This window comes from Aureimonas sp. CAS, from assembly GCF_059838215.1.
The window spans coordinates 3,185,473-3,241,850 of the sequence record NZ_CM187563.1; the positions used below are offsets into that span (position 1 = coordinate 3,185,473).

Annotated in this window: 50 protein-coding genes and 2 pseudogenes (2 of these 52 only partly in view); 34 read left to right on the forward strand and 18 right to left on the reverse strand. The window is 69.2% G+C overall.

Annotated features, from left to right (window positions below):
• Both AC6R2M_RS15360 and AC6R2M_RS15365 read left to right on the forward strand, forming a co-directional pair.
• Positions 1-992 carry the 3' portion of a phospholipase D-like domain-containing protein gene (locus AC6R2M_RS15360; RefSeq protein ID WP_500483614.1) on the forward strand. 301 nt of this gene lie to the left of the window's left edge, so the window shows 992 of its 1,293 coding nt (coding positions 302-1,293); its start codon lies off the left edge, out of view; its stop codon occupies positions 990-992.
• Between the two features lie 125 nt (positions 993-1,117).
• Positions 1,118-3,100: a BCCT family transporter gene (locus AC6R2M_RS15365; RefSeq protein WP_500483616.1), complete on the forward strand. Its 1,983-nt coding sequence runs from the start codon at positions 1,118-1,120 to the stop codon at positions 3,098-3,100.
• A 74-nt stretch (positions 3,101-3,174) separates the two neighbouring features.
• Here AC6R2M_RS15365 and AC6R2M_RS15370 read toward each other — a convergent pair whose 3' ends face one another.
• Positions 3,175-3,609, reverse strand: coding sequence for a GlcG/HbpS family heme-binding protein (locus AC6R2M_RS15370; RefSeq protein ID WP_500483618.1), 435 nt, complete (start codon positions 3,607-3,609; stop codon positions 3,175-3,177).
• Positions 3,610-3,703: 94 nt separating this feature from the next.
• Positions 3,704-4,966 carry an Hsp70 family protein gene (locus AC6R2M_RS15375; protein WP_500483620.1) on the reverse strand — a complete coding sequence of 421 codons (1,263 nt, stop codon included), beginning with the start codon at positions 4,964-4,966 and terminating at the stop codon, positions 3,704-3,706.
• A 225-nt stretch (positions 4,967-5,191) separates the two neighbouring features.
• Between AC6R2M_RS15375 and aztA the strand changes: the two genes are divergently transcribed.
• The 6 genes from aztA to AC6R2M_RS15405 all read left to right on the forward strand — a co-directional run bounded on the left by aztA (position 5,192) and on the right by AC6R2M_RS15405 (position 11,710).
• Positions 5,192-5,998: a zinc ABC transporter ATP-binding protein AztA gene (gene aztA, locus AC6R2M_RS15380; RefSeq protein ID WP_500483622.1), complete on the forward strand. Its 807-nt coding sequence runs from the start codon at positions 5,192-5,194 to the stop codon at positions 5,996-5,998.
• A gap of 1 nt (position 5,999) precedes the next feature.
• A complete protein-coding gene (gene aztB / locus AC6R2M_RS15385; protein ID WP_500483624.1) occupies positions 6,000-6,872 on the forward strand; it encodes a zinc ABC transporter permease AztB in 873 nt (290 codons plus the stop codon).
• A gap of 26 nt (positions 6,873-6,898) precedes the next feature.
• Complete coding sequence (gene aztC / locus AC6R2M_RS15390) at positions 6,899-7,825, forward strand: zinc ABC transporter substrate-binding protein AztC (RefSeq protein WP_500483626.1); 927 nt, start codon at positions 6,899-6,901, stop codon at positions 7,823-7,825.
• A 67-nt stretch (positions 7,826-7,892) separates the two neighbouring features.
• A complete protein-coding gene (aztD, locus tag AC6R2M_RS15395; protein ID WP_500483628.1) occupies positions 7,893-9,194 on the forward strand; it encodes a zinc metallochaperone AztD in 1,302 nt (433 codons plus the stop codon).
• Positions 9,195-9,299: 105 nt separating this feature from the next.
• The gene (glpK, locus tag AC6R2M_RS15400) at positions 9,300-10,793 is read left to right on the forward strand and encodes a glycerol kinase GlpK (protein WP_500483630.1); all 1,494 of its coding nucleotides are present in this window, start codon (positions 9,300-9,302) and stop codon (positions 10,791-10,793) included.
• 26 nt (positions 10,794-10,819) lie between these two features.
• Positions 10,820-11,710, forward strand: a complete 891-nt coding sequence (locus tag AC6R2M_RS15405; protein WP_500483632.1) for a LysR substrate-binding domain-containing protein — start codon at positions 10,820-10,822, stop codon at positions 11,708-11,710.
• Positions 11,711-11,714: 4 nt separating this feature from the next.
• Here AC6R2M_RS15405 and AC6R2M_RS15410 read toward each other — a convergent pair whose 3' ends face one another.
• Together AC6R2M_RS15410 and AC6R2M_RS15415 are read right to left on the reverse strand one after the other, a co-directional pair.
• Positions 11,715-12,152 (reverse strand): GNAT family N-acetyltransferase, encoded by a 438-nt coding sequence (locus AC6R2M_RS15410; protein WP_500483634.1) that lies wholly within the window; start codon positions 12,150-12,152, stop codon positions 11,715-11,717.
• Positions 12,153-12,241: 89 nt separating this feature from the next.
• Complete coding sequence (locus AC6R2M_RS15415) at positions 12,242-12,475, reverse strand: hypothetical protein (protein ID WP_500483636.1); 234 nt, start codon at positions 12,473-12,475, stop codon at positions 12,242-12,244.
• Between the two features lie 246 nt (positions 12,476-12,721).
• On the opposite strand from AC6R2M_RS15415, the gene AC6R2M_RS15420 reads away from it, so the two are divergent.
• A complete protein-coding gene (locus tag AC6R2M_RS15420; protein WP_500483638.1) occupies positions 12,722-13,408 on the forward strand; it encodes a fumarylacetoacetate hydrolase family protein in 687 nt (228 codons plus the stop codon).
• 38 nt (positions 13,409-13,446) lie between these two features.
• Here AC6R2M_RS15420 and AC6R2M_RS15425 read toward each other — a convergent pair whose 3' ends face one another.
• The 3 genes from AC6R2M_RS15425 to purU are packed head-to-tail and all read right to left on the reverse strand — an operon-like array spanning position 13,447 to position 16,313.
• Positions 13,447-14,538: a PLP-dependent cysteine synthase family protein gene (locus tag AC6R2M_RS15425; RefSeq protein WP_500483640.1), complete on the reverse strand. Its 1,092-nt coding sequence runs from the start codon at positions 14,536-14,538 to the stop codon at positions 13,447-13,449.
• 4 nt (positions 14,539-14,542) lie between these two features.
• Positions 14,543-15,415 (reverse strand): bifunctional methylenetetrahydrofolate dehydrogenase/methenyltetrahydrofolate cyclohydrolase FolD, encoded by an 873-nt coding sequence (gene folD / locus AC6R2M_RS15430; RefSeq protein ID WP_500483642.1) that lies wholly within the window; start codon positions 15,413-15,415, stop codon positions 14,543-14,545.
• A 34-nt stretch (positions 15,416-15,449) separates the two neighbouring features.
• Positions 15,450-16,313, reverse strand: coding sequence for a formyltetrahydrofolate deformylase (purU, locus tag AC6R2M_RS15435; RefSeq protein ID WP_500483644.1), 864 nt, complete (start codon positions 16,311-16,313; stop codon positions 15,450-15,452).
• Between the two features lie 311 nt (positions 16,314-16,624).
• On the opposite strand from purU, the gene AC6R2M_RS15440 reads away from it, so the two are divergent.
• The 8 genes from AC6R2M_RS15440 (at position 16,625) to AC6R2M_RS15475 (ending at position 26,266) form a co-directional block, all read left to right on the forward strand.
• Positions 16,625-18,451, forward strand: coding sequence for a sensor histidine kinase (locus tag AC6R2M_RS15440; RefSeq protein ID WP_500483646.1), 1,827 nt, complete (start codon positions 16,625-16,627; stop codon positions 18,449-18,451).
• Positions 18,448-19,794 carry a sigma-54-dependent transcriptional regulator gene (locus tag AC6R2M_RS15445; RefSeq protein ID WP_500483648.1) on the forward strand — a complete coding sequence of 449 codons (1,347 nt, stop codon included), beginning with the start codon at positions 18,448-18,450 and terminating at the stop codon, positions 19,792-19,794. The genes AC6R2M_RS15440 and AC6R2M_RS15445 overlap by 4 nt, the downstream gene beginning before the upstream one ends.
• A gap of 307 nt (positions 19,795-20,101) precedes the next feature.
• Positions 20,102-21,076: a tripartite tricarboxylate transporter substrate-binding protein gene (locus AC6R2M_RS15450; protein WP_500483650.1), complete on the forward strand. Its 975-nt coding sequence runs from the start codon at positions 20,102-20,104 to the stop codon at positions 21,074-21,076.
• Positions 21,077-21,142: 66 nt separating this feature from the next.
• Positions 21,143-21,619 carry a tripartite tricarboxylate transporter TctB family protein gene (locus AC6R2M_RS15455; protein ID WP_500483652.1) on the forward strand — a complete coding sequence of 159 codons (477 nt, stop codon included), beginning with the start codon at positions 21,143-21,145 and terminating at the stop codon, positions 21,617-21,619.
• Between the two features lie 13 nt (positions 21,620-21,632).
• Entirely contained in the window at positions 21,633-23,141 is a 1,509-nt protein-coding gene (locus AC6R2M_RS15460; protein ID WP_500483654.1) for a tripartite tricarboxylate transporter permease, read from the forward strand.
• 139 nt (positions 23,142-23,280) lie between these two features.
• Positions 23,281-24,165, forward strand: a complete 885-nt coding sequence (locus AC6R2M_RS15465) for a glucosamine kinase nucleotide-binding domain-containing protein (RefSeq protein ID WP_500483656.1) — start codon at positions 23,281-23,283, stop codon at positions 24,163-24,165.
• Positions 24,162-25,334, forward strand: coding sequence for an N-acetylglucosamine-6-phosphate deacetylase (gene nagA, locus AC6R2M_RS15470; protein WP_500483658.1), 1,173 nt, complete (start codon positions 24,162-24,164; stop codon positions 25,332-25,334). The genes AC6R2M_RS15465 and nagA overlap by 4 nt, the downstream gene beginning before the upstream one ends.
• A 140-nt stretch (positions 25,335-25,474) precedes the next feature.
• Entirely contained in the window at positions 25,475-26,266 is a 792-nt protein-coding gene (locus AC6R2M_RS15475) for an SDR family NAD(P)-dependent oxidoreductase (RefSeq protein ID WP_500483660.1), read from the forward strand.
• A gap of 10 nt (positions 26,267-26,276) precedes the next feature.
• Here the strand turns inward: AC6R2M_RS15475 and mmsB are convergent, their stop codons facing one another.
• The 9 genes and pseudogenes from mmsB to AC6R2M_RS15520 form a co-directional block, all read right to left on the reverse strand.
• Positions 26,277-27,467 carry a multiple monosaccharide ABC transporter permease gene (mmsB, locus tag AC6R2M_RS15480; RefSeq protein WP_500483662.1) on the reverse strand — a complete coding sequence of 397 codons (1,191 nt, stop codon included), beginning with the start codon at positions 27,465-27,467 and terminating at the stop codon, positions 26,277-26,279.
• 7 nt (positions 27,468-27,474) lie between these two features.
• Positions 27,475-29,001 (reverse strand): annotated as a pseudogene (mmsA, locus tag AC6R2M_RS15485) (multiple monosaccharide ABC transporter ATP-binding protein); the annotation flags it as partial.
• A gap of 154 nt (positions 29,002-29,155) precedes the next feature.
• Positions 29,156-30,172: a multiple monosaccharide ABC transporter substrate-binding protein gene (chvE, locus tag AC6R2M_RS15490; protein ID WP_500487626.1), complete on the reverse strand. Its 1,017-nt coding sequence runs from the start codon at positions 30,170-30,172 to the stop codon at positions 29,156-29,158.
• Between the two features lie 128 nt (positions 30,173-30,300).
• The gene (locus tag AC6R2M_RS15495) at positions 30,301-30,957 is read right to left on the reverse strand and encodes a 2-dehydro-3-deoxy-6-phosphogalactonate aldolase (RefSeq protein WP_500483664.1); all 657 of its coding nucleotides are present in this window, start codon (positions 30,955-30,957) and stop codon (positions 30,301-30,303) included.
• Complete coding sequence (locus tag AC6R2M_RS15500) at positions 30,954-31,877, reverse strand: 2-dehydro-3-deoxygalactonokinase (protein ID WP_500483666.1); 924 nt, start codon at positions 31,875-31,877, stop codon at positions 30,954-30,956. The genes AC6R2M_RS15495 and AC6R2M_RS15500 overlap by 4 nt, the downstream gene beginning before the upstream one ends.
• Positions 31,874-32,761: an SMP-30/gluconolactonase/LRE family protein gene (locus AC6R2M_RS15505; protein ID WP_500483668.1), complete on the reverse strand. Its 888-nt coding sequence runs from the start codon at positions 32,759-32,761 to the stop codon at positions 31,874-31,876. Before AC6R2M_RS15505 ends, AC6R2M_RS15500 begins: the two co-directional genes overlap by 4 nt.
• 8 nt (positions 32,762-32,769) lie before the next feature.
• Positions 32,770-34,575, reverse strand: a complete 1,806-nt coding sequence (locus AC6R2M_RS15510) for an IlvD/Edd family dehydratase (protein ID WP_500483670.1) — start codon at positions 34,573-34,575, stop codon at positions 32,770-32,772.
• Positions 34,572-35,621 carry an aldose epimerase family protein gene (locus AC6R2M_RS15515; protein WP_500483672.1) on the reverse strand — a complete coding sequence of 350 codons (1,050 nt, stop codon included), beginning with the start codon at positions 35,619-35,621 and terminating at the stop codon, positions 34,572-34,574. Before AC6R2M_RS15515 ends, AC6R2M_RS15510 begins: the two co-directional genes overlap by 4 nt.
• Positions 35,618-36,550, reverse strand: coding sequence for a Gfo/Idh/MocA family protein (locus AC6R2M_RS15520; protein ID WP_500483674.1), 933 nt, complete (start codon positions 36,548-36,550; stop codon positions 35,618-35,620). Before AC6R2M_RS15520 ends, AC6R2M_RS15515 begins: the two co-directional genes overlap by 4 nt.
• Between AC6R2M_RS15520 and AC6R2M_RS15525 the strand changes: the two genes are divergently transcribed.
• The 16 genes and pseudogenes from AC6R2M_RS15525 to AC6R2M_RS15600 all read left to right on the forward strand — a co-directional run bounded on the left by AC6R2M_RS15525 (position 36,549) and on the right by AC6R2M_RS15600 (position 53,035).
• Positions 36,549-36,677 (forward strand): hypothetical protein, encoded by a 129-nt coding sequence (locus tag AC6R2M_RS15525; protein ID WP_500483676.1) that lies wholly within the window; start codon positions 36,549-36,551, stop codon positions 36,675-36,677. The two genes, AC6R2M_RS15520 and AC6R2M_RS15525, sit on opposite strands and share 2 nt — an antisense overlap.
• Positions 36,678-36,951: 274 nt before the next feature.
• On the forward strand, positions 36,952-37,686 hold the full coding sequence (locus AC6R2M_RS15530; RefSeq protein WP_500483678.1) for a FadR/GntR family transcriptional regulator: 735 nt from the start codon (positions 36,952-36,954) through the stop codon (positions 37,684-37,686).
• 126 nt (positions 37,687-37,812) lie between these two features.
• Positions 37,813-38,832: a sulfate ABC transporter substrate-binding protein gene (locus AC6R2M_RS15535; protein ID WP_500483680.1), complete on the forward strand. Its 1,020-nt coding sequence runs from the start codon at positions 37,813-37,815 to the stop codon at positions 38,830-38,832.
• 124 nt (positions 38,833-38,956) lie between these two features.
• Positions 38,957-39,822: pseudogene (gene cysT / locus AC6R2M_RS15540) on the forward strand (sulfate ABC transporter permease subunit CysT).
• Positions 39,812-40,705, forward strand: coding sequence for a sulfate ABC transporter permease subunit CysW (gene cysW, locus AC6R2M_RS15545; RefSeq protein WP_500483682.1), 894 nt, complete (start codon positions 39,812-39,814; stop codon positions 40,703-40,705). Before cysT ends, cysW begins: the two are co-directional and overlap by 11 nt.
• A 16-nt stretch (positions 40,706-40,721) precedes the next feature.
• Complete coding sequence (locus tag AC6R2M_RS15550) at positions 40,722-41,759, forward strand: sulfate/molybdate ABC transporter ATP-binding protein (protein ID WP_500483684.1); 1,038 nt, start codon at positions 40,722-40,724, stop codon at positions 41,757-41,759.
• 107 nt (positions 41,760-41,866) lie between these two features.
• Positions 41,867-42,634, forward strand: a complete 768-nt coding sequence (locus AC6R2M_RS15555) for a phosphoadenylyl-sulfate reductase (protein WP_500483685.1) — start codon at positions 41,867-41,869, stop codon at positions 42,632-42,634.
• The gene (gene cysD / locus AC6R2M_RS15560; RefSeq protein ID WP_500483687.1) at positions 42,631-43,581 is read left to right on the forward strand and encodes a sulfate adenylyltransferase subunit CysD; all 951 of its coding nucleotides are present in this window, start codon (positions 42,631-42,633) and stop codon (positions 43,579-43,581) included. The genes AC6R2M_RS15555 and cysD overlap by 4 nt, the downstream gene beginning before the upstream one ends.
• Before the next feature lie 5 nt (positions 43,582-43,586).
• Entirely contained in the window at positions 43,587-45,017 is a 1,431-nt protein-coding gene (locus tag AC6R2M_RS15565; RefSeq protein WP_500483689.1) for a sulfate adenylyltransferase subunit 1, read from the forward strand.
• A gap of 233 nt (positions 45,018-45,250) precedes the next feature.
• On the forward strand, positions 45,251-47,374 hold the full coding sequence (locus tag AC6R2M_RS15570) for an ABC transporter ATP-binding protein (RefSeq protein ID WP_500483691.1): 2,124 nt from the start codon (positions 45,251-45,253) through the stop codon (positions 47,372-47,374).
• A 98-nt stretch (positions 47,375-47,472) separates the two neighbouring features.
• Positions 47,473-49,071, forward strand: coding sequence for an ABC transporter substrate-binding protein (locus AC6R2M_RS15575; RefSeq protein ID WP_500483693.1), 1,599 nt, complete (start codon positions 47,473-47,475; stop codon positions 49,069-49,071).
• 113 nt (positions 49,072-49,184) lie between these two features.
• Positions 49,185-50,138: an ABC transporter permease gene (locus AC6R2M_RS15580; RefSeq protein WP_500483695.1), complete on the forward strand. Its 954-nt coding sequence runs from the start codon at positions 49,185-49,187 to the stop codon at positions 50,136-50,138.
• A gap of 1 nt (position 50,139) precedes the next feature.
• Complete coding sequence (locus AC6R2M_RS15585) at positions 50,140-51,054, forward strand: ABC transporter permease (RefSeq protein ID WP_500483697.1); 915 nt, start codon at positions 50,140-50,142, stop codon at positions 51,052-51,054.
• A 22-nt stretch (positions 51,055-51,076) separates the two neighbouring features.
• On the forward strand, positions 51,077-51,817 hold the full coding sequence (locus AC6R2M_RS15590; RefSeq protein WP_500483699.1) for an AzlC family ABC transporter permease: 741 nt from the start codon (positions 51,077-51,079) through the stop codon (positions 51,815-51,817).
• Positions 51,814-52,152, forward strand: a complete 339-nt coding sequence (locus AC6R2M_RS15595) for an AzlD domain-containing protein (protein ID WP_500483701.1) — start codon at positions 51,814-51,816, stop codon at positions 52,150-52,152. Before AC6R2M_RS15590 ends, AC6R2M_RS15595 begins: the two co-directional genes overlap by 4 nt.
• Position 52,153: 1 nt before the next feature.
• Entirely contained in the window at positions 52,154-53,035 is an 882-nt protein-coding gene (locus tag AC6R2M_RS15600; RefSeq protein WP_500483703.1) for a beta-keto acid cleavage family enzyme, read from the forward strand.
• A 21-nt stretch (positions 53,036-53,056) separates the two neighbouring features.
• On the opposite strand, the gene AC6R2M_RS15605 is transcribed toward AC6R2M_RS15600, so the two are convergent.
• On the reverse strand, positions 53,057-54,571 hold the full coding sequence (locus AC6R2M_RS15605; protein ID WP_500483705.1) for a malonate--CoA ligase: 1,515 nt from the start codon (positions 54,569-54,571) through the stop codon (positions 53,057-53,059).
• The gene (locus AC6R2M_RS15610) at positions 54,568-55,923 is read right to left on the reverse strand and encodes a malonyl-CoA decarboxylase (RefSeq protein ID WP_500483707.1); all 1,356 of its coding nucleotides are present in this window, start codon (positions 55,921-55,923) and stop codon (positions 54,568-54,570) included. The genes AC6R2M_RS15605 and AC6R2M_RS15610 overlap by 4 nt, the downstream gene beginning before the upstream one ends.
• Before the next feature lie 183 nt (positions 55,924-56,106).
• Here AC6R2M_RS15610 and AC6R2M_RS15615 point away from each other — a divergent pair, with 183 nt between their 5' ends.
• A protein-coding gene (locus AC6R2M_RS15615) for a GntR family transcriptional regulator (protein ID WP_500483709.1) crosses the window boundary here: on the forward strand, positions 56,107-56,378 show its 5' end (the start). It continues 412 nt past the right edge of the window; 272 of the gene's 684 nt are visible here — the first part of the coding sequence; it begins with the start codon at positions 56,107-56,109; its stop codon lies off the right edge, out of view.

The window sequence follows — 56,378 nt, forward strand, 5'->3', positions numbered from 1 at the left end:
TCTACTGGGACGGCCAGATCGCCGAGCGCTTCGCCGAGGCGCTCTCCGCCAAGGCCCGCGAAGGCGTGGAGGTGCGGATCATCCTCGACGCGGTCGGCGCCGCGCCCATGGACACGGCCCTCGTCGACCAATTGGAAGAGGCCGGGGCGAGCGTCGCGCTCTTCCGGCCGCTGAGTTGGCACACGCTGGACCGCTGGAACCACCGCACCCACCGCAAGATCCTGGTCACGGACGGCACGGTCGGGTTCACCGGCGGCGTCGGGATCGGTGACGAATGGACGGGCGACGCGCGCCATCCCGACGAATGGCGCGACAATCACTACCGCCTCCAGGGTCCCGCGGTCGCCGGCCTGCAATCCGCCTTCGCGGAGAACTGGCTGGAGGCGACGGGCGAGGTTCTGAAGGGGGAGCGCTACTTTCCCGTCGTCGATCCCGATGGCGAGGTCGCGACCCAGCCGATGAAGACCTCGGCCCGCTCGGGCTCGGAGAGCGCTCATCTCGCCGTCCTCATGGCATTGGCCTCGGCCGAGCGGCACGTGCGCATCTCCATGGCCTATTTCGTGCCGAACCAGCTGGCGATCGACCAGTTCCTGCAGCTGCGCGAGCGCGGCGTCACCGTCGAGATCGTGCTGCCGGGCGAGCATCAGGACGTGACGATGGTGCGTCACGCCTCGCGGCAGGCCTGGGGCCCTCTCCTCGAAGCCGGCGTGCGGATCTTCGAATACGAGCCGACCATGTACCACCCCAAGGTCCTGATCGTGGACGAGGGCTTCGCCTCCATCGGCTCGGTCAATTTCGACGAGCGCTCCTTCCGGCTGAACGACGAGCTGAACGTCAACGTCTACGATGCCGAGTTCGCCCGCACGCAGATCGACATCTTCGAGGCCGACCTCGCCCTGTCGCGAGAGGTGACGCTCGCCGAATGGGAGGCGCGGCCGCTGCGCCAGAAGCTTCTCGACCGGTTCTGGAGCCTGTTCGAGAGCCAGCTCTGACGCTTTCGCCGCCGGGCGAAGTCGGCCCTCCGGGGTTGCCGGATCGTTAGCTACGCTACCTTTCCTGGAAGATGTCCAATTCGTGGCAGGTGTGTGGCACCGGCCCGGCGCATATCGAGTGACCCATGCAAGCGACGATCAACCGTCCTGTCTTCTTCATATCCAGCGTGATCATCGGCCTGATCGTGATCGTCGGCGTGGTCTTTCCGGACGGCGCGGCGAACCTCTTCAGCGCCGTTCAGGGACGCATCCTGGACAGCTTCGGCTGGTTCTACCTCCTGGCCGTCGGCATCTTCGTCTTCACCGTCCTGTTCCTCGCCATGAGCCGCTACGGGCGGCTGAAGCTCGGCCCGGACGACGCCGAGCCCGAATACAGCTACATCAGCTGGCTCGCGATGCTGTTCGCTGCCGGCATGGGCATCGGCCTGATGTTCTACGGCGTGGCGGAGCCGGTGCTCCACTATTCGGTGCCGCCCGAGGCGGAACCCGGCACGATCGACGCGGCGCGTCAGGCCATGTCGATCACCTACTTCCACTGGGGCGTCCACGCCTGGGCGATCTACGCCGTCGTCGGCCTCTCGCTCGCCTATTTCTCCTTCCGCTACAATCTTCCGCTGACCATCCGTTCCGGCCTCTATCCGCTCCTGAAAGACCGCATCCAGGGGCCGATCGGCGACGCGGTGGACATCTTCGCCATCTGCTCGACCGTCTTCGGCATCGCCACCTCGCTCGGGCTGGGCATCCTGCAGATCAACGCGGGCCTGAACTATCTCGTCGGCCTTCCCCAGAGCGTGCCGGTGCAGCTCGTCCTGATCGCCGTCGTGACGGGGCTGGCGACCCTCTCCGTCATGTCGGGCCTCGACGTCGGCATCCGCCGCCTGTCGGAGACCAATCTGGTCCTGGCGGTCCTGCTGATGCTGTTCGTGCTCGTGATGGGGCCGACGGAGTTCCTGTTCCGCGCCTTCGTTCAGAACACGGGCCTCTATCTCGACAATTTCCTCGAGCGCACCTTCCGCCTCTACGCCTACGAGCCGCGCACCTGGCTGTCGGACTGGACGCTCTTCTACTGGGCGTGGTGGATCTCCTGGTCCCCCTTCGTCGGCATGTTCATCGCGCGCATCTCGCGCGGGCGGACCGTGCGCCAGTTCGTCCTCGGCGTCCTCTTCGTCCCCTCCGCCTTCACCTTCTTCTGGATGACGGTCTTCGGAAACACGGCGATCTCGCTCGACATGAACCAGGCCGCCGGCGCCATCTCGGCGGCGGTCGGGGCCGACGTCTCCGTCGCCCTGTTCCAGTTCCTCGAATATCTGCCGCTGTCCACGGTCACCTCGATCATCGGCATCCTTCTGGTTTCGGTCTTCTTCGTCACCTCCTCTGATTCCGGCTCGATGGTGGTCGACACAATCGCCTCGGGCGGTGCCGACGACACGCCGGCCTGGCAGCGCATCTACTGGTGCTCGATGGAGGGCGTCGTCGCGGCGCTTCTGCTTCTGGCCGGCGGCCTCACGGCCCTGCAGACCATGACGCTGATCTCCGCTCTGCCCTTCGCCGTCATCCTGCTCGCCCTCGCCTTCGGTCTGGTGCGCGGCATGCATGCCGACATGGCCCGGCTCGTGGAGCACAGGCAGGCGCTGCCGGCGGTGCCGGTCCGCGCCATGACGTGGCAGGCGCGGCTGAACGCCATCCTGCACGAGCCGACGAAGCCGGAAGTGCTCGGCTTCATCGAGCGCGTCGTCCATCCGGCCCTCGTCGACGTGGAGCGGGCGCTGCGCAGCCGCGGCTTCGAGGCGAGCGTGGAGAAGGGCGAGGACGGCAGCGCGACGCTGACCGTCACGGCCGAGGCCACGCGCAACTTCGTCTACGGCGTGGAGCCCACCCCGCATCTGGCGCCGGCCTTCTCGGCGGCGGAGGTCTCGCGGTCGGCGGCCAAGCGGCGCCAGATCTGGTCCGCGCGCACCGTCTTCTCGGACGGCAGCCGAGGCTACGAGGTCATGGACTTCTCCAAGGACGACATCCTCGCGGACGTCCTGGCGCAGTTCGAACGCTACCAGATCCTGATGACGGCGCCCTCCACCGCGCTCTACGTCGCCTCGCCCGATCCGGCCTGAACCGGGAAAGACCGACGGCACAAAAAGAAGGGGGCGCCCGAAGCGCCCCCTTTTCACTGTCGAGCCGGACGGTTTCAGCCGTGGTCGGCCGTCAGGCCAGCGGCCTCGATGCCGGCGACGGCGGCCGCCTCGTCATTGTCCGAAGTGTCGCCCGTGATGCCGACCGCGCCGATGATCGCGCCGCCCTTTCCGTCGCGGATCAGGACGCCGCCCGGAACCGGCACCAGCGAGCCCCCGGCCAGCGCGTTCATCGACTGTACGAAGAAGGGCTGCTGCTCGGCGCGCGCGAAGATCGCCCGCGAACCCATGCCGAGCTGGACCGCGCCATAGGCCTTGCCCACCGCGATCTCGGGCCGCATGCGCGACGAGCCGTCCTGACGCTCCAGCGCCAGAAGCGCGCCGCCGGCATCGAGCACGGCGACGGTCAGCGGCTTCAGTCCGAGTTCGCCGGCCTTCTTGAGGCTGGCGGCGAGGATGGTGCGCGCGGTGGCGAGATCGAGCTGCGTCATGAGGGTCTCCCGTGTTTCGATGCCCCGTTCATAGAGCGGGGCATCCGATCACGATAGACGAAGCGCGCCATTTCGCTCCGCACGTCGGGCCGGATCAGGCGAAGCGGCGCGCCGCATCCAGCGCAAGGCCCAGCCCGACGGAGCCGAAGGCGTCGGAGCGCGTGACCTCCGCATGCGGAAAGCGCGAGAGCGCTGCGCGGCGAACTGCCGGCACCTCCGCGCCGCCGCCGGTCAGGATCACGGTCTCGACGGCCTCCGGCGAGACCCCCGCAGCCTCGAGGACCGCATCCACCGCGCGCGCGATGCGGTCCGTCAGCTCGCCGACCACCTTCTCGAAATCGTCGCGCCGCACCGGAGCGGAAAGGTCGAGGCCCGGCTCGGACAGGCGGATCTGCGTCTCTTGCGCGTCGGTCAGCGCGATCTTGGCGCGTTCCACGGCGCCCGCCAGCCGGTGGCCGGAGCGATGCTCCAGGACATGGGCGAGCCGCTCCAGCCTCTCAGGCTCCGCCGCCTCGCGCGTCAGCTCGTGCACGTCGCGCTTCACCTTCGGCGTATAGAGAAGGTTCACGCGGTGCCAGGTCGCCAGATCGTTGAAGTACCAGCGCGGCATCTCGCGCTTGCCGTCCTTGGTGAAGGAGCCGAGGCCGAGCAGCGGCTGCATGCGCGCGATGTTGAGAAGCCGGTCGAAATCCGTGCCGCCGACATGGACGCCGCCCGTCGCCAGGATGTCGTCGCGCCGGTCGAGCGACTTGGCGCGCTCGGGCGACAGGCGCACCAGCGTGAAGTCCGACGTGCCGCCGCCGATGTCGACGACGAGGGCGAGCCGCTCGTCGGAAAGCTGCCGCTCGGCGTAGAGGGCGGCGGCGACGGGCTCGAACTGGAACTCCACATGGCCGAAGCCGACGGATCTGGCGGCGCGCGCCAGCTCCTCCTCCGCGCGCCGGTCGGCGACGTCGTCCTCGTCGACGAAGCGCACCGGACGGCCGAACACGATCGGACCGGCGGCCTCGCCGGTCTCTGTTTCCAGCCGGTCCTTCAGATGCTGCAGGAAGCGGGCGATCAGCCCCTCGAAGGTCATGCGCTCGCGCCCGACCGCCGTCGTCTCCTTCATCAGCGAGGAGCCGAGGATGCTCTTGAGCGCGCGCATGAAGCGCCCTTCGGCACCGTCGACATATTCATGCACGGCCGAGCGGCCGAAATGGGTGCTGCCGTCCTCCAGGCTGAAGAAGAGGGCGGAGGGAAGCGTGCGATGATCGCCCTCCAGCGTCACCAGACGCGGCGTCTGGCCGGGGCCCGCGAGCGCGAGCGTGGAATTGGTGGTCCCGAAATCGAGGCCGGGGAAGAAGGGTGCGGACATCGGATCTGGCCTTGGGCGAGCGGACGGAACGCGTGCGGCCCGGCGCGCGGCGGACGGCGCGGACGAAGCGGACGCGGTTCGAAGAAGGGCGGCCCGTATAGCCAAGCTGGCGCCCGGAGGGAAGCGCCGTGCCGTCGAAGCGCGAACCCGACGGTTGCATCCGGCCGTCACGTTATATAGTAACAGTCGCTCCCGAGATCGACCGGTGCGAACGACCGCTCCATCATGCCCGACGCCGCCATCACGTTCCGAGACCTGACACTCGGCTATCGCAGCCACCCGGCCGTCCACCATCTGGACGGGCAGGTCGCGCGCGGCTCGCTGACGGCCGTGGTCGGCGCCAACGGATCGGGCAAGTCGACTCTCCTGAAGGGCATCGTCGGCCTTCTGAAGCCCATGGGCGGCGCGGTGGACATCTGCGCCGGCTCGCGGATCGCCTATCTGCCGCAGCAGTCGGAGCTCGACCGCAGCTTCCCCGCGCGCGTCGTCGATCTCGTTTCGCTGGGCCTCTGGCCGCGCCGGGGCTTCTTCCGGCGACATACCGCGGAGGACCGGGAGACGGTGCGCCGCGCCCTGGCGGCGGTCGGCCTCGAGGGCTTCGAGGCGCGCGGTCTCGACACGCTGTCGGGCGGCCAGCTCCAGCGCGCGCTCTTCGCCCGCGTTCTGGTGCAGGACGCCGACCTCATCCTTCTCGACGAGCCCTTCAACGCGGTGGATTCGCGCACGCTCGTCGATCTCGTGGCGCTGATCGAGCGCTGGCACGGGGAGAGCCGGACGGTGCTCGTCGTCGTTCACGACCTCGAACTGGTGCGCGCGCACTTCCCCGACGTGCTTCTGCTCGCCCGCCGGCCCGTCGCCTGGGGCGAGGCGGTGCAGACCCTGAAGCCGGAGAACCTGCTTCGCGCCCGCCGCTTCCAGGAGGCCTGGGACGAGACCGCGCCCTGGTGCGAGCCGCACGATCATGACCACGGCCACGACCATGGGCACGGCGGCCATGGCGGCCACGATCATTCGACCCACAAGGCCGCGTGACATGGCGCTCTACGATTTCCTGGTCGCGCCCTTCGTGGAATTCGCCTTCATGCAGCGCGCGCTTCTGGGCGCGGTCATGCTGTCCTTGTCGGCCGGGCCGATCGGCGTCTTCCTGATGCTGCGGCGGATGAGCCTGACGGGCGACGCGATGGCGCACGCCATTCTGCCGGGCGCGGCCGCCGGCTTCCTCCTCTACGGACTTCAGATCGTGCCGATGACCATCGGCGGGCTCCTGGCCGGCGCGCTCGTCGCGCTCGGCGCGGGCGCGGTGGCGCGCCTCACCGTGCAGAAGGAGGACGCCTCGCTCGCGGCCTTCTACCTCGTCTCGCTCGCGCTCGGCGTCGTGCTCGTCTCCTGGCGCGGCTCGAGCGTCGATCTCATGCACGTCCTGTTCGGCTCCGTCCTGGCGCTCGACACGGCCGCGCTCGTCCTGATCGGCCTCGTCTGGGCGGTGACGCTCGGCGCGCTGGCGGTCTTCGGCCGGGCGCTCGTCGCCGAATGCCTCGACCCGCTCTTCCTGCGCTCGGTCTCCCGGCTCGGCTCTCCCGTGCACTTCCTGTTCCTCGGCCTCGTCGTCCTCAACCTCGTCGCCGGCTTCCAGGCGCTCGGCACGCTCCTCTCGGTCGGCTTGATGATCCTGCCGGCGGCGGCGGCGCGCTTCTGGGCGAGCCGCATCGAGACGCTCTGCGTCCTTTCGGTCGGCATCGGCGTCCTCTCCTGCGTCGCCGGCCTGCTTCTCTCCTACCACGCCTCGCTGCCCTCGGGCCCGGCGATCATCCTGTCGGCCGGCGTGGTCTATGCCTTGTCGGTCCTGGCGGCCCCGCGCGGCATCATCCTGACGCACCGCCGCCCGGCCTCCCACCGCACCGCCTGATCCCTCCCCCACCGGAGACCATCTGCATGTCCGTCCGCACCGCTGCCGCCGCGTTCTACGTTATAACATCCGCACTCGTCGCCCCGGCGGCGGCGCAGTCGTTGAACGTGGTCGCCACCTTCTCGATCATCGGCGATTTCGCGCGCGAAGTGGGCGGCGACCGCGTCGCGCTGACGACGCTGGTCGGGCCGGACAGCGACGCCCATGTCTACGAGCCGCGCCCGGCCGACGCGATCGCGCTCGCGCGGGCCGACGTCGTTCTGACCAACGGCCTTCTCTTCGAGGGCTTCCTGACGCGCCTCGTGGAGGCCAGCGGAACTCAGGCGAGCGTCGTGGAACTGACCGAGGGCGCGACGATCCTGGAGGACCCGCAGGGCGGCCACTACCATTTCTACGGCGACCGCTCGACCTTCCACGCCGCACCGAACGATCCACACGCCTGGCAGTCCGTCGCCAACGCGAAGGTCTATGTCGGCAACGTCGCCGACGCCTTCTGCGAAGCCGACGCGGACGGTTGCGAGACCTACCGCGCGAACGCCGCGGCCTACACCGCCGAACTGGACGCGCTCGACGCGGAGATCCGCACGGCGATCGAAGCGATCCCCGAGGAGCGCCGCGTCGCCGTGATGGCGCACAACGCCTTCCGCTATTTCGAGAACGACTACGGCGTGGCCTTCCTCTCGCCGCAGGGCGTCTCCACCGATTCCGAGGCTTCGGCCGCCGACATGGCGGGGCTCATTCGCGAGATCCGCGAGCGCGGCGTCGTCGCGGCCTTCGCCGAGAACATCTCCGATTCCCGGCTCGTGGAGCGCATCGCGGACGAGGCGGACCTGACGCTGGCCGGAACGCTCTACTCCGACGCCCTCTCGCCCGAGGGCGGCGAAGCGCCGACCTATCTCGACATGATGCGCCACAACGCCCGGACGATCCAGGCAGGGCTCACCGCCCGCTGACGAGGCGGGCGGCCCCGGCCGCCGCCCGCGATCGCAATCCCCACATCGCCACGCCAAAGGACCCACGATGAACCGCTCGCTCCTTTCGACGTCCGCCCTCCTTCTCTCCACCGCGCTCTTCACGCCGGCCGCCCTCGCGGACGAGGCGACCGCCTGGCGCCTCTTCGTCTCCGACCACGAGCGCGGCATCGTCAGCGTCGTCGACGCGGTGGACGGCGACCTTTTGGAGACGTTCGAGACGCAGGGCCCGGCGACGCTTCACCGCAGCACCGGCGGGGAAACGGTCTTCGCGGTCCAGGGCGGGGCCGGGCACGTCTCGGCCTTCGCCAGCGGCATCGCCTTCGACGACCACGGCGATCACGCCGACATCCTGATCGAGGACGCCCGCGCGCTCGATTTCGCGATGGAGGGGGAGAAGCCGGCGCATTTCGTGGAACGGCAGGGCTATGTCGCCCAGTGGTTCGACGGCGAGACGCAGGCGCGATTCGTCACGGAGCGCGGCGTTCTGAACGGGGACGCGGAGGTGCGCACGATCGATGTCGGCGCCGCCCATCACGGCGTCGCCGTGCCCTTCGCCGACCACGCGGTCGTGACGATCCCGAACCCGGACGATGCCTCGCAGCGGCCCGTCGGCGCCCGAATCGTCGGCTTCGACGGCGAACAGGTCGGCGAGGATGTCGCCTGCCCGGGCCTGCACGGCTCGGCCGGATCGGGCAGCCTCCACGCCCTCGCCTGCCACACGGGCATCCTCCTCGTCTCGCAGGAGGACGGCGTCCCGCAGCTCCGTCACCTCGCCTATGCCGACGACCTTCCCGAAGGAAGCGTGTCCACGGTGATCGGCGGGCGCGGGCTGCAGTACTTCATCGGGAATTACGGGCCGGACCGCCTCGTCGTCATCGATCCGAGCGCCGACAAGGCCTTCAAGCTGGTCCAGCTGCCGACCCGGCGCGTCCACTTCACGGTGGATTCCGTACGGCCGCGCTTCGCCTATGTCGTGACCGAGGACGGACAGCTCCACAAGCTCGACGTTCTCGAGGGCGCGATCGTCGCTTCGCTTCGGGTGACCGACCCCTACTCGATGGACGGGCACTGGAGCGACCCGCGTCCGCGCCTCGCGGTGGCGCGGGACGAAATCCTCGTCACCGACCCATTGAAGGGCGTCATCCATCGCGTGGATGCGCAAAGCTTCGAGACGAGCGGCGAGATCGTGGTCGAGGGCAAGCCGTTCAACATCGTCGCGGTCGGAGGCTCGGGCGCCGTTCACGGCGGGGCGGAAGGTCACGACCACGATCATGATCACTCGCATGACCATGACCATGATCACGGGGACGGCCACGACCATTCCCACGAGGGGCACGGCCACGACTGAGCCTTTCGCGACGAGCCGTCCTTCCCGCATCCGCGACCGTCCGGGCTGGAGACGCGACGCCCTTCTCCTGTAGGGTCGCGGGCGGAGCTGAAGGGAGGAGGGTCCATGTCCGGCTACGTCGTCGCCATCGATCAGGGAACCACTTCGACGCGCGCGATCGTCTTCGATCAGGCCCTGCGCGTCGTCGGGGTCGGGCAGCAGGAATTCGCCCAGCATTTCCCGCGTCCCGGCTGGGTCGAGCACGACCCGGAGGACATCTGGCGCACAGTGGTCGCCACCGTGAAGGCGGCGCTCGCCGACGCGTCTCTCACCGCCCGCGACATCGCCGCCATCGGCCTGACGAACCAGCGCGAGACCGCGCTTCTCTGGGACCAGGAGACGGGCGAGCCGGCCCACCACGCCATCGTCTGGCAGGACCGGCGAGGCGCCGCGCACTGCCGCCGGCTCGTCGAGGACGGGTCCGAGCCCCTGATCACCGAGCGCACCGGCCTCGTCGTCGATCCCTATTTCTCCGCGACCAAGCTCTCATGGCTGCTGGAGAACGTCGAAGGAGCGCGCGGCAGGGCCGAGGACGGCCGCCTCGCCTTCGGGACGGTCGACAGCTTCCTGCTCTGGCGTCTGACCGGCGGACGGGTCCACGCCACCGACGCCACCAACGCCGCCCGCACGATGCTCTTCGACATCTCGCGCAACGAGTGGGACGAGGAGCTCTGCCGCCTCTTCGGCGTGCCGATGGCGATCCTGCCGGAGGTCATGGACTGCGCGGCCGAGTTCGGGGAGACGGACTCCGCCCTCTTCGGAGGCTCGATCCCCATCCGCGGCATGGCGGGCGATCAGCATGCCGCCGTCATCGGCAATGCCTGCTTCTCGCCCGGCATGATGAAGTCGACCTACGGGACGGGCTGCTTCGCGGTGCTGAACACCGGGTCCGAGCGCGTCTCGTCGAAGAACCGGCTCCTCACCACCCTCGCCTACCGGCTGGACGGCAGGAGCACCTTCGCCCTCGAAGGCTCGATCTTCATCGCGGGCGCGGCCGTGCAATGGCTCCGCGACGGGCTCGGCATCGTCTCGCGCGCCGAGGAGACCGGCGCCATGGCGAGCCGCGCCGACGAGGACGGGCCGATCCTCGTCCCGGCCTTCACCGGGCTCGGCGCGCCCTGGTGGGAGCCGGAGGCGCGCGGCGCGCTGTTCGGCATCACCCGCGCCACGGGGCCGGACGATTTCGCCCGCGCGGCCCTGGAATCGGTCGCCTTCCAGACCCACGACCTCCTGACCGCGATGCGCCGGGACTGGCCGGCCGCCTCCGACACGGTCCTGCGCGTCGACGGCGGGATGGTCGCGAGCGACTGGACCATGCAGCGCCTCGCCGACATCCTGGACGCGCCCGTCGATCGGCCGACCGTCCTAGAGACGACCGCCCTCGGCGCCGCCTGGCTCGCGGGCCACAAGGCCGGTGTCTGGCCCGATGCGGAAGGCTTCTCGAAGCTCTGGAGGCGGGATCGGCGCTTCGAGCCGGCGATGGAGGAGGATCGGAGGTCCCGCCGGATCGAGGCCTGGAACGACGCGGTCCGCCGCCTGCTCTCGAAGGCATCAGCATGATCCGCCGTTCGTGATAGGACACGCCGATGCGGCGATCCTTCACCCCGACCCTGTCCGAACTCCAGGCGCTCGTCGCCTGCGCCAAGGAGGGCTCGGCCAGCGAGGCGGCCAGGCGCCTCGGCCTTACGCAGAGCGCGGTCAGCCGGGCGCTCGGATCGCTGGAATCGCGGTTGGGCGTGCGCCTGTTCCATCGCGTGCGCCGGCGCCTCGTCCTGTCGGATGCGGGCCGCGCCATGCTCCGCGACACCGACCGGCTGCTCGGCGAGCTGAACGCCGCCGCACTCACCGTCATGTCCTTCGGCGGCCATGCCGATGTCCTGCGCCTCGCCGTCCTGCCGAGCTTCGGCGCGAGCTGGCTGATCCCGCGCCTGCCCGCGTTCCGGCGTCTCGCCCCGCATCTGTCGCTGGACGTCGCGTCGCGGCTCGGCAGCGTCGATTTCGAGCGCGAGCCCTTCGACGCGGCGCTGCAGCGCGCCGAGCTCGCCGGCCCCGGCACGCGCGTCGTGCCGCTGATCGGCGAGACCCTCATCGCCGTCGCCTCGCCTTCTCTCGTCGGCGGGGAAGCCGCGCTGGAGGACGAGGCCATCGCGCGCCTGCCGCTGCTCCAGCAGGCGACGCGTCCCGAGCTGTGGCTCGACTGGTTTCGCGACGCCGGGCTCGACCCGATCACCATTCTGAGGGGGGCGCGGTTCGAGCATTTCGGCATGATGCTGGCCGCCGCCGGCGCCGGCCTCGGCGTCGCCCTCGTTCCGGAGATCGTGGCGTGCGAGCAGCTTGCGCAAGGACGCCTGAAGCGCGTCTCCGACCGCGCGCTCTCCGGCCGGTCGGACTACGCGCTGATCTATCCCGAGCGCAGCGACGACAGCGCCTCGCTCTCGCTCTTTCGCGACTGGATCGCGCGGGAGGCCAGGGGCTGAGGTCTCAGAAGATTTTCCGGTACTGCACGAAGCCCGAGCGATCGGCGATCCGGTCGTAGAGAAGCATCGCGTCCGTATTTGTCTCGTGCGTCAGCCAGTGGACGCGCGATGCGCCCTTCGCCTTCGCGGCCCCGTAGACATGCTCGATCAGACGCCGGCCGAGCCCCGCGCCGCGCCGGTCGCCTTCGACGAAGAGGTCCTGGAGATAGACGTAGTCGCCTTCCGTCCAGGTCGAGCGATGGAAGATGAAGTGGACCAGCCCGACGGCTCGGCCCCCTTCGTCGAGGAGGGCGCAATGCATCGGCTCGGCCGGGTCGAGAAGGCGGGCGAAGGTCGTGTCGCTCACCTCCGGCGCGATCGAAACCTTGTAGAACGCCTGATAGCCCTGCCAGAGCCGGTTCCATGGGCTGCGGTCGCCCGGTGCCAGAGCCCGTATCGTCATGTCACCCGTCCGCCCCGTTCCGTCCCGATGAGGGGATCAGGATGGACCGGACCGGCCGGCCCGTCGAGGGTCCGCGGTCTCGCTCGAGATCAGCGGGCCGAGGGCGAGGCCAGGAAAGTCTCGTGCGAACCGTGCGGGCGCTCGAAGGGACCGATTCCGAAAACGCAGGCGAGGATCGTCCCGACCGCCGCGATGGTGAAGAGCGGGTCCTTGACCGCGCTCCAGCCAGAGCGGCCGGCGGGCGCCGTCCGGCCGGCGCCGTCCCGCGCGTCGCTCCAGAGGCGCGCCTGTTCCACCGTCGCCTGCGACGTCGCTCGATCCATGACCGGTTCCTGATGCGTCCTCGTCGTCATGCCACAAGGTTAAGCCGCCTTCCGCGTGCCCGACAGCAAAGCCCGACCAAAGCTCGGCCCGGGACCGGGCGGTTTTTGCGCGGGCCCTGCCGAACGGGGTAAGCTCGTCGCACATCGCGCCGCGTCGCTCCGGTCGAGACAGACGGCGCGCCAGCTTATATGTCCCGGGACGACCGGGAGGCCGGCGAGAACGCCGCGACAGGGAGACTGCCCGACATGACCATGAGCATACCCACGGTGGACCGGCCGGCGCTGCCGATCGAAGGGTCGGGGGATACCTTCCCGATCCGCCGCATCTACTGCGTGGGGCGCAATTACGCGGCGCATGCCCGCGAGTTCGGGCACGATCCCGACCGCGAGCCGCCCTTCTTCTTCATGAAGCCCGCCGACGCCTACGTGCCGTCGGGCTCGACGATCCCCTATCCGCGCGCGACGAAGGACCTGCATCACGAGATCGAACTCGTTGTCGCCATCGGGAAGGGCGGGACCGACATCGCCGAGGAGGAGGCCCTGTCCCACGTCTTCGGCTATGCGGTGGGCCTCGACATGACGCGCCGCGACCTTCAGGGCGAGGCCAAGAAGATGGGCCGGCCCTGGGAGATGGGGAAGGGCTTCGACGGCTCGGCGCCGATGTCGCCCTTGCGCCGGGCGAGCGAGATCGGCCATCCGGACAAGGGAACGATCAGGCTTTCGGTGAACGGGACCGAGCGCCAGAGCAGCGACCTCTCGCTGCAGATCTGGAACGTGTCGGCGACCATCGCCTATCTGTCGCGTTTCATGGATCTGAAGCCGGGCGACCTGATCATGACCGGCACGCCGGAAAACGTCGCGGCGGTGGTCTCCGGCGACATTCTGGAAGGCGCCATCGAGGGCGTCGGCGAGATCCGCCTGACCTACGCCTGAGACGGGACAGGCCGGCGCACAGGCGCCGGCCTCACCCCTCAAGCCCGGCGCGCCGTCAGCGCGTCGTGGTCGAAGGGGCCGCCGTCGAGGAAGCGTTCCACGATCGCCTCGAAGCCCTGCGTGTCGAGATCCTGGGCACCGAGCCAGGTCTCGCAGTGATAGGACTTGGTGTAGCGCTCGCCCGAATCGCAGATCAGCGAGACGAGCGAGCCGGTCTCGCCCGCCGCCTTCATCTGCGAGGCCTTCCAGCACAGCGCGAAGAAGTTGGTGCCGGTGGAGCCGCCGACCTTGCGGCCGAGCCGGCGTGAGAGAACGCGCATCGCACCGAGCGAGGCCGCGTCCGGGACCTTGATCATCTCGTCGACCACTTCGGGCACGAAGGAGGGCTCGACGCGCGGCCGCCCGATCCCCTCGATGCGCGACGGCCGCTCCGAGACGGCGTCGCGGTCGTCGTCGCGATAGCCGGCGAAGAAGGCGGAGAACTCCGGATCGACGCCGAGAAGCCGCGTCGGCAGGCGCTTGTAGCCGATGTAGCGTCCGATCGTGGCCGTGGTGCCCCCGGTGCCCGCGCTCATCACAACCCAGGCCGGCATCGGATGCGCCTCGAGCCGCATCTGCTCGAAGATGGACTCGGCGATGTTGTTGTTGCCGCGCCAGTCGGTCGCCCGCTCGGCATAGGTGAACTGGTCGAGATAGTGGCCGCGAAGGCGCGCGGCGAGCGCGGCCGCCTCGTCGTAGAGCGAGACGCCGCCCTCCACGAGGTGGCAGTTGCCGCCGTAATGCTCGATCGCCGCGATCTTGTCGCAGGAGGTCGTCTTCGGCATCACCGCATAGAACGGGACCCCGATCATCTGCGCGAAATAGGCTTCCGAAACCGCCGTCGAGCCGGAGGAGGCCTCGATCACCGGCGCCCCTTCGCGGATCTTCCGGTTGCACAGGCCGTACAGGAAGAGAGAGCGGGCGAGCCGATGTTTCAGGCTCCCGGTCGGATGGGTCGATTCGTCCTTCAGATAGATGTCGATGCCGGGCACGGCGGTTTCCAGCCGCAGCAGATGAGTGTCGGCCGAGCGACGCTGGTCGGCCTCGATCAGCGCGACGGCGCGCTCGTAGAAGGCGCGTGAGGAGGCCATGGCGTCAGCCCGCCCGGCGGTCGGCGGCCGTCAGCGTGTTCTTCAGGAGGCAGGCGATCGTCATCGGCCCGACGCCGCCCGGCACCGGCGTGATCGCGCCCGCGACCTCGCTCGCCTCCTCGAAGGCGACGTCGCCGACGAGCCGGCCCTTGGCCGCGCCGTCCTGGGGGGCCAGCCGGTTGATGCCGACGTCGATGACGACGGCGCCCGGCTTGATCCAGTCGCCGCGCACCATCTCCGGGCGCCCGACGGCCGCGACCAGGATGTCGGCGCTGCGGCAGAGCGCGGGAAGGTCGCGCGTCCTCGAATGCGCGGCCGTCACGGTGGCGTTCTCCGCCAAAAGAAGCTGCGCGACGGGCTTGCCGACGAGGACCGAGCGACCGAGCACGACCGCGTTCAGGCCCGCGATGTCGGGCAGCACCGACTTGACCAGCAGCATCGAGCCGAGCGGCGTGCAGGGCACGAGGCCGGGCAGGCCGTTCATCAGCCGGCCCGCGTTCTGCGGATGCAGGCCGTCGACGTCCTTGTCCGGATGGATCGCGTCGATGACGGCGCCGGTGTCGATGTGGCGCGGCAGCGGCAGCTGGACGAGGATGCCGTCCACCGCGTCGTCGTCGTTGAGACGCTTCACGAGGGCCAGGAGATCGTCCTGGCTGGTCTCGGCGGGCAGGCGATGCTCGAAGCTCGCCATGCCGGCTTCGCGCGTCAGCCGCACCTTCGAGCCGACATAGACCTCGCTCGCCGGATCGTTGCCGACGAGGACGACGGCCAGACCCGCCGGTCGGCCCGCCCTCGAAGCGAAGGCGGCCGCGTCCGCGGCCACGGTTCCGCGCAGCGCGGCGGCGATGGCTTTGCCGTCGATGATCCTGGCACTCATGTTCCGCGTCGTCCCCGCTCTCGAAGCCGGGACTTCAGTCCCGGAAGACCACCGTCTTGTCGCCGTTCAGAAGCACGCGATTGTCGAGGTGCCAGGCGATGGCGCGCGATAGCACGCGACGCTCGATGTCGCGACCCTTGCGCACGAGATCGTCGGGCGTGTCGTGATGGGCGATGCGCTCCACGTCCTGCTCGATGATCGGCCCCTCGTCGAGGTCGGCGGTCACGTAGTGCGCCGTCGCGCCGATCAGCTTCACGCCGCGCGAATGGGCCTGATGGTAGGGCTTGGCGCCCTTGAAGCCGGGCAGGAAGGAATGGTGGATGTTGATGCATTTGCCCGACAGACGCGCCGACAGCTCGTCCGACAGGATCTGCATGTAGCGCGCCAGCACGACCAGCTCGGCCCCCGTCTGCTCGAAGACCTCCAGGATCCGGGCCTCCTGTTCGGCCTTGGTCGCCTTGGTGATCGGAAGATAGTGGAAGGGAACGCCCGACAGGTCGTGATGGGCGTAGGTCTCCTCGGGATGGTTGGCGACGATGCCGACGATCTCCATCCGCAGCTCCCCGATCCGCCAGCGGTAGAGAAGGTCGGCAAGGCAGTGGTCGAACTTGGAGACGAAGATCAGCACCTTCGGCGTCTCGTCGCGCGAGCGGATGCGCCAGTCCATCTGGAAGCGCTCAGCGATGGTGGTGAAGCCCGCCGTCAGCGATTCGATCGAGACGAGGCGTTCGACCATGGCGAAGCGCACCCGCATGAAGAATCGACCCGTCTGCGCGTCGTCGAACTGGTGCGCCTCGCGGATGTCGGCGCCGTTGTCGAAGAGGTGGCGCGAGACCGCGGCCACGATTCCGGGCCGGTTGGCACAGGAGAGCGCGATGGTGAATTCGGCGGATGACATGAGACGACTTCCCTGAACGCGTGGAGCCCTTGGATCGCTGGGCGCGGGGCACGGCGAAGACAAGACGCAACAGACCGATCCATGCCAGAAGCCCCCGCCGACGCCGCGCTAGGTTTGCGACGCCGATCGTTGGTTCTTCGTCAAAGCGGCCGCGATCGGCAAGTCCGGCGCTCCATCCGGGCCTCTTGCCGATCGACGCCTCGCCGCCCCGCCCGGATCGACAGGGCGGCGCGTCGGACGTAAAGCTGCGCTTCGCCGGCCGCGATCGGATCTGCCGAGGGGCCGGCGCACTCGCGGGGAGGCCTTGAGCGATGCGGCGGTTGCGGAACGGTGCGGCGATCGCCCTCGTGCTGGCCATCCTGTCGACCGTCGCGGCCATCCAGATCTTCACCATCGCGCTCGACCGGGCGGCCGCCAACGGCCTCGGCACCCTGCGCCTTGCCACCGCCTCTCTCGCCGGCCACCTGGAGCGCTACGAGGCCCTGCCCGCCCTCGTCTCCGACCAGCCCGAGCTTCGGGCGGTCCTCGCCGCTCCGGACGATCCGGCGCGGCGGCGGGACGCCAATCTCCTCCTCGCCGATCTCGCCGCCCGGCTGGCGATCACGGACGCCTACGTGATGCTGCCGGACGGCATGACCATCGCGGCGAGCAATTTCGACGCGGTCAGCTTCGTCGGCCAGAACTTCCGCTACCGTCCCTATTTCCAGGCCGCGGCCGAGGGACGCCAGGGCCGCTTCTTCGGTCTCGGCACGACCTCCGACCGGCGCGGCTTCTACTTCTCCGATGCGATCCGCGATAGCGCCGGACGGGTCGTCGGCATCCTCGCGCTGAAGATCGACCTCGATCCGATCGAGGCCACCTGGGCGAGCAACGACACCGAGATCCTCGTTCTCGATCCCGAGAACATCGTCTTCATGGCCGGCCGGCCCGAATGGCGCTACCGCATCTTCGGCGCCTCCGACGCGGTCGCGCTGGAGCGCAGCGCCGAGGTCCGCCGCTATGCGCGCGAACCGGTCACGCCGCTGGAGGTGCACCGTTCCCAGGCCTTCGACGGCACGGCGACGCTGGTGGTCGGCTCGGGCCGCGAGGCGCGCGAGTTCCAGGCGCTCTACGAGACCATGCCCGAGGCCGGCTGGACGGTGATGGTGCTGGCCGACACCCAGCCCGCCTCGCGGCAGGCGCTCACGGCGGGCCTCGCGGTCTTCCTCCTTCTGGCGCTCGCCTCCGTCGGCATCGCGGTGGAACGCTCCCGGCGCCGGCGCAGCCGCGAACGCCGCAATGCCGAGGCGGCCGCCAAGCTGCGGCTGGAGAGCGAGGTCGCGCAGCGGACCTTCGCGCTGGCCCAGGCCAACCACCGGCTGGAACGGGAGATCGGCGAGCGGCGCGCCACGGAGGAACGGTTGCGCCGGACGCAGTCGGACCTCGTGGAGGCCGGCAAGCTCGCGGCCCTCGGACAGATGTCGGCCGCGCTGAGCCACGAGTTCAACCAGCCGCTCGCCGCCGCCAGCGCCTATGCCGACAATGCGGCCCTCTTCCTGCAGCGCGGCGCGACCGAGAAGGCCGGCGAGACGATCGGGCGCGTCTCGGACCTTCTCGGCCGTCTCTCCGCCATCTCGCGCACCCTGCGCAACTTCGCGCGCCGACCGGAGGACGAGCTGACGCCCGTCGATGTGGGCAAGGCGGTGGAGGACGCGATGGGCATCGCCGGACACCGGCTGAAGGCGGTCGGGGCGACGGTCGAGATCTCGCCCGGCCTGTCGGGCATCGAGGTCGAGGCGGTCGCGATCCGGCTCCAGCAGGTGCTCGTGAACCTTCTGACCAACGCCGCCGACGCGGTGGAGGAAAGCCCGGTGCGCCGGATCGCCATCCGCGAGCGCGCCGAGCCCGACGGGCGCGTCTCGATCCTCGTGGAGGATACCGGCCCCGGCGTCGCGCCCTCCGTCGCCAACCGCATCTTCGACCCGTTCTTCACCTCCAAGGCCAGCGGCAAGGGGCTCGGGCTCGGGCTCTCCATCTCCTACAACATCGTCAGCGATTTCGGCGGGCGCCTCGTCCTGGAGCGTGCCGAGGGCGGCGGCGCGCGCTTCGTCGTCGAACTGGTGCGCGCGCAACCCCAACTGAGGAGCGCGGCCGAATGAGCGCGCCCGACATCGTCCTCGTCGACGACGAGAAGGACGTCCGGCTGTCCTATGCGCAGAGCCTGGAGCTCGCGGGCTTCCAGGTCCGCGCGCTCGAGCGGGCGGAGACCGCGCTGGGCCTTCTCGGCCCCACCTTTCCCGGCATCCTCGTCAGCGACATCCGCATGGGGGGCATGGACGGGATGACGCTGCTCTCGCGCGTGCGCTCGATCGATTCCGAGCTGCCGACCGTCCTCGTGACCGGCCATGCAGACATGGCTCTGGCGGTGCGGGCCATGCGCGAGGGCGCCTACGACTTCATCGAGAAGCCCTTTCCGCCGCGCCTTCTGGTGGAGGTGGCGACGCGCGCGCTCGACCGGCGGCGGCTCGTGCTGGAGAACCGCCGCCTGCGGGCGGCGACCCATCGCGAGGACGGCATCGAGACGCGGCTGCTCGGCCGAAACCGGGCGATCGCCGACCTTCGCCACCGCATCGAGGCGCTGGCGGGCGCCGACACCGACGCGATCATCGTGGGCGAGACCGGAACGGGCAAGCAGGTCGTCGCGCGTCTGCTCCACGACTTCAGCCCCCGCAGCGTTCGTCCCTTCGTCACCGTCGATTGCGGCGCGCTGCCCCGCGAGTTCGCCGAAAGCGAGCTCTTCGGCCACGAAGCGGGCGCGGTCTCCTTCTCGCCCCGCGCGCGCTATGGCAAGTTCGAGCAGGCTCATGGCGGCACGCTCCTGCTCGACGGGCTGGCCTCCCTGCCGCCCGACCTCCAGGCGCGGCTTCTGGCGGTCGCCGAGACGCGGCAGATCGTGCGGATCGGCTCCAGCACGCCCATTCCCGTCGATATCCGCATTCTCGCCACGGCGACGCAGGAGCCCGACGCCGAGATCGCCGCCGGCCGTCTGCGCGCCGACCTCGTCTACCGGCTCGCCGTGGTGCGCCTGTCGATCCCGCCGCTTGCCGAGCGGCGCGAGGACGTGCCGCTCCTCTTCATGCATCTGGCCGCGCAGGCCGCGGCGCGGCTGGGGCGGGAGGCGCCCGACGTCCCCCAGGCCATGCTGGCCGATCTCGTGCGGCGCGACTGGCCCGGCAATGTGCGCGAGCTTCGCAACGCGGCCGAGCGCTTCGTCCTCGGGCTCGGACAGGACGGCGAGTTCGGGGCCGAGCACGAAACGCGCTCGCTCGCCGAGCAGACGGCGGCCTACGAACGCTCGCTGATCGTCGCCGCGCTCTCGCGCTCCGGCGGCCAGTTGAAGTCGGTCTACGAGAGCCTCGGCATCTCCCGGAAGACGCTCTACGAGAAGATGCAGAAGTTCGGGATCGACAAGCGCGACTTCGGAGTGACCGACCGGGACTGAGGATGGGTCGGATCGGGAACATGACCGGGACATGAATGGGTGGATTTCCACCCATTCGCCCCGTCTGCCCGCCTGAATCGTCGCGCACTCCCTTCATCGCCGCTTGTCTGCGCCCCTCCGCTGGACGCATCGTCGTCGCGTTCCTCGTCCCGCAAGGTCCGGACAAGGAAGACGCAGGCGGCTTGGGAGGGCCGCGGGCCACCGCTTCCGGCCTGTGCCGGACGACCTTTCCGAACCGCATCATCAGACAGTCACCGGGTGGGAGCCCTCGCTCCCGCCACGCCGAAACGTACCGGGAGGTATTCCTTTGCGCACATCCATCGCCGCCGTACTCCTCGCCTCGACGGTTCTTGTGGCCGGCTCCGCCGCCGCGCAGGACTATCCGTCGAACCCGATCACCATCGTCGTGCCGTTCTCGGCCGGCGGCCCGACCGACACCGTCGCCCGTCTCCTGGCGCAGTCGATGTCCTCGACGCTCGGCCAGCAGGTGCTCGTCGAGAACGTCGGCGGCGCGGGCGGCACGCTGGGTGCCGGCCAGGTGGCGCAGGCCGATCCCGATGGCTACCGCCTGCTCCTTCATCATATCGGCATGTCGACGGCCCCGACGCTCTATCGTCAGCTGAACTTCGACCCGACGACCGACTTCTCGCCGATCGGCCTCATCACCTCGGTGCCGATGACCATCGTGGCCCGCAAGGACTTCGAGCCGACCAGCGCCGAGGAGCTCCTGACCTATCTGCGCGAGAACGGCGCGGACACGACCTACGCCAACGCCGGCATCGGCTCGGCCTCGCATCTGTGCGGCATGCTCCTGCAGGAAGCGCTCGGTGTGCAGATGATCACGGTCCCCTATCAGGGCGCGGCCCCGGCCATGACCGACATTCTCGGCGGTCAGGTCGACGTCCTGTGCGACCAGACGACCAACACCACCAACCAGATCCGCAACGGCGACGTGAAGGCCTATGCGGTAACGACGGCCGAGCGCGTCGAGTCGCTGCCGGACCTGCCGACGACGGCCGAAGCCGGCCTGCCGGACCTGCAGATCGGCGTCTGGCACGGCCTCTACGGCCCGGCCGGCCTCGATCCGGCGGTCGTCGAGAAGCTGTCCGAGGCGCTCCAGACCGCGCTCGCCGACGAGACGGTCATCGCGCGCTTCGCCGATCTCGGCACGACGCCGGTCCCGGCCGAGGACGCGACCCCGGCGGCGCTGGAGGAGCAGCTCACCTCGCAGATCGAGCTGTGGCGCCCGATCATCGAGAATGCCGGCGAATACGCCGACTGACCCTGAGGGAGCCGAAAGGGCCCGCACCGCCGGTGCGGGTTCTTTTTCGGCGGGAGGAGAACGAACATGCAGGAGGCGGCCAAGCCGCTCACCCGTTCACGCCGCAACGTGATCACGGGTGCGATCTTCATCGCGATCGCGGCCGGTTTCGCGATCGAGGCCCTGAACTATCCGCTCGGCTCGCCGATCCGGATGGGCCCGGGCTTCATTCCCCTGGCTCTGGCGGGCATCCTGGCCACGCTCGGCCTCATCATCCTGATCGGCGGCCTGCGCGAGGACGAGCGCATCGACGTCGCTCCCATCCCCTGGGCCGGCGGCGCGCTGGTCATGGGATCGCTCATCCTCTTCGGGCTGTTCGCCCGCCAGCTCGGCCTCGTGCCCATCGTCTTCGTCTGCACCACGCTCACCGCGATGGCGTCGAAGAACAACACGATGGTCTCGGCCGTCACCATAGCCGCCGTCCTCTCGGCCGCCTGCTATCTCATCTTCAAGGTCGGACTCGGCATCACCCTGCCGACCTTCGGCCCCCTGTTCTCCTTCTGAGTGGGCGCGGATCATGGATCTCATCGCCAATCTGGCGCTCGGCTTCGAGACCGCCCTCACCCCGATCAACATCTTCTGGTGCTTCGTCGGCGTCTTCCTCGGCACGCTCGTGGGCGTGCTGCCCGGCATCGGCCCGACGGCGACCATCGCCATGCTGCTGCCGATCACCTTCACCTTCTCGCCGGTGACGGCGCTGATCATGCTCTCGGGCATCTATTACGGCGCGCAGTACGGCGGCTCGACCACGGCGATCCTCATCAACCTTCCCGGTGAGAGCTCGTCCGCCGTCACGGCCATCGACGGCTACCAGATGGCGCGGCAAGGACGGGCGGGGCCGGCGCTGGCGACCGCCGCCCTCGGCTCCTTCTTCGCCGGCTCGGTCTCCACCCTCCTCGTCGCCATCGCCGCGCCGCCGCTCGCCGCCGTCGCGCTGAACTTCGGCGCGCCGGAATATTTCGCGCTCATCGTCCTCGGCCTGTTCGTGGCGATCTCGCTCGCCCACGGCTCGGTCATCAAGGCGCTGGGCATGATCACGCTCGGCCTGCTTCTGGGCACGGTCGGCCAGGACATCTACACCGGCACGCCGCGCTTCACCTTCGGCCAGCTCGAACTCTACCAGGGCATCAACTTCGTCTCCGTCGCCGTCGGCATCTTCGGCGTCTCGGAGATCCTGCGGAACCTGGAGAACGAGCGCGGCCGCGAGGTGATGGTCAAGCGGGTGTCGAACCTCTGGCTGACGCGCGAGGACTTCCGCCGCATCACCATGCCGGTGCTGCGCGGCACGGGCCTCGGCTCCATCCTCGGCGTCCTGCCGGGCGGCGGGCACGTGCTGGCCTCCTTCGCCTCCTACTCGATGGAGAAGAACCTGTCCGGCTCGCGCAAGTCGGAGTTCGGCAAGGGCGCGATCGAAGGCGTGGCCGGGCCGGAGAGCGCCAACAACGCGGCGGCGCAGACCTCCTTCATCCCGCTCCTGACGCTCGGCATCCCGGCCCATCCGGTCATGGCGCTGATCGTCGGCGCCTTCATCCTGCAGGGGATCACGCCCGGGCCGAACGTCATCAACACGGAGCCGGCGCTCTTCTGGGGCATCATCGCCTCGATGTGGATCGGCAACGCGCTCCTCGTCATGCTCAACCTTCCGCTGATCGGGCTGTGGGTGAAGATGCTGACCGTGCCCTACCGGGTGCTGTTCCCGATCATCGTGCTCTTCGCCTCGATCGGCTGCTACTCGATCAACAACAACCCGTTCGACGTCTACGCCATCGCGGTGTTCGGCATCCTCGGCTACGTGTTGATCCGCATGGGCTGCGAGCCGGCCCCGCTGCTGCTCGGCTTCGTCCTCGGACCGCTGCTGGAGGAGCATCTGCGCCGCGCCATGATCATCTCGCGCGGCGACCCGATGATCTTCCTGACGCGGCCGATCTCGGCCACGCTCCTGGCTCTGGCCCTCGCGGCCGTCGTCTTCGCGCTGCTGCCCTCCATCCGCAGGAAGCGCGACGAGGTCTTCGTCGAGGACGACTGAGACCTTCGACCGGAACGATGCCGAAAGGCCGGTCCCATGGGCCGGCCTTTCGCGTTCGGTGAGGGCGGCGATCCGGCTTGGCTTTGCCGTCCGATCCTGTAGGACCGTCCCCGGAAGCATCGTTGCGGATCGGCTCAGCATGGCGGACCCTCTTCTCGTCGGCGTGGATGGCGGCGGCACCCATTGCCGGCTCCGCATCCGCCGCCTCGACGGCTCGCTTCTCGGCCAGGCCGAAGGCGGCACGGCGAACGTCTTCGCCGGCGTCGAGCCGGCCTTGAGGACCATCGTCGAGACGGTGCGCGCGGCGCTGGTCTCGGGCGGCGAGGCCGGGGACGCGCTGGAGCGCTGCGTCGTCGGGCTGGGCCTTGCCGGCGCGAACGTTCCCTCCGTCGCGGCCGAGGTTCGCGCGACGCCCCTGCCCTTCGCCGCCTCCGCCCTGGAGAGCGACGCCTTCGCCGCCTGCCGGGGCGCCTTCGCCGGAGCGGACGGAGCCATCGCCATCCTCGGAACGGGCTCGGCCTACGCGCTTCGCGTGAAAGGCGAACGGCGGATCCTCGGCGGCTACGGGATGATCGTCTCCGACCATGCCAGCGGCGCCGATCTCGGCCGCCGCGCTCTTGCCGCCGCGCTTCTCGCCCATGACGGGTTCGGACCGGTGAGCGACCTCACCTTCGCCCTCATGGCGCGGTTCGACGGCTCGCCCTACGCGATCACGGAATTTGCACGCGACGCGAAGCCACGCGACTTCGGGGGCCTGGCGCCTCTGGTCTGGGACCACGCGGACACGGGCGACGCCGTCGCGCTCCGTCTCGTGGAGGAAGGCCTTTCGATCATCGAGGCCAGCGCCCGGCGCTGCCTCGATCTCGGCGCGCCGGCCATCGCCCTTCTCGGCGGACAGGCGGCGCGCTACCGGCCCCGCCTCTCGCCCGACCTCGCCGCCCGCACGGTCGAGCCCGTGGGCGACGCGCTGGAAGGCGCCCTCGACCTCGCCCGCGAGGCCCTTGCCGCGAGGGCCCGGCCGTGACCGTCGCTTGTGCCTATCTCGGCGCCGCGATCTTCGACGGGACGCAGAGACACGAGGACCATGCGCTCCTCGTCCGGGACGGGCGGGTGGAGCGCATCGCGCCGGCCCGCGAGGTCGAAGCGGGATACGAGCGGGTTCGTCTCGACGGCGGGCTTCTGGCGCCCGGCTTCGTCGATCTTCAGGTGAACGGCGGCGGCGGCGTCCTCTTCAACGAGACGCCGAGCGTGGAGGGCGTGAAGGCGATCTGCGCCGCCCATGCGCGCACCGGCGGCTCGACCGCGCTCCTGCCGACCGTCATCACCGACCGGCCGGAGGTCACCTTCGCGGCGATCGAGGCCGTCGAGGCGGCGCTGGCGGAGAGCGTTCCCGGCTGCGCCGGCATCCACGTGGAAGGCCCGTTCCTGTCGCTCGCGCGAAAGGGCGCGCACGATCCTTCGCTCATCCGAAAGATGACGGCGGAGGATTTGAACCGCCTGACCGCCTCGAAGGTCCGGCCCTTTCTCCTCACCGTCGCGCCGGAAAGCGTGACGAACGATCAGATCGCCGCCCTCGCCGCCCTCGCCGCCTCCGGAATCCGCGTCTCGCTCGGCCACACCGACTGCGACTACGAGACCGCCCTCGCCGCTTTTTCGGCCGGCGCCTCCTGCGTCACGCATCTTTTCAACGCCATGAGCCCGCTCGGCCACCGCACGCGGGGCCTCGTCGGCGCCGCGCTCGATTCCGAGGCCGTGTCGTGCGGCTTCATCGCGGACGGGCACCACGTCCACCCGGCCGCACTCGGCGCGGCGATCCGCGCCAAGCGCGGACGCGCACGCATGCTGGCCGTCACCGACGCCATGCCGACGGTCGGCTCCCCGGATGACCGCTTCGTCCTGAACGGGCGCCTCGCCACGCGCCATGAGGGGCGGCTGACGCTCGAAGACGGCACGCTCGCCGGCTCCGACCTGTCGATGGTCGAGGCGCTTCGCCATCTCGTCGGAACGCTCGGCGTCGATCTCCATGAGGCGATGCGCATGTGTTCGCGCGATCCCGCGGCCTATCTCGGCCTGACGGACCGGGGCGTGCTCGATCCCGGCGCACGGGCCGACATGGTCTGGCTTTCGGACGATCTGCGCCTGCAGGGCGTCTGGATCGGCGGCGAGCCGGTTCGCCCCGAAACTCGCCGATAGTCCGAGGCACGCCTAACGATCGCGCAAGCGACCGCGCGTCGCAGGCGCGGAACGGCGCCGCCTCCCGCCCCTTGCCCTTCGAACCGCCCCGCCGCCCGAGCCGCGCGGCTCCCGGCCGGGCGAAGCCGAAGGGAAACACCATGTCCGCCACACAGCGCCCGCTCGCGCTCGTCACCGGCGCCTCCACCGGCATCGGCCTGGAGTTCGCCAGGATCTGCGTCGCCGAGGGCTTCAACCTCGTCGTCTGCGCGAACGAGCCGGCGATCGAGGACGCCGCGACCGCGCTGCGGGCGTCCGGTCGCGACGTTCTCGCCGTCGAAGCCGACCTTTCCACCCGCGAGGGCGTCGATCGTCTGCATGAGGCGGCCGAAGGCCGGCGCGTCGACGTTCTCTTCGCCAATGCCGGGACGGGCCTCGGCGCGGCCTTTCTCGATCAGGACTTCGACCGCGTCCGTCACATCGTGGACACCAACGTCACCGGAACGCTGCACCTGATCCACCGCGTCGGTCGCGACATGCGCGAGCGGGGCTCGGGGCGCATCCTCGTCACCGGGTCCATCGCCGGCTTCGTGCCGGGCAGCTTCAACGCCGTCTACAACGCCTCGAAGGCCTTCGTGAACGCCTTCGCCTACGCGCTGCGCAACGAGTTGGAGGGCTCCGGCGTGACCGTCACCTGCCTGATGCCGGGCGCGACCGACACGGCGTTCTTCCGCCGCGCCGGGATGGAGGACACGGGCCTCGGGCAGGCGCCGAAGGACGATCCGGCGATGGTCGCGCGCGTCGGTTTCGACGCCATGATGGAGGGCGAGGCCGAGGTCTCGAGCGGGCTGAAGAACAAGATCATGTCCGCGCTCGCCAACGTCACGCCGGCCCCCGTGCTGGCCGAGCAGCACCGCAAGCTGGCCGAGCCGGGGTCGGGCTCGGCCAGCTGAGCTTAAGGCGCTACTGGCGGCGCTGGTTGTAGACGTCGATGCAGACGGCGCCGAGCAGGACGAGGCCCTTGATGACCTGCTGCCAGTCGATGCCGAGCCCGAGGATCGACATGCCGTTGTTCATCACGCCCATGATCATGGCGCCGATCACCGCGCCGGTCACGCGCCCGACGCCGCCATAGGCCGAGGCGCCGCCGATGAAGCAGGCGGCGATGACGTCGAGCTCGAAGCCCGCGCCCGCCTGCGGCGTCGCCGAGTTCAGGCGGGCCGTGAAGATGAGGCCCGCGAGCGCCGCCAGCACGCCCATGTTGACGAAGGTGAAGAAGGTCAGCCGCTCGGTCGGGACGCCCGAGAGCTTGGCCGCCTTCTCGTTGCCGCCGACCGCGTAGATCTGCCGGCCGATCGTCGTGCGCGTGGTGGCGAAGGCGTAGAAGAGGATCAGGACGAGGAGAATGACGAGGACGTTCGGGAAGCCGCGATAGGAGGACAGCTGGAAGGCCACCCAGGAGATGGCGACCAGGATCGCGATGTTCTTGACGTAGAAGAAGCCGGAGGGCTCGTCCTCGATCCCGTGCGCGACGCGGCGCTGGCGGTTGCGCATGTTCATCCAGACCAGCGCGACGCCGAGGCCGACGCCGAGCACCAGCGAGACGATGGTCACGCCGTTTTCGGCGAAGGGCGCGGGGATGAAGCCGGAGGAAAGCTGCTGGAAGGTCGGCGGGAACGGGCCGATGCGCTGTCCGCCGAGGAGGACCAGCGTCAGGCCGCGGAAGACGAGCATGCCCGCGAGCGTGACGATGAAGCTCGGCACCTTGAAATAGGCGATCCAGTAGCCCTGCCACGCGCCGACGGCCGCGCCCGCCATAAGGCAGAGGAGGGCCGCGAGCAGCGGGTTCATGCCCCATTGCACGATCATGATGCCCGAGATGGCGCCGACGAACCCGGCCACCGAGCCGACCGAGAGGTCGATATGGCCGGAGACGATGACCATCAGCATCCCCAGCGCCATGACGACGATGTAGGAGTTCTGCAGGATCAGGTTGGTGAGGTTGAGCGGACGAAGGCTCGCCCCGTTCGTCATGTAGGCGAAGAAGGCCATGATCGCGACGAGGGACAGGAGCATCCCGTATTCGCGAAGATTGTTCTTCAGGAAGGCGGCGGTGGACCGCCGCTCGCCCATGGTGGCCGTCGGCTGGCTCATCAGTGCCTCCCCCCGATCGCATGATCGACTGCATGATCTTTTCCTGGCTGGCCTCCGCGCGCGGGAACTCGGCCACGAAGCGGCCCTCGTTCATCACGCAGATGCGGTCGCAGATGCCGAGGAGCTCCGGCATCTCCGAGGAGATGACGACGACGCCTTTGCCCTGCGCGGCGAGCTCGTTGATGATGGTGTAGATTTCGTACTTCGCCCCGACGTCGATGCCGCGCGTCGGCTCGTCGAGGATCAGGACGTCCGGCTCCGAGAAGAGCCATTTCGACAGGACGACCTTCTGCTGGTTGCCGCCCGAAAGGTTCCCCGTCTCCTGATAGACGTCGGACGAGCGGATGCGCATCCGCTTGCGATAGTCGCCCGCGACCTTCAGCTCCTTCAGATTGTCGATGACGCGGGCCTTCGACACGCCCTTGAGATTGGCGAGCGTGATGTTCTTGGCGATGCTCTCGCCGAGGACGAGGCCGAAATGCTTCCGGTCCTCGGTCACATAGGCGAGGCCGGCCGCGATCGCGCGCTGGACGGTCGAGACGTCCACCTCCCGGCCGTTGACCGAAGCCTTGCCGGTGATCTTGGTGCCCCAGGAGCGGCCGAAGAGGCTCATGGCGAATTCGGTGCGCCCGGTGCCCATGAGGCCCGCGATGCCCACGATCTCGCCCGTCTTCACGTCGAGCGAGACGTTCTTGATGACCTGCCGCTCGGGATGGTCGGGGTGGTAGACGCTCCAGTCGCGCACCTGCAGCACGGTCTCGCCGATTTGCGGCTCGCCGCGAGGCGGATAGCGCTCCTCGAGGTCGCGATCGACCATGCGGCGGATGATCTCGTCCTCGTCGACCGCCGTCCCGCCCGCCTCCAGGGTGCCGACGGTCTTGCCGTCGCGCAGCACCGTCACCCGGTCGGCGACCTTGGAGATCTCGTTGAGCTTGTGGGAGATGATGATCGAGGCGATGCCTTGGCGGCGGAACTCCATCAGAAGCTCCAGGAGCGCGTCGGAATCGCGCTCGTTCAGAGCGGCGGTCGGCTCGTCGAGGATGAGGAGGCGCACCTCCTTCGACAGGGCCTTGGCGATCTCCACCAGCTGCTGCTTGCCGACGCCCAGATGCGTGACGAGCGTGTCGGGATTGTCGGTGAGGCCGACCTTCTTCAACAGCGCCTTGGAGCGCGTGTAGACCGCCTCCCGGTCGATGACGCCGTAGCGCGCGGGCGCGTTGGCGAGGAAGATGTTCTCGGCGATCGACATCAGGGGGATGAGCGCCAGCTCCTGATGGATGATGATGATGCCGAGCGCTTCGGAATCGTTGATGTTGGAAAAGGAGCGGGTCTGGCCCTCGTAGAGGATGTCGCCCTCGTAGGTGCCGTGCGGGTAGACGCCCGAAAGCACCTTCATCAGCGTCGACTTGCCGGCGCCGTTCTCGCCGCAGATCGCGTGGATTTCCCCCGGACGCACGTCCAGCGTCACGTCCTGCAGCGCCTTGACGACACCGAAGGACTTGGAGATTCCGCGCATTTCCAGAATGGGCTGCATGATGCCTCTCGAGCACCGGCACGACGTCCGGCGGCAGCTTCGGACGGGCGGGCCCCGCCGCACAAGACGGCCGGGCCTCGCGCCGACGAGATTTCGACCGAAAAGCGTGAGGTGCGCGGGGGCCGGTCCGATCGCCGCCCCCCGCGCCTCGGCCTTACTGCTGGATCTGCTCCGGCGTGTAGTAGTTCGAGCCGATCAGCACGTCTTCCCAGTTGTCGACCGTGACGACGACCGGCTCCAGAAGGTAGGACGGGACCACCTTCACGCCGTTGTCGTAGGTCTCGGTGTCGTTCACCGGAACCTCGCGATCCTGCAGCATCGCGTCCACCATGTCGGCGGTGACGCGGGCCAGTTCGCGCGTGTCCTTGAAGATCGTCGAGGTCTGCTCGCCCGCGATGATCGCGCGCACCGACTGGACCTCGGCGTCCTGGCCGGAGATGACCGGCATCTCCTGGTCGCCCGAGCCGTAGCCGACGCCGCGCAGCGAGGAGATGATGCCGATCGACAGGCCGTCATAGGGCGAGAGCACCGCGTCCACCGTCTCCCCGTCGCCGTAGAAGGCGGAGAGGATGTTGTCCATGCGCGCCTGCGCCGTCGCCGGGTCCCAGCGCAGCGTGGAGACCTGATCCATGCCGGTCTGGCCGGACTTCACCACGAGCTTGCCCGAGTCGATGTAGGGCTGCAGCACGCTCATCGCGCCGTCGTAGAAGAAGAAGGCGTTGTTGTCGTCCGGCGAGCCGCCGAACAGCTCGATGTTGAACGGGCCGTCCTGGTTCTCCAGGTCCAGGCCGTCGACGATCGACTGGCCCTGCAGGACGCCAACCTGGAAGTTGTCGAAGGTCGCGTAGTAGTCGACGTTCGGCGAGTTGCGGATCAGACGGTCGTAGGCGACGACCTTGATGCCCTGGTCGGCGGCCTGCTGGAGGACGTCGGAGAGCGTCGTGCCGTCGATCGAGGCGATGACGAGGACGTCGACGCCGCCGGCGACCATGTTCTCGATCTGCGCGACCTGGTTCGGAATGTCGTCCTGCGCGTACTGCAGATTGGTGTCGTAGCCGCGCTCCTCGAGCACTTCGACCATGTTCGCGCCGTCGGCGATCCAGCGCTCCGAGGTCTGCGTCGGCATCGCGATGCCGACGGTCTGCGCGAGCGCGGGGCTCGAGGCGACCATTGCGGCGAGCGCGGCGCCCGCCAGAAGCTTCGTCAAGTTCATCCTGCAACCTCCCTGTCGAACCGCGCTCCGGCGGCTCCTCTCCGAATGCCCACCGTGGCCCTGTTCGCGGGCGACGGCAAGCGGGATCATCGTCGCTCGGCGCCCTTCGGCCGAGTGAAGATTTCGTCATAGGCGGCCACCGCCGCACGGGCCCGCGCGCCCACCTCATCCGCCGCCATTCCGGGCGCGTAGAGGCTGGAGCCGAGGCCGAAGGTGCGAACGCCCACCTTGGCGTAGGCGGCGAAATCCCGTTCCGAGACGCCGCCCACCGCGCCGATCACGGCGTCCTTCGGCAGCACGGCCGAGATCGCCTTGATGCCGGAGGGCCCGAGCACGCTCGCGGGGAAGAATTTCAGCGCCGAGGCGCCCGCGTCCAGCGCCGTCAGCGCCTCGGTCGGGGTGAAGACGCCCGGCATCGTCACCATGGCGTGAGCCCCGGCGCGGCGAAGGACGTGGACATCGACATTGGGCGAGACGAGAAGGCGCCCGCCGGCGTCGGCCAGCCGATCGACGTCCTCGACCTTCAGCACCGTCCCAGCGCCGATCAGGACGCTCGAATGCGCCATGGCGGCCGCCCGCTCGATGGAACGGAAGGGCGCGGGCGAGTTCAGCGGGATCTCGATCGCCTCGAAACCCGACTCGATCAGGAGACCGACGACCGGCTCGACCTCCCGGAAGGTCAGCCCCCGAAGGATGGCGACGAGGCCGCGCTTGAGCCCGGGAAAGGAAACGCGCGCGCTCATGCGGCCAACTCCTCGTCGAAGGCGGTTCGGGCGGCGGCGAGAAGACCGGCGCGGACGGCATCCTCCGCGTCCACGCGGGTCGGCGCGCCGAAGCCCGCGATCTCCAGCGCCGCCGCATGGCGGTTGGCCGCCGCGCCGCTCGCCACCAGCACCGGCTGCGCGGCGGAGCCGAACAGGTCCCGCGCCCCCGCGCATTCGAGGCCGAGCAGCAGGCCGGAAAGACGCGCCAGATTGGCGGGGCGCTCGCGCTGCTCCAGAAGCCATCCGGCGCGAAGCTGGAAGAGGCGGTTCAGGATCGAAGCCGGCTCTGCCGCGGCCTCCGCCACCGCGTCCCGGAAGGCCGGATCGTCGGCCGTCACCTCGCCCTCGGCCAGCGCCTCGCGCAGGACCGAACGCTGGGAGGCCGACAGATGAGCGAAGATCTCGCCCGTCATGAAGGTCGCGAAGCTCTCCAGCCGCCCGCCGGACAGGCGCACCCACTTGCCGTGGGTGCCCGGCATCACGACGAGGCCGTCGGCGAGATCGAGGCCGAGGAGCTTGGTCTCCTCCCCCCGCATCACGTCCGGCCGGGCCGGATCGCGCTGGGCGATTCCCGGCAGGATGCGGACGGGGCGCCGGAGGTCCGGCGCGGGCGTCGCGTGGGCGCCGATCGACGCAAGCGCGAGCGGCGCGTCGAGATAGGCCGCCTCCACCCAGCCGGACCGCGCGCCCACCATGCCGCAGAGAAGAACGGGCAGGTCGGCGGGCGCGCCGAGCGCGGAGAGATGGCGCTCCAGCACCGTCTCGAAGCCCCCCGCCGCCCGCGCCGCCATCAGGCCTTCGTCGGAGCGACGCTCGGCCAGAACCGTGCCGTCCTCGGCCAGGAGCCAGAGGCGGAAGGCGCTGGTGCCCCAATCGCCGGCTGCAAGACGCGGTGTCATGACGGGAAGGCCTTCACGCGCGGCTCCGCGAAGCCTCTGGCGCCCAGATCGAGAAGGAAGGTCTTGCCGTGGTTCGGATCGGCCGCCTTGTCGGCCTCGTCCATGCCCTCGGACGCGGTCGTGACCAGCACGCGGTCGAAACCCTTGCCGACGAAGATCGGGCAGGAGGGGCGCGTGGCGGGGATGCGGACGGTGCGCACGCGTGCGCCCTCCGGCGAATAGGCGTCGAGGCAGGAGGCGCCCCAGCGCGCGTTCCAGATCAGGCCCTCGGAATCGACCACCGCCCCGTCGAGCCCGCCCTCGCCGCCGCGATGGTCGTAGAGCGTCTCGGGCTCGCCGGTCGGCAGCCCGGTCGCGGGATCGAGCGACACGCGGTGCAGGAGCCCGACGCGCGTGTCGCACCAGTAGCCGAGCCTCCCGTCGCGCGTGAAGGCGATCGCGTTCGGGATCGTGACGTTGGCGTAGAGCCGGCGCAGCTCGCCTTCGCGGAACCAGTAGATCGAGCCGGCGCCCGTCTCGGCGGCGCAGCCCATGGTGCCGATCCAGAGCGCGCCGGAGGGGTGGACGCGTCCGTCGTTGGAGCGCGTGCCCGAGTTCTCGCTTTCGAGCGCGTGGAGGAACTCCATCCGGCCGTTCGACCGGGTGCGCACGAAGAGGCCGCGTTCGGTCGCCACGAGCTGGCGCTCGTCGTCGATCGGCGCGAGCTCGGAGGCCATCATGTCGAGCGCGTGGGTCTTCACCGCGCGCGTCTCGACATTCGCCTCGAAGAGCGTCTTCTCCAGAATGTCGAACCAATAGGCCGTGCCGGTCGAGGCGTCGAAGGTCGGCCCCTCGCCGAGATGGCAGGGATGGTCGTGGAAGATCTCGGTCGGCACGTCTTCCATGGCGGCGCTCAGTGGTTGTCGCGCGGAACGCCGCGCGTCTGGGCGAGGCGCTGGTAGGCGACGGCGTTCTCCAGAACGGCGCCGGTCTCCATCTGCCCGACCAGCGCGCGCTGGATCTCCTGCCAGGGCGTCTGGTGGTCGGGATATCGGTAGCCGCCCTCGCCTTCGAGCGCGCTGCGGCGCGTCGCCAGCTCCTCGTCGGAGATCAGGATGTCGGCCGAACCGCGCCCGAGGTCGATGCGCACCCGGTCGCCCGTCTTCAGGATGGCGAGGCCGCCGCCCGCCGCCGCCTCGGGCGAGGCGTTGAGGATCGACGGCGAGCCCGAGGTGCCCGACTGGCGGCCGTCGCCGATGCAGGGCAGCGAATGGACGCCCTTCTCCAGAAGGTAGGTCGGCGCGCGCATGTTCACGACCTCGGCCGCACCCGGATAGCCGATCGGGCCGGCGCCGCGCATGAAGAGAATGGTGTTCTCGTCGATCCCGAGAGCCGGATCGTCGATGCGGTGGTGGTAGTCCTCCGGCCCGTCGAAGACGACCGCGCGTCCCTCGAAGGCGTCAGGGTCGTTCGGGTTCTTCAGATAGCGGTCGCGGAACTCGGCGCTGATGACGCTGGTCTTCATGATCGCGGAGGAGAAGAGGTTGCCGCGCAGGACCAGGAAGCCCGCCTTGTCCTTGAGCGGCCGGTCGTAGGGGCGGATGACCTTGTCGTCCTCGATCACCGCGCCGCGGCAGTTCTCGCCGATCGTCCTGCCGTTGACGGTCATGGCGTCCTCGTGGATCAGGCCCTGCTCCATCAGCTGGTTGACGACGGCCGGCACGCCGCCGGCATGGTAATAGTCCTCGCCCAGATACTCGCCGGCCGGCTGGAGATTGACCAAAAGCGGAATGTCCTCGCCGAAGGTCTGCCAGTCGTCGATCGAGAGCTCGACGCCCAGATGCCGGGCGAGGCCGTTCAGATGGATCGGCGCGTTGGTCGAGCCGCCGATCGCCGAGTTCACGCGAATGGCGTTGATGAAGCTCTCGCGCGTCATGATGTCGGTCGGCTTCAGATCCTCGGCGACCATGTCGACGATGCGAAGGCCCGTGCGGTATGCGACCTCCTGCCGGTCGCGATAGGGCGCGGGGATCGCCGCGGAGCCCGGCAGCTGCATGCCCAGCGCCTCGGCGAGCGAGTTCATCGTCGTCGCGGTGCCCATCGTGTTGCAGTAGCCGGTGGAGGGCGCGGAGGACGCGACGAGCTTGACGAAGCCCTGATAGTCGATCTCGCCCGTCGCCAGCAGCTCGCGCGCCTTCCAGACGATCGTGCCCGAGCCCGTGCGCTCGCCGCGGAACCAGCCGTTCAGCATCGGCCCGACCGAGAGCGCGATCGCGGGAATGTTCACCGTCGCAGCCGCCATCAGGCAGGCGGGCGTGGTCTTGTCGCAGCCGATGGTCAGCACCACGCCGTCGAGCGGATAGCCGTACAGAACCTCGACGAGGCCGAGATAGGCGAGATTGCGGTCGAGCCCGGCGGTCGGGCGCTTGCCCGTCTCCTGGATCGGGTGGACCGGGAACTCGATGGCGATGCCGCCCGCCTCGCGGATGCCCTCGCGCAGGCGGTGGGCGAGTTCGAGATGGTGGCGGTTGCAGGGGGAGAGGTCCGAGCCCGTCTGCGCGATGCCGATGATGGGACGGCCGGACTGCAGCTCCTCCTGGGACAGGCCGAAATTCATGTAGCGCTCCAGATAGAGCGCGGTCATGTCGATGTTCGCCGGATTGTCGAACCACGCGCGGGAGCGGAGCTGGCGACCGGACGTTGGGGTGAGGTCGGTCATGCGGGGCTCCCGGGCTCGAAGTTCAGACGGATCGAATGGCGGTAGGTCTCGCCGGGCTTCAGCACGGTCGAGGGAAAGGCGGGCCGGTTCGGCGAATCCGGATAGGCTTGCGGCTCCAGGCACAGGCCGTCGCCCTGCCGGGCCTGGCCCGAGCGGGTCGTGATGGAGCCGTCGAGGAAGTTGCCGGAGTAGAACTGCAGGCCGGGCTCGCCGGTCTCCAGCACCATGGAGCGGCCGCTCGCCGGATCGCGAAGCCGGGCGACGGGACGCGCGCGCCCGGTCCGGCCGCCGTTCAGGCAGAAATTGTGGTCGTAGCCGCGCGTCGCCACGATCTGGGAATGAGGCTCGCGCAGGCGCGTCTCGATGATCGCGGGCGCCCGGAAATCGAAGGGCGTGCCCTCGACGCCGGCCTCCTCGCCGGTCGGAATGCCGCCCGGCGCGACCGGCAGGAAGCGCTCGGCCTCGATCGTCAGCTCGTGGCCGAGCGCCGACCCGGCCCCCGCGAGATTGAAGAAGGCGTGGTTGGTGAGGTTGACCACCGTTTCGGCGTCGCTCGTCGCCTCGTAGAGGATCGACAGCGAGGTGCCCGAAACCTCGAAGGTGGCACGCATTTCGAGCTTGCCCGGAAAGCCCTCGTCCCCGTCCGGGCTGGTGAGGCCGAGAACGAGCCTCGACGCGCTCGCCTCGCGCACGCCAAAGAGCTTGCGGTCGAAACCCTCGGCGCCGCCGTGCAGCGCGTTCGCGCCGTCGTTCGGCTCGATGCGGACCGTGCGCCCGCCGAGCTCGAAGCGTCCCTGCGCGATGCGGTTGGCGTAGCGTCCGATCGTCGCGCCGAAGAAGGAGCGCGTCTCCAGATAGCCGCCGAGATCGTCATGCCCGAGGACGACATCCGCCAGCGCCCCTTGCGCGTCGGGCGCCAGGATCGACTGGATCGTCGCTCCCAGCGTCAGGATGCCGACGCGAAAGCTGCCCTCGCCGGACAGGACGACACGCTCGACGGACCGCCCGTCCGGCAGCGTGCCGAAGGCTTCGGTAGCCCCGCTCACGCTTCGTCCTCGAAGGCCTCGACCGAAAGCCGGCGGCCGAGCATGAAGGCGTCCGCCACGTGTGTCAGTGGCTCGACGTCGACCTCGCTCGCGGCCGATCGCACCAGTTCGACGAAACGCGCGTAGAGACCGCGATATTCGGCGTCCTCGCCGCTCGCCCGCTCCTCTCCGTCGACGGAGAGCTTCGCGCCGCCGCTCGAAAGCAGCAGCGTCCCGGCGGGCGTCTCGGCCTCGATGTCCCAGCTCTGCGGACCGGTCTGGCGCCAGTCGAACTCGGCCTCGACCGGCAGCCCCGCCTCGCCGGAAAATCGCAGCGAGGCGGCGATGGGCGCGGCGCGGTTCTGCGGAAAGGACAATTCGCTCGACGACAGGCGCAGGCGCTGCGGGCAGATGCGAGTCAGGATCGACAGGGCGTTGATGCCCGGATCGAAGACGCCGAGGCCTCCGGGCTCCCAGATCCACTGCTGGCCGGGGTGCCAGTGCCGTACGTCCTCCTTCCAGGAGACCCGGATCGATGTCGGCGCGTTCCGCGCCAGGAACTCGCGTGCCGCCTCGACGCAGGGCGCGAAGCGCGAATGCCAGCTGGCGAAGAGCGTCACGCCCTGCCGCTCGGCGAGCGCGCGCAGGATGTCGATCTCGGCGAGCGTCGCGCCCGGCGGCTTTTCCAGAAAGACGTGACGGCCGGCGAGAAGCGCGGCGCGGGCCTGTTCGAAGCGCCCCTGAGGCGGCGTGCAGAGCGCGACCGCATCGACGGCGACACCGGAATCCAGCAGCGCGTCGATCGTCTCGAAGGAGGGCAGACCGTCCAGCCCCGCATTGCGGCTGGCGACGGCGGCGAGTTCGATTCCGGCGGTCGCTTCGATCGCGCCCAGATGCTGGTCGCGTGCGATCTTGCCGAGACCGACGATGGCGAGGCGGATGGATGCCATGGATCAGATCGCGCGAACGGACGCGGCGGCCCGCCGCCCGGACACGCCGGGCGATCGAGAACGGAACGAGCCGATGGTGCGCAAGGTCGCCATGATCCTCCCGATCGGCAAACGCGATAAAGTATGACTATTTCCGCCGTCGGACGGTGTCAAGGCGATCCGATCGAACCGCCGGAAGGCCCGCTCTACACCTAAAATTGTTCAACTGCGAGGGCGTTCGCGCTTTCGACGGCAGACCATTCCCAACCGTCTCGTCATACTTTAGGCTGCCAGCGTCGCAGCCGACGAGCACCGGCGGCGACGGCAGAGCCCTCCCCTCCCTCGATCGGGTGCCGTCTTCCCATGTCATCGCACATCCGGCCGCCGAACGGTACACAGCCGAGCCGACACGGGTGCGGGCGTTGACCGGACTGCTGGAGACCGCGATCGGGGCGCGCAGAACGCGCACCAGCCACGCGGCCGTCGTCGGCGAACTGGGGCGCGACATCGTGGACGGCACGCTCGCGCCCGGCTCGATCCTGCCCGGCGACAACGAACTCCTCTCCCGCTTCGGCGTCTCGCGCACCGTCCTGCGCGAGGCGATGAAGACGCTGGCGGCCAAGAGGCTCGTCGAGCCCCGCGCGAAGGTCGGCACGCGGGTTCTCGACAGCGCGGCCTGGAACCTTTTCGACGCCGACGTCCTGTCCTGGCGCATGCATGCGGGCGTGGACGAAGCCTTCATCAACGATCTGGCCGACATCCGCACCGCGCTCGAACCGGCCGCCGCGCAGCTCGCCGCGACGCGGGCGACGCGCGAGGACGTCGTCACGCTCTACGGCATCGTGGCGCGCATGAACGATCTGGAGCATACGCCCGAAAGCGTCGCGCGCGTCGATCTCGAATTTCATCTGGAGGTCGCCCGCGCCTCGCGCAATCCCTTCATGGTCTCGGCCGGACACGTCATCGAGGCCGCGCTCACCCTGTCCTTCAAGCTCTCCTCTCCCGCCCGCCGGCGCGAGGAGATGGAGGAGCTGGCGCGCAACCATCTGCGGATCGTCCAAGCCATCGCCGACGGCGATGCGGACGGAGCGGCGGTGGCGATGCGACGCGTCATCGACACGGGCGCCGACCGGGCGCGACTGACCCTCCGTGGCTAGGCGCTTTGCTTCGAACGGCTCCAATCTTGGCAAAGTTGTTTCCGCCGCGCGGGCACATTAAACGAAGTCTGCATGGCCCGGTCGCGGCCAATCATTAGCATCGGTCGGGTCAAACGGAGACCTTCCATGCCGAACCGCCGCATCGCGATCCTCGCAGCAGCCCTTCTCGCATCGACACCCTTCGGCGCCCTCGCCCCGGCCATGGCGCAGCAGACCATCGTCAACGTCTCCTACGACCCGACGCGCGAACTCTACCGCGAGTTCAACGCCGCCTTCGCCGAGCACTGGCAGCAGGAGAAGGGCGAGACCGTGCGCATTCAGACGACGCACGGCGGCTCCGGCCAGCAGGCCCGCGCCGTCATCGACGGTCTGGAAGCCGACGTCGTGACGCTGGCGCTGGAAGCCGACATCAACGCCATCGTAGCGAACACCGGCAAGATCCGCGAGGACTGGCGCGGCACGCTGGAGAACAACAACTCGCCCTACACGTCCACGATCGTCTTCCTGGTCCGCAAGGGCAATCCGAAGAACCTCGCCGACTGGGACGATCTGATCCGCGACGACGTCGAGGTCATCACGCCGAACCCGAAATCCTCAGGAGGCGCGCGCTGGAACTTCCTCGCCGCCTACGCCTGGGGCCTGCGCGAGTTCGACGGCGACGAGGCCAGGGCCTCCGAGTTCGTGGGCGAGATCTACCGCAACGTGCCCGTCCTCGACGGCGCGGCGCGGGGCTCCACCACCACCTTCGTCCAGCGCGGCATCGGCGACGTGCTGCTGGCCTGGGAGAACGAAGCCTTCCTCGCCATCGAGGAGCTGGGCCCGGACGCCTTCGACATCGTGGTGCCGTCGCTCTCGATCCTGGCCGAGCCGCCGGTCGCGGTGGTCGATGCCAATGTGGACGCCAAGGGCACCCGCGAGGTGGCGACGGCCTATCTGGAATATCTCTACTCCGACGTCGGGCAGAACATCGCGGCGCGCAACTTCTACCGGCCGAGCGATCCGTCCAACGTCGATCCGGCCGAGCTGGAGCGCTTCCCGGACCTCGAACTCGTCACGATCGACGATCTCGGCGGGTGGGCGGAGGCCCAGCCGCGCTTCTTCGGCGACGGCGGCGTCTTCGACCAGATCTACCAGCCGGGCCGCTGAGCGTCCCTTTCCCGAACGACGGGGCCGGATCGCGTCCGGCCCCGTCGTCTTGTAGGATCGCCCCGCCGGCCGACGCGAGCCGGACGCGGGAGATCGTGGCATGACCCGAAAGGCTCCTTCGACCATGAGCACCCTGGCCGCCCCCGCGAAAGCGCGACGGCGATGGAAGCAGCCGAGCGTCATACCCGGTTTCGGGCTGACCTTCGGCTTCACCATCTTCTACCTCTCCCTCCTGATCCTGATCCCGCTGGCCGGCCTCGGCTGGCGTTCGGCCGCGCTCGGCTGGGACGGCTTCTTCGCCATCGCCACCGATCCGCGCGTGCTGGCGGCCCTGCGCACCAGCTTCTGGACCTCCTTCGTCGCCGCCGGGGTCAACGTCGTCTTCGGCGTCATCGTCGCCTGGGTCCTGGTGCGCTACCGCTTTCCGGGCCGCCGGCTGATCGACGCGGCCGTGGACCTGCCCTTCGCCCTGCCGACGGCGGTGGCGGGCATCGCGCTGACGGCCATCTACGCGCCGAACGGCTGGGTCGGGCAGTTCTTCCAGCCCTACGGTATCCGCATCGCCTACACCCCGATCGGCATCGTCATCGCCCTCATCTTCATCGGCCTGCCCTTCGTGGTGCGGACCGTGCAGCCGGTGATGGAGGAGATCTCCAGGGAAGTGGAGGAGGCCGCCGCCTCGCTCGGCGCCAACCGCTTCCAGACGCTCGTCAGGGTGATCCTTCCGGGCCTGACGCCCGCGATCCTGACCGGTTTCGCCCTCGCCTTCGGCCGCGCCGTCGGCGAGTACGGCTCGGTGCTCTTCACGCCGGCAACATCCCCTTCGTGTCGGAGATCGCGCCGCTCCTCATCGTCATCCGCCTGGAGGAGTTCAACTATCCCGCCGCCACCGCCATCGGCGCGATGATGCTGGTCCTCGCCTTCGCGGTCCTTCTCACCATCAATCTCATCCAGGCCTGGAGCCGCAGGAGGTTCGGATATGGCGCATAGTTCCGTGGCCCTGTCCGGCTCCTACGCGGCGGCTCCCGAGCGGCCCTTCCGCGACCCGACGGGCGAGAACGCGGTCGCCAAGTGGATCCTCGTCGCCATCGCGGTGACGTTTCTCGCCTTCGTCCTGTTCATGCCGCTGGTGGCGGTCTTCGCCGAGGCGCTGCGGCGGGGCTGGCAGGTGGCGCTGGCCTCCATCACCGAGCCCGACGCGCTGGCCGCGATCCAGCTCACGCTCACCGTCGCGGCCATCGCCGTGCCGCTCAATCTCGTCTTCGGCGTCGCCGCGGCCTGGGCGATCGCCAAGTTCGAGTTCCGGGGCAAGGCCTTCCTGATCACCCTGATCGACCTGCCCTTCTCGGTCTCGCCGGTCATCGCGGGGATGGTCTACGTCCTCCTCTTCGGCGCCGGCTCCTATCTCGGCCCCGTCCTCAGCTCCTACGGCATCCAGATCCTCTTCGCGGTGCCGGGCGTGGTGCTGGCGACCATCTTCGTCACCTTCCCCTTCGTAGCGCGCGAGCTGATCCCCCTGATGCAGGACCAGGGGACCGGCGACGAGGAGGCGGCGATCTCCCTCGGGGCCAACGGCTGGCAGACCTTCTGGTACGTGACGCTGCCGAACGTGAAATGGGGCCTGCTCTACGGCGTGCTCCTGTGCAACGCCCGCGCCATGGGCGAGTTCGGCGCCGTCTCGGTCGTCTCCGGCCGCCTTCGGGGCGAGACGATCACCATGCCGCTGCAGGTCGAGATCCTCTACAACGAGTACAATTTCGTCGCCGCCTTCGCGGTCGCCTCCCTGCTCGCGCTGCTCGCCCTCGTCACCCTCGTCCTCAAGGCGGTGCTCGAACGCGTCTACGGACGCGGCGACGCCCGGCCCGGCCACTGATCCTCGAGAGGCTCCCATGGACCTTCGCGTCAACTCCATCTCCAAGGACTTCGAGGGCGCGGCCGCGCTCGAGAACGTCTCCCTCGACATCCGCTCGGGCGAGCTGATCGCTTTGCTCGGCCCCTCGGGCTCGGGCAAGACCACGCTTCTGCGCCTCATCGCCGGGCTCGACTTCCCGACCGGCGGCGCGATCCATTTCGGCGAGGAGGACGCCTCGCGAAAGAGCGTGCAGGAGCGCAATGTCGGCTTCGTCTTCCAGCATTACGCGCTGTTCCGGCACATGACCGTCGCCGACAATATCGGCTTCGGGCTGAAGGTCCGCCCCGGCGCGACGCGGCCGTCCTCCTCCGAGATCCGCCGACGCGCGCTGGAGCTCCTCGACCTCGTCCAGCTGTCCGGGCTGGAGAAGCGCTATCCTCACCAGCTTTCCGGCGGCCAGCGCCAGCGCGTCGCGCTCGCCCGCGCGCTCGCCATCGAGCCGCGCATCCTTCTCCTCGACGAGCCCTTCGGCGCGCTCGACGCGCAGGTGCGCCGCGACCTCCGCCGCTGGCTTCGCGAACTCCACGACCGCACGGGACACACCACCGTCTTCGTCACGCACGATCAGGAGGAGGCGCTGGAACTGGCCGACCGCGTCGTCGTGATGAGCCGCGGCCGGATCGAACAGGTCGGCTCGGCGGACGACGTCTACGACGCGCCGGTCTCGCCCTTCGTCTACGGCTTCATCGGCGATTCCTCGAAGCTGCCCGTGCAGGTGTCGGACGGAGAGGTGCGCTTCGAGGGCGTGCCGGTCGGGCTCGACGGGCGCAACGCGTCTCCGGGGCCGGCGCAGCTCTACTTCCGGCCTCACGAGGTGGAAATCGTCGAGGACGGGACGGGAATCGCGGGCGTCGTCACCGCCTCTCGCCGTGTCGAGGCGCGGCGGCGCGTCGAGCTCGACGTCGGCGGCCAGAAGACCCGCGTCGAGATCGAGCTGCCGGCCGAGACCGGAGCCTCGACCGGCCAGCGGATCGTCTTCCGTCCGCGCGCCTGGAAGCTCTTCGGCGCACATTAGAGGAATTATCGCGCCGGGCCGGAGAACTCGGCGCGATTTTGCTCTTCGCGTCGCACAATGAGGCGGGCGTTCCTGTCGGGGAGCGGGGAGAGGCGCATTCTCCCCCCATGACAAACGCCGCAGCCCTCACCGCAGAGCTCGCCGCCCTCGACCTCGAAGGCCGGCTCTCCCGTATCGCCGCCCTTCCCGGCCGCAAGGTGTTCACGACCAGCCTCGGCATCGAGGATCAGGTCCTGAGCGCCGCCATCGCCCGGGCCGCCTCCGGTGCGATCGAGGTCGCCACGCTGGAGACGGGTCGGCTCTTCCCGGAGACGAAGGCGCTGATCGACGAGACGGAGGAGCGCCTGTCCCTGCCCATCGAGCGCTACTTCCCGGTCGAGGCCGATGTCGGCGCCTATGTCGCCGCCTATGGCCGCGACGGCTTCTACGAGAGCGTCGAGGCGCGGCACGCCTGCTGCGACATCCGCAAGCTGCGCCCGCTCGCCCGCGCGCTGAGGGACGCGGCGATCTGGATCACCGGCGTGCGCCGGGGCCAGTCGGCGAACCGGGCCGAGACGCCGCTGGCCGAGCTCGACGCGGAGCGCGGGCTCCTCAAGGTCAACCCGCTCGCCGACGTCTCGCTCGACGAGATCCGCGACTATGCGCGCGCCATCGACGTTCCCCTGAACCCGCTGCATGCGCGCGGCTACCCTTCCATCGGCTGCGAGCCCTGCACCCGCGCCGTCAAGCCGGGCGAGCCCGAGCGCGCCGGCCGCTGGTGGTGGGAGCAGGACCAGACCCGAGAATGCGGTCTGCACATGCGCGAGCGGGACCCCGCCGCCTCCCTCCAAGCCGTTTCCGCCGTCCGTCAGACCCAAGCAGCGACAGCCTCATGAGCGCCTCCGCCCGCCCCCTTTCCGCCGCGCAGGACAGAAGGTCCCTCGCCCTCGATCCGCACCTCAAGGCGCTCGAGAACGAGGCGATCCACATCTTCCGCGAGGTCGCCGCCGAGTTCGAGCGTCCGGTGATGCTCTATTCGGTCGGCAAGGACTCCTCGGTCCTGCTGCATCTCGCCCGCAAGGCCTTCTTCCCCGAGCCCGTGCCCTTCCCGCTGCTCCACGTCGATACCGGCTGGAAGTTCAAGCAGATGATCGAGTTCCGCGACCGAACGGCGCGCGAGCTCGGACTGGAGCTGCGCGTCCACACCAATCCGCGCGGGGCGGCGGAGGGCCTGTCGCCCTTCAAGCACGGCTCGTCCTACTTCACCGACGTGATGAAGACCGAGTCGCTGCGGCAGGCGCTGGACGCCGGCCGGTACGACGCGGCCTTCGGCGGCGCGCGCCGCGACGAGGACGCCTCCCGCTCGAAGGAGCGCATCTTCTCCTTCCGCAATCCGGACCACCGCTGGGACGCGCGCAACCAGCGGCCGGAGCTGTGGAACCTCTACAACGGGCGCATCCGGCGCGGCGAGAGCGTGCGCGTCTTCCCGCTCTCCAACTGGACCGAGCTCGACATCTGGCGCTACATCCGTGCCGAGAACATTCCGATCGTCGATCTCTACTTCGCCAAGCGCCGCCCCTTCGTGCAGCGGGACGGCATGATCATCCTGGCCGAGGACGAGCGCCTGGAGCTCTGGCCGGGCGAGGTCCGGCAGGAGGGGCTGATCCGCTTCCGTACGCTCGGCTGCTTCGCCCTGTCGGGCGGCATCCGCTCCACCGCCGACACCATCGACGACATCATCGACGAGCTGACGACCGCGACCGTCTCCGAGAGGCAGGGCCGCGCCATCGACCGCGACGAGGCGGGATCGATGGAGAAGAAGAAGCTCGAAGGGTACTTCTGATCGCCATGAGCCTCGACGCCGACATCCTGCCGCTCGTCTCCTCCGGGGACGAGACCGGCCCCTCCTCGACCGGCGGCGCGGACCCGCGGCGCCGGCTCCGCTTCCTCGTCTGCGGCAGCGTGGACGACGGCAAGTCCACGCTGATCGGCCGCCTCCTCTGGGACACCAAGTCGGTGGCCGAGGATCATCGCGCCGCGCTCATCGCCAAGGGCTCCAAGCAGAACGATCTGTCGCTGCCCGATTTCGGCCTCCTCCTCGACGGCCTGAAGGCCGAGCAGGAGCAGGGCATCACGATCGACGTCGCCTACCGCTACTTCCAGACGCCGAAGCGCTCCTTCATCGTGGCCGACACGCCGGGCCACGAGCAGTACACGCGCAACATGGCGACGGGGGCTTCCACGGCCGACCTCGCCGTGCTTCTGGTGGACGCGCGCGCAGGCCTTCTGGAGCAGACCTACCGCCATGCGGCGATCGTCCACCTGATGGGCATCCGGCAGGTCGTTCTCGCGATCAATAAAATCGACCTCGTCGGTTACGACGAGAAGATCTTTGCGCGCATCGGACGCGCCTTCCGCACCTATGCGGAGGGTTTCGGCGAGATGGAGATCACCGCGATCCCGCTCTCGGCGCTCAAGGGCGAGAACATCGTCAAGCCGGCGCCGGAGACGCTGGGCTGGTACAGGGGCCCGACGCTCCTTCAGGCGCTGGAGGAGGCCAAGGAGGCCGGCGGTTCCGATCTGCCCTTCCGCATGCCGGTCCAGCGCGTCTCGCGTCCGGGCGAGACCTTCCGGGGCTATCAGGGGACGATCGCGGCGGGCGAGATCCGCGCCGGCGACCGCATCGCCGTCGCGCCGTCGGGCGAGGTGGCGACCGTCACCCGCATCACGACCTTCGACGGGGACCTGACGCTCGCCGGGGCCGGGGATGCGGTCACGCTGGTCTTCGACCGGCCGGTGGACGTCGCGCGCGGCGACCTTCTCCACGCTCCCGGCGCCGAGCCGCTTCGCTCCCGCGACTTCTCGGCCACCGTCGTCGCCCTCCAGTCCGAAGGGCTGTCGGACGGGGTGCGCTACTGGCTGAAGGCCGCGGGGCGCCTGCAGCGGGTGCGCATCTCGATCCGCGAGGCCTACGATCTGAAGACCGGCCGCTGGGCCGCCTCCTCCGTCCTGCCGGTCAACGCCATCGGCCGCATCGGCCTGCATTTCGAGGGCGAGACGGTCTTCGACCGCTTCGAGGAGTGCCGGGACACCGGCGCCTTCATCCTCATCGGCTCGCAGTCGAACAACACGATCGCGGGCGGCATGATCCTCGACGCGGACGAGCATGTGGGCGAGTTGTCCGACCGGGTGACCTTGTCGCTGCCCCGCGATCTCGCCGAGCACATTCTGGCGCTGCCCGACATCCGGGAGCGGATGGGGGAGATCGATATTCTTTAGGGATTTGCTCCTTTCGGACTTTCACGAAGGCCCGCTGCCCCTCGCAGCGGGCCTTCGTCGTTCACGCCGTCCGCAAAGCGAGCCAAGCTGTATACAAATTCGTTGACGTAGCATGCAGGTCGTGATGACCTGTTCCTGGAAGCGTTCAAAACGCTCCCCGGTCGAGGAGGGCCGGATCAAGAGCGGCGGGGCAACGTCCCCGAAAGCCGCCGATCAGGTTCGGGAGGAAGTGCATGGGGCTCAACGCCGAAACCATGGACGGGCCCGCGCGCGCCGAGGAACGGCAGCCGGACCTTTCGCACGGCGCGGACGTGCGGAGCGGGCGCGCCGGCAAGCCGCTCCTGTCGGTCGAGGACCTCCATCTCCATTTCGTGACCTCGCGCGGCGTGGTGCGGGCCGTCGAAGGCATTTCCTACGACGTTCATCCGGGCGAGATGGTCGCCATCGTCGGCGAGTCGGGCTGCGGCAAGTCGGTCTCGGCGCTCTCCATCATGCGCCTTCTGCCCAAGCGCACGGCCAAGATCGTCGGCGGCCGGATCATGTTCGACGGGCGGAACCTCCTCGATCTGGAGGAAGCCGAGATGCGCGCCGTTCGCGGCAAGGACATCTCGATGATCTTCCAGGAGCCGATGACGAGCCTGAACCCGGTCCTCAAGATCGGCTTCCAGCTCACCGAAGCGCTCTTCATGCACCAGAAGATCACGCCGGAGGCCGCCACGGCCCGCGCGATCGAGCTCCTGAAGATGGTCGGCATCCCCGACCCCGAACGCCGGCTCGACCAGTATCCCCACCAGTTCTCCGGCGGCATGCGCCAGCGCGTGATGATCGCGATCGGCCTGGCCTGCAACCCCAAGCTCATCATCGCCGACGAGCCCACCACCGCGCTGGACGTGACGATCCAGGCGCAGATCCTCAAGCTGATGAAGGATCTGTCGCGCGACCTCGGCATCGCCATGGTCGTCATCACCCACAATCTGGGGATCGTGGCGCGCTACGCGGACCGGGTGAACGTCATGTACGCGGCCAAGATGGCCGAGCAGTCGCCGGCCGTGGAGATCTTCGCCAAGCCGCGGCACCCCTATACGATCGGCCTCCTGCGCTCGGTCCCGCGTCTCGACCGGCCGCGCGAAGGCAAGCTCGCCACCATCGAGGGCCTGCCGCCCAACCTTCTCTCCCCGCCCAAGGCCTGCCGCTTCGCCGCGCGCTGCAAGGCGGCCCTGGACCATTGCCGCGAGGTCGAGCCGCAGCTTCGTCCCTTCGGCGAGCCCGGCCAGCTCGTGCGCTGCCATCGCGCCGAGGAGATCGCCGAGAAGGGCCACGCCGCGGTCGGCCTCGCGAGCGCCCATGGCGACGCGCGCCACAAGCCGGAGCCGGACCGCTCGCGCCCGCTCATGAAGCTCGACCGGCTGGAGACCTTCTTCGAGGTCGGCTCCGGCTTCTCCTTCCGCAAGAAGGAGAAGACCTTCGTCAAGGCGGTGAACGACGTCTCCCTCGACATCTACGAGGGCGAGACGCTCGGCCTCGTCGGCGAATCGGGCTGCGGGAAGACGACGGTCGGGCGCACGATCCTGCAGCTGGAGAAGGCGACGGGCGGCACGATCGAGTTCAAGGGCCGCGACCTCGCCAGGCTCTCGCGCGACGAGATGCAGAAGGTGCGGCGCGACATCCAGGTCATCTTCCAGGACCCGTTCTCATCGCTCAATCCGCGCATGACGATCGGCCAGATCATCGCCGAGCCGATGCTCGTCTACAGGCTGCAGCCGAGCCGCAAGGCCGCGCATGAGCGAGTTGCCGAGCTTCTGGAGACGGTCGGGCTCTACCCCTACATGGCCGAGCGCTATCCGCACGAATTGTCCGGCGGGCAGCGCCAGCGGGTCGGCATCGCCCGCGCCCTCGCGCTGGAGCCGACCTTCATCGTCTGCGACGAGCCGGTCTCCGCGCTCGACGTCTCGATCCAGGCGCAGGTCATCAACCTGCTCGAGGATCTGCAGGAGCGGCTCGGCCTCACCTACCTCTTCATCGCCCACGATCTGGCGGTGGTGCGCCACATCTCGGACCGCGTGGCCGTCATGTATCTCGGCCGCATGATGGAGCTCGCCGACCGCGACGCGCTCTACGAGGATCCGCTCCACCCCTATACCAAAGCGCTGCTCGACGCCGTGCCCGTGCCGGACGCGGCCGCCGAGCGGGTGCGCGAGTACCGCGTCCTGGGCGGCGAGGTGCCGAGCCCCCTGCGCCCGCCGCCCGGCTGCGTCTTCAACACGCGCTGCCCGATGGCGAGCGAGGAGTGCCGGCGCGAGGTGCCGCAGCTGCGGGAGATCAAACCGCGCCACTACGCGGCCTGCATCAAGCTCTGACGGGAGGAACGGCGGAGCGAGGGATACGCATCGGGAGCCGACGGCGCCGGGGAGGATCGGCGGCGGGCGGCATCACCAGAACGGGAGGAGACAAGAGCATGAACGGGACACTGATCGCCTTCTCGGCGAGCCTCTTGGGCGTCACCGCCATGACGGGCGTGGCGATGGCGCAGGACGCGGCGGGCGGCGAGCCGCAACGCGGCGGCACGCTGAACTTCGCCGTCAGCGCCGAGCCGCCGAACTACGACTGCCACGCCAACACGTCCTTCGCCTTCATCCATCCGGTGCGCCCGCACTACAACACGCTGCTGCGCTTCGTGCCGGACGCCTATCCCGAGATCGAGGGTGAGCTCGCCTCGGACTGGGAGGTCTCGGAGGACGGGCTGACCTACACCTTCACCCTCAACGACGGCATCACCTTCCACGACGGCTCGGCCTTCTCGTCCGCCGACGTCGCGGCATCCTACGAGCGCATCCGCAACCCGCCGGACGGCGTCGTGTCGATCCGCCAGGCCGCCTACGAGGACATCGAGGCGATCGAGACGCCCGACGAGAACACGGTGGTGTTCAAGCTCTCCTCGCCCAACGCCTCGATGCTGCAGAACTTCGCCTCGCCCTTCGACTGCATCTACTCGGCGGCGAAGCTGGAGGAGGATCCGCGCTTCCCCCAGCGCAACATCATGGGCACCGGCCCCTTCGTCTTCGGCGAGCACGCCGCCGGCTCGCACTGGACGGGAACGCGAAACGAAGACTACTGGGACGAGGGCAAGCCCTATCTCGACGGCTTCCGCGCGACCTTCATCTCCGGCGCGCCGATGGTGAACGCGCTCGCGGCCGGCGAGGTGATGGCCGAGTTCCGCGGGCAGTCCCCGGCCGACGCGCAGCGCGCCATGCAGCAGCTCGGCGACGCGGGCGTGATGGTCGAGAGCCCCTGGACCTGCGTCCTCATCGTCGCGCTGAACGTCGAGAAGGAAGCCTTCCAGGACCAGCGCGTGCGCCAGGCCCTCTCGCTCGCCATCGACCGCTGGGGCGGCGCCGAGCCGCTCTCGCGCATCACCATGGTGCGCGACGTGGGCGGCATCCTGCGCCCCGGCTACGAGTTCGCCGCGACCGAGGAGGAGCTGATCGACATTCCCGGCTTCGGCCGCGACGTTCAAGCGAACCGCGAGGAGGCCCGGCGTCTGCTGGCGGAGGCCGGACAGGAGAACCTGACCTTCACCTTCACCAACCGCAACGTCGCCATGCCCTACACGCCGGTCGGCGTGTTCCTGATCGACCAGTGGCGGCAGATCGGCGTGAACGTGCAGCACGAGCAGCTGGAGACGCGGCTCTACACCGACAAGCTTCTGTCGGGCACGATGGACGCGGCGCTCGATTTCGCCTGCGACTACATGGACGACCCGTCGATCCAGATGATCAAGTACATCTCCTCCGACAAGTCCTCGATCAACTACTCCCGCTCGTCGGACGAGACGCTGGACCGGCTCTACGAGGAGCAGCTGCGCTCGCTCGATCCGCAGGAGCGTCGCGGCATCGTGCGCGAGTTCGAGCGCCATCTCCTGACGCAGGCCTATCAGTTCCCGACCATCTGGTGGCACCGGATCGTCGTCCACAACGAGCGGATGCGGAATTGGCACATCACGCCGAGCCACTACCTGAACCAGGACCTCTCCGAGGTCTGGCTGGCGCAGGACTGAGGCGCGCGGAAGGCGCGATTCCTCGAGCGAGACGGGAGGGCTGCCGCCGCCCTCCCCACCCCGAAGGTCACCGACGAGGGGCTTAACCGCCCGCCGCCGCCCGGAGCGCAGCCATGCTCGCCTACACGATCCGACGCATCCTCCTCATGATCCCGACGCTGCTCGGCGTCGCGATCCTCGTCTTCTTCATGCTGCGCGTGATGCCCGGCGACATCGTCGAGACCATGCTGCGCGAAGGCGGGGGCAACGTGCCCCAGCACGTCATCGACCAGGAGCGGGCGCGCCTCGGGCTCGACCAGCCGATCTACATCCAGTTCCTGTCCTGGTTCGGCGGCGTCCTGACCGGCGATTTCGGCACCTCCATGTGGACGGGCCGTCCGGTCCTCTACGAGATCGGCTCGCGGCTGGAGCTCTCGCTTCAGGTCGCGCTGATGGCGACCATCCTCGCCGTCGTCATCGCCCTGCCGCTCGGCACGCTCGCCGCCATCTACAAGAACACCATCGTCGACCACGTCATCCGCGTCGTCTCGATCGCGGGGCTGGCCGTGCCGTCCTTCTGGCTCGGCATGATCATCATCCTGCTTCTGCTGACCAATTTCGGCTGGATCCCGCCGCTCAACTTCGTGTCCTTCTTCGAGGACCCGGTCGCCAACCTCTCGCAGCTGATCTGGCCGGCGCTCGCCGTCGGCTACCGCTACTCGGCGGTGGCCACGCGCATGACCCGCTCCTCGATCCTGGAGGTCATGCAGGAGGACTATATCCGCACCGCCCGGGCCAAGGGCGTCTACGAGCGCCTCGTCGTCGCCCGCCACGGCATGCGCAACGCGCTGCTGCCGGTCGTCACCGTCATCGGCCTGGAGTTCGCCTTCCTGATCGGCGGCCTCGTCGTCACCGAGCAGGTCTTCAACCTCAACGGCATCGGCCGGCTCTTCGTGCAGGCGACGGCGCGGGGCGACTACACGATGGTCCAGGGCCTCGTGCTCCTCGTCGCCGTCACCTTCATCCTCGTCAACTTCCTGATCGACATGCTCTACGCCGTGCTCGATCCGCGCATCCGGTACAAGTGACATGGCCGATATCGCAACCTCCACCGCGACGCCCGCCCCCGCCGTCACCTACAAGGTGCCGACGCGCAGGCACCCGCTCCTCGGCTTCGCGCTGACCCAGCCGCTCGGCACGATCGGCCTCGTCGTCATCGTCGTCATGATCCTGTCGGCGATCTTCGCCGACGTGGTCGCGCCCTACGATCCGCTCGAGATCAACTACATGGCGATCCTCGCACCGCCCTCGGCGGAGCACTGGATGGGCACGGACGATTTCGGCCGCGACATCTTCTCCCGCGTCCTCTACGGCGCGCGAACCGCGCTCGCGGTCGGCTTCATCTCCTCGCTCGTCGGCTGCTCCATCGGCGCGCTCATCGGCATGATCTCCGCCTATGCGGGCGGCTGGATCGACACCTTCATCCAGCGGGTGATGGACGTGATCCTGTCCTTCCCGATCATCGTCCTCGCGCTCGCCGTCGTCTCGGTCCTCGGGCGCAACATCGTGATGGGGATCGACGTCAACCTCATCATCGCCATCGGCCTGCCGATCATCCCGAAGGTGGCGCGGGTCGTGCGCTCCTCCACGCTCGCCATCCGCGAGCTGCCCTATATCGACGCGGCGCGCGCCGCCGGCTTCTCCAACCGCCGTATCGTCCTGCGGCACATCATGCCGAACGTCACGGCGCCCTTCCTCATAATGCTGACGGCCTATGTGGCGCAGGCGATCCTGCTGGAGGCCTCGCTCTCCTTCCTCGGCCTCGGCGTCACCGAGCCGACACCCGCCTGGGGCCTGATGCTCTCCGGCTCGGCCGCGCAATACTACCAGCAGGCGCCCTGGATGATCATCTTCCCGGGCCTTGCGATCAGCCTCGCGGTCTTCGCATTCAACCTCTTCGGCGACGCCCTGCGCGACTGGCTGGACCCGAAGGTGCGGATGTAGGGCCGCGCGAAGGAGGCGGGCGGTGGACGGCATTCCACCCCGGGTCGCGAGCGGCTTCTCGAGCGCGCGCGGCGCCCTTCGCGGCGGGCTCGTCGAAGGCCTCGGTGCGCCCGCCTTCGTCCTCGGGGCGAGCTATGTCGGCATTGGAGCGCTGGCGCGCGACGCCGACATCTCGCTTCCCTTCATCGCGGTCTCCACGCTGGCGATCTACGCGCTGCCCGCGCAGGTCGTCCTCGTCGAGCTCTGGCAGGTGGGCACGGCCTTCCCGGCCCTTGTCCTCGCCGTGATGATGACGAGCGCGCGCTTCCTGCCGATGACGGCGACGCTGATGCCGCTTCTCCGCCACGAGCGCTGGTCCGCCCCGCACTACGCCCTCGCCGCCCATTGCGTGGCGATGACGGGCTGGGCGATCACCATGCGCCGCGCACCCGACCTGCCGGCCGTTCAGCGTCTGCCCTACTTCTTCGGCTATACGATCGTGCTTCTGGGAGGCTCGGTCCTCGGCACCAGCGCCGGCTACATCCTCTCGGCCTATCTGACGGATTTCGTTACCCTCGGCCTCGTCTTCCTGAACCCGATCCTCTTCACGCTGATCATGATCCGCGAGACGCGCGCGCGTCTCGGAATCCTGGCCTTGATCTGCGGGATGATCGTCGGCCCGCTCGTCCATCTCGCGATCCCCGAATGGAGCCTTCTCGTCGGGGGCATCCTCGCCGGCTCTCTCGCCTTCGCGCTGGACGAGGCGCTGAAGGCCCGCCGATGACCGACGATCCGCGCCTCTGGGCCCTGCTCGGCGCCAGCGCGCTCGCCACCTATGCCTGGCGCTTCGCCGGCCTCGTCCTGTCGCGGACCGTCGCGCCGGACGGGCGAGCGATCCGCCTCCTCACCGCCGTCGCCTATGCCACGCTCGCCGCGCTCATCTCGCGCATCCTGTTCCTTCCGGCCGGAACGCTGGCGGAAACCAGCGCCGTCGAGCGCCTGGCGGCGACGGCGCTCGCCATCGCGATCTTCTGGGCGACGGGCCGGAACATCCTTCTCGGCGTCGTCGCGGGCGGCGCCGGCCTTCTCCTCTTCGTCGCCCTCCTCGGAGCACCCTGACATGAAGAAGCCGCTGATCATCGAGGCGCGCGTCAACGAATACATGCCGCGCGGCGGCAACCCGAACGTGCCCTACACGCCGCGCGAGATCGCGCAGGCGGCGATCGAGGCCCATCGCGCAGGCGCCTCCATCGTCCACTGGCACGCCCGGACGGACGACGGCTCGCCCTGCCACGACGCGGCCGTCTACGCCGAGACAATCCGCATGATAAGGGGCGAGTGCGACGTCCTCCTCCACCCGACGCTCGGCCAGGTCACGCAGTCGAACGCCTCGGACGAACAGCGCCTCGCCCATATCGAGGCGCTGTGCGAGATGGGTCTTGCGCCCGATTTCGCGCCGGTCGATCTCGGCTCCACCAATATCGACGTCTACGACCGGGAGAACCGGCGCTATCTGACGGGCGACCGCACCTACAAGAACGCCACCGGCACGCTGCAATACCTCTCGACGCGGCTGAGGGAGCTGGGCGTCAAGCCGGTCTTCCTCTCCTGGGCGGTGCCCTTTACCCGAACGCTGGACGCCTTCATCGAGATCGGCATCGCTGATGAACCGGCCTATCTCCTCTTCGCCCTGTCGGACGGCGGCATCCTCGGCGGGCACCCCGGCACGGTGCGCGGCCTGATGGCGCATCTGGAGTTCCTGCCGGGGGACCGGCGCATCGAATGGTCGGTCAACAACAAGATCGGCAATCTGCTGGCGCCGGCGGCCGCGTCTATCGAGATGGGCGGCCATGTCGCGATCGGACTGGGCGACTACACCTATCCCGAGCTCGGCACGCCCACCAACGGCGAGATGGTGGCGCGGGTCGCCGACATGGCGCGGGCGCAGGGGCGCGCGGTCGCGAGCGTCGCCGAGACGCGCGCCCTTCTCGGGATGGGCTGACGCCGCCGCCCGTCTCGGGGCTCAAGCCCCGGCGAAGCTGTCCCTGTAGGCGTCGCGCAGGACGTTCTTCTGGATCTTGCCCATCGTGTTGCGCGGCAGCGCATCGACGACGACGACCTTTTTGGGCACCTTGAACTTGGCGAGATCGCCTTCCAGCGTCCTGCGGATCGCCTGCTCGTCGAGCCTGGCGCCGGGCTTGGCCGCCACGACGGCCGTCACGCCCTCTCCGAAGTCGGGATGGGGCAGGCCGATCACCGCGCTTTCGGCCACGCCCTCGATCGCGTCGATCGCGGCCTCCACCTCGGCCGGGTAGACGTTGAAGCCGCCGGTGATGATGAGGTCCTTGCCGCGCCCGACGATCCGCACGTAGCCGTCCGGCTCGATCAGGCCGAGATCGCCGGTGACGAAGAAGCCGTTCTGGCGGAACTCCGCCCTGGTCTTCTCCTCGTTGCGCCAGTAGCCGCGGCAGACATGGGGCCCGCGCGTCTCGATCATCCCGATCTCGCCCTGCGGCAGGGCGTTGCCGGCGTCGTCGGCGATCTGAACCTCGACGCCCGGCAGCGGCAGGCCCACCGTGCCCGGCCGGCGCTCGCCCTCATAGGGGTTGGAGGTGATCATGTTCGTCTCGGTCATGCCGTAGCGTTCCAGGATCGCCTTGCCGGTGCGCGCCGAGAACGCCTTGTGCGTCTCGGCCGAGAGCGGCGCCGAGCCCGAGACGAAGAGGCGGATGTGGGAGACGAGGTCCGCCGTGAAGTCCTCGCGCGCGAGCAGCCGCGAATAGAAGGTCGGCACGCCCATCATGGTCGTCGCCTGCGGCAGGAGGGAAATGACCTCCCCGGCGTCGAACTTCGGCAGGAAGATCATCGAGCCGCCGGCGCGCAGCAGCGTGTTCGTCGCGGTGAAGAGCCCGTGCGTGTGGAAGATCGGCAGCGCGTGAAGAAGGACGTCGTCCTTCGTGAAGCGCCAGGCCTCGACCAGCGCAGCCGAGTTCGAGGCGAGGTTGCCGTGGGTGATCATCGCGCCCTTGGAGCGCCCGGTCGTGCCCGAAGTGTAGAGGATCGCGGCGAGATCGCTCTCCTCGCGCGCCACGTCCCGGAAGTCCGGGGAGGCGGCGCGCACCTTGTCGGTGAGGCTCCCCGTCCCGTCCGCGCCCAGCGTCTCCAGCGCGGCGACGCCATGCGCCTTTGCGATTGGCGCCAGCGTCTGCGCCAGCGAAGGGTCGCAGACGAAGACCGCCGGCTCGGCGTCGGCGATGAAATAGTCCAGCTCCTTCGCCGTATAGGCCGTGTTGAGCGGAAGGAGGGCGGCGCCGGCCCGCACGATGCCGAGCTGGAGGAACAGCGCCTCGACGCTCTTCTCCGCCTGCACCGCCACGCGGTCGCCCGGCTTCACCCCGAGCGCCACCAGCGCGTTCGCCACCCGTCCGGTCTCGGCGACGAGATCGCCATAGCTGAAAGCGCGCCCGTCGCCCGTCCGCAGGGCCGGGCGCTCGGGAACGAAGGAGCGGGAGAGGACGGAGAAGAGGTTGGAGGTCATGAGGTCAGGGCCAGCTGCTTTGGTTCCGAAACGGATTTGACGAGTTTTTGGACGGCGGGAGAGGCCGAGACGACGCCGCGCGTGACATAGGCCTCGTGGCTCGGCTCGATCTCCTGCGGATCGTAGAGATAGTTGACCATCAGGCCGCAGGCGCGCGACAGGCCGTTCGGCGAGAGGTCCGCCGCCCAGTTGACGCGCTCCAGCCGCGCACCGTTGCCGAGATGGAAGCGCGCCACGGGATCGAGCGGCTGGTTGCGCGAGGCCTTCTCGCGGATGAGATAATGGGCGGCGAGCGCGGTGAGCTTGGTCTTGAGCGCCTCGTCCTTCAGAAGCTCGGGCGATCCGCCCTCGGCCAGCGCCAGCGCCTTCTCCAGCTCCGTCTCGCTCAAGGTCCCCGTGCGGCCCTCGCGGCCCGTGCGCTCCAGCCAGGCGCGGAAGCCCGGCACCGGCGAAAGCGTGACGAAGGTCTTGAGCTTGGGCAGCTCGCGGCAGAGCTCGGCCACCACCTGCTTGATCAGGAAGGAACCGAAGGAGACGCCGCGAAGTCCGGCATGGCAGTTCGAGATCGAGTAGAAGACCGCCGTCGTCGCCTGGGCCGGCGGCAGCGGCTCGCGGCTCGCCGACAGGATCGGCTCGATCGCGCCCGGAATGCCCGGGGTCAGCGCCACCTCCACGAAGATCAGCGGATCGTCGGTGAGCGTCGGGTGGAAGAAGGCGTAGAGGCGCCGGTCCGGCGGATCGATGCGGCGCCGCAGGTCGTCCCAGTCCTTGATGGCGTGCACGGCCTCGTAGCGGATGATGCGCTCCAGCACGGCGGCCGGCGTCTGCCAGTCGATGCGACGGATCACCAGAAAGCCGCGGTTGAACCAGGACGAGAAGAGGTGGCCGAAATCGGTATCGACGACCCGCAGCGAGGGTTCGGCGTTGAGGCGGCCGATCAGGTCCTCCCGCATCGAGACCAGCGCCGCCGTGCCGCCCGGCGCGAGATTGAGCCGGCGGATCAGCTCCTGCCGGCGCGGCTCGGCGACCTCGTGGAGGATCGCCGCATCCTCCTCCGACCGGGTCTTGGCGTAGCGCTCCGCCGCTTCGAAGAGCGCCTTGGGGTCGGCGCCGAAATCGTCGCGCAGATGCCGGAAGAAGGCGATGCGGTCGTCGGGCGAGAAGCGCGAATAGTCGCGCAGGATGTCCTGCGCGAGCGCGACGCCGGAGGCCTCGCCCCGCTGCGAGAGCAGCGACCGGCAGGCCTCGATCGTGGATTCCAGGCCCGCCGTGCCCTTCGCCGGCCGGATATCGAGGAAGGTCCGGCCCCGATCGGCGATGGTCTGGATGATCTCGTTCAGAAAGGTGCTCATGCCCCGACCCTCTCTTCACCCGACGACGGCCCGGCGAAGCGCATGGCGCGACCGACCGCTTCCGAAGCTCTGCCGCAGACTGTATGCTTCGTCAACTCTCCTGTATACAATCTGGAGCGTGTCCATGTTAGGATCAAGTTCCACGTCCGCGCTCGCGCAGTGCGTTTCGCTATGGTGACCGAGATGACCGAGCCGCGCTCCGTTCCCCGCCGCCGCGCCGATCTGCGCGAGGCCATCGAGAACGACATCGTCATGGGTCGGCTCCTGCCCGGCGACCGGCTCGACGAGGTGACGCTCGCCAACCGCTTCGAGGTGTCGCGCACGCCGGTGCGCGAGGCGCTGGCGGAGCTCGCCGCCAGCGGCCTGATCGAGATCCGGCCCCATCGCGGCGCCTTTGTGCGGCGTCTCGACGTGATGGAGCTCGTGGAGATGTTCGAGGTGATGGCGGAGCTGGA

Bases quoted from the DNA above. Each gene is read 5' to 3' on its own strand.
- AC6R2M_RS15455 (WP_500483652.1), top strand. From the start codon at position 21,143: ATGCAGGAGGCGGCCAAGCCGCTCACCCGTTCACGCCGCAACGTGATC.
- AC6R2M_RS15555 (WP_500483685.1), top strand. From the start codon at position 41,867: ATGACAAACGCCGCAGCCCTCACCGCAGAGCTCGCCGCCCTCGACCTC.
- AC6R2M_RS15465 (WP_500483656.1), top strand. From the start codon at position 23,281: ATGGCGGACCCTCTTCTCGTCGGCGTGGATGGCGGCGGCACCCATTGC.
- glpK (WP_500483630.1), top strand. From the start codon at position 9,300: ATGTCCGGCTACGTCGTCGCCATCGATCAGGGAACCACTTCGACGCGC.
- AC6R2M_RS15605 (WP_500483705.1), bottom strand. From the start codon at position 54,571: ATGACCTCCAACCTCTTCTCCGTCCTCTCCCGCTCCTTCGTTCCCGAG.
- AC6R2M_RS15505 (WP_500483668.1), bottom strand. From the start codon at position 32,761: ATGGAAGACGTGCCGACCGAGATCTTCCACGACCATCCCTGCCATCTC.
- AC6R2M_RS15405 (WP_500483632.1), top strand. From the start codon at position 10,820: ATGCGGCGATCCTTCACCCCGACCCTGTCCGAACTCCAGGCGCTCGTC.
- AC6R2M_RS15535 (WP_500483680.1), top strand. From the start codon at position 37,813: ATGCCGAACCGCCGCATCGCGATCCTCGCAGCAGCCCTTCTCGCATCG.
- AC6R2M_RS15365 (WP_500483616.1), top strand. From the start codon at position 1,118: ATGCAAGCGACGATCAACCGTCCTGTCTTCTTCATATCCAGCGTGATC.
- AC6R2M_RS15420 (WP_500483638.1), top strand. From the start codon at position 12,722: ATGACCATGAGCATACCCACGGTGGACCGGCCGGCGCTGCCGATCGAA.
- aztD (WP_500483628.1), top strand. From the start codon at position 7,893: ATGAACCGCTCGCTCCTTTCGACGTCCGCCCTCCTTCTCTCCACCGCG.
- aztB (WP_500483624.1), top strand. From the start codon at position 6,000: ATGGCGCTCTACGATTTCCTGGTCGCGCCCTTCGTGGAATTCGCCTTC.
- AC6R2M_RS15595 (WP_500483701.1), top strand. From the start codon at position 51,814: ATGACCGACGATCCGCGCCTCTGGGCCCTGCTCGGCGCCAGCGCGCTC.
- AC6R2M_RS15410 (WP_500483634.1), bottom strand. From the start codon at position 12,152: ATGACGATACGGGCTCTGGCACCGGGCGACCGCAGCCCATGGAACCGG.
- cysD (WP_500483687.1), top strand. From the start codon at position 42,631: ATGAGCGCCTCCGCCCGCCCCCTTTCCGCCGCGCAGGACAGAAGGTCC.
- AC6R2M_RS15520 (WP_500483674.1), bottom strand. From the start codon at position 36,550: ATGGCATCCATCCGCCTCGCCATCGTCGGTCTCGGCAAGATCGCACGC.
- AC6R2M_RS15495 (WP_500483664.1), bottom strand. From the start codon at position 30,957: ATGAGCGCGCGCGTTTCCTTTCCCGGGCTCAAGCGCGGCCTCGTCGCC.
- AC6R2M_RS15575 (WP_500483693.1), top strand. From the start codon at position 47,473: ATGAACGGGACACTGATCGCCTTCTCGGCGAGCCTCTTGGGCGTCACC.
- cysW (WP_500483682.1), top strand. From the start codon at position 39,812: ATGGCGCATAGTTCCGTGGCCCTGTCCGGCTCCTACGCGGCGGCTCCC.
- AC6R2M_RS15600 (WP_500483703.1), top strand. From the start codon at position 52,154: ATGAAGAAGCCGCTGATCATCGAGGCGCGCGTCAACGAATACATGCCG.
- AC6R2M_RS15370 (WP_500483618.1), bottom strand. From the start codon at position 3,609: ATGACGCAGCTCGATCTCGCCACCGCGCGCACCATCCTCGCCGCCAGC.
- AC6R2M_RS15585 (WP_500483697.1), top strand. From the start codon at position 50,140: ATGGCCGATATCGCAACCTCCACCGCGACGCCCGCCCCCGCCGTCACC.
- AC6R2M_RS15510 (WP_500483670.1), bottom strand. From the start codon at position 34,575: ATGACCGACCTCACCCCAACGTCCGGTCGCCAGCTCCGCTCCCGCGCG.
- AC6R2M_RS15500 (WP_500483666.1), bottom strand. From the start codon at position 31,877: ATGACACCGCGTCTTGCAGCCGGCGATTGGGGCACCAGCGCCTTCCGC.
- AC6R2M_RS15565 (WP_500483689.1), top strand. From the start codon at position 43,587: ATGAGCCTCGACGCCGACATCCTGCCGCTCGTCTCCTCCGGGGACGAG.
- aztA (WP_500483622.1), top strand. From the start codon at position 5,192: ATGCCCGACGCCGCCATCACGTTCCGAGACCTGACACTCGGCTATCGC.
- AC6R2M_RS15375 (WP_500483620.1), bottom strand. From the start codon at position 4,966: ATGTCCGCACCCTTCTTCCCCGGCCTCGATTTCGGGACCACCAATTCC.
- purU (WP_500483644.1), bottom strand. From the start codon at position 16,313: ATGTCATCCGCCGAATTCACCATCGCGCTCTCCTGTGCCAACCGGCCC.
- AC6R2M_RS15415 (WP_500483636.1), bottom strand. From the start codon at position 12,475: ATGGATCGAGCGACGTCGCAGGCGACGGTGGAACAGGCGCGCCTCTGG.
- AC6R2M_RS15425 (WP_500483640.1), bottom strand. From the start codon at position 14,538: ATGGCCTCCTCACGCGCCTTCTACGAGCGCGCCGTCGCGCTGATCGAG.
- AC6R2M_RS15475 (WP_500483660.1), top strand. From the start codon at position 25,475: ATGTCCGCCACACAGCGCCCGCTCGCGCTCGTCACCGGCGCCTCCACC.
- AC6R2M_RS15460 (WP_500483654.1), top strand. From the start codon at position 21,633: ATGGATCTCATCGCCAATCTGGCGCTCGGCTTCGAGACCGCCCTCACC.
- chvE (WP_500487626.1), bottom strand. From the start codon at position 30,172: ATGGTCGCCTCGAGCCCCGCGCTCGCGCAGACCGTCGGCATCGCGATG.
- mmsB (WP_500483662.1), bottom strand. From the start codon at position 27,467: ATGAGCCAGCCGACGGCCACCATGGGCGAGCGGCGGTCCACCGCCGCC.
- aztC (WP_500483626.1), top strand. From the start codon at position 6,899: ATGTCCGTCCGCACCGCTGCCGCCGCGTTCTACGTTATAACATCCGCA.
- AC6R2M_RS15570 (WP_500483691.1), top strand. From the start codon at position 45,251: ATGGGGCTCAACGCCGAAACCATGGACGGGCCCGCGCGCGCCGAGGAA.
- AC6R2M_RS15550 (WP_500483684.1), top strand. From the start codon at position 40,722: ATGGACCTTCGCGTCAACTCCATCTCCAAGGACTTCGAGGGCGCGGCC.
- AC6R2M_RS15440 (WP_500483646.1), top strand. From the start codon at position 16,625: ATGCGGCGGTTGCGGAACGGTGCGGCGATCGCCCTCGTGCTGGCCATC.
- AC6R2M_RS15525 (WP_500483676.1), top strand. From the start codon at position 36,549: ATGGATCAGATCGCGCGAACGGACGCGGCGGCCCGCCGCCCGGACACG.
- folD (WP_500483642.1), bottom strand. From the start codon at position 15,415: ATGAGTGCCAGGATCATCGACGGCAAAGCCATCGCCGCCGCGCTGCGC.
- AC6R2M_RS15610 (WP_500483707.1), bottom strand. From the start codon at position 55,923: ATGAGCACCTTTCTGAACGAGATCATCCAGACCATCGCCGATCGGGGC.
- AC6R2M_RS15580 (WP_500483695.1), top strand. From the start codon at position 49,185: ATGCTCGCCTACACGATCCGACGCATCCTCCTCATGATCCCGACGCTG.
- AC6R2M_RS15445 (WP_500483648.1), top strand. From the start codon at position 18,448: ATGAGCGCGCCCGACATCGTCCTCGTCGACGACGAGAAGGACGTCCGG.